Consider the following 56021-nt stretch of genomic DNA (forward strand, 5'->3'; position numbering starts at 1 on the left):
TGCTGAGACTGTAGCGTTTATCAAGAAAGTGCGGAACACTCTGATCCCGGACGGAGGTATTTCCGCATGATTCTGTGGTCAGGACTGCGCAAGTGCCGATAGTCGTTACTGAATCTGTCGTCTGGTAAGTGCCAGAGGAGGAGTCATGTCCCAGCCCGACCCGGAGGCATGGCGCGCACAGGCCCGGCAGTGGTTGGCCACCGCGCTCGAACCCGCACGGGCGACCGGATCCGCCGGTGACACCGCCGACTTCGCCGTGTTCCACAACCTTCCCGAGGACGAGGAGCGCCTGCTGCTGGAGCGTTGCCGCGTCTACCAACGGGCCCGCTTCGACGCCGGCTACCAGGCGCTGACCCTCCCCGCGGACAAGGGCGGCGCGGGCCTGACCGCCGCTCACGCGGCCGTCTTCGCCGAGGAGGAGTCCGCCTTCGAGGTGCCGCCGTCCACCGAGTTGATCAGCGTCACCGTGCGCTTGGTCGCGATGGCCGTCTCGCTGTTCGGGACGGCCGAGCAGCGCCGCGACCACGCACGCGCGTTCCTGCGCACCGACCTGCTGGCCTGCCAGTTGTTCAGCGAGCCCGGTGCCGGATCGGACCTCGCGGCCCTGCGCACCCGAGCCCGGAGGGAGGACGGGGACTGGGTGATCGACGGTCAGAAGGTGTGGACCTCGGGAGCCCAGTTCGCCGACTACGGTCTGCTGCTCGCCCGCACCGACCCGGACGTGGTCAAACAGGCCGGCATCACCGCCTTCCTGGTCCCTCTGGACGCCCCCGGAGTCGAGGTGCGCCCCATCCGTCAGATGAGCGGCGGCGCATCCTTCAACGAGGTCTTCCTCAGCGGCGTACGCGTCCCGGACCGCCTGCGGGTCGGGCGACCGGGCCAGGGCTGGGAGGTCGCCACCACCACCCTCGCACTCGAGCGAACCGCCTCCGGCAGCGCCAACCGCCGCAAGGGTGGCACCTTCCCGGACGTTCTCGCCCTCGCCCGCTCCCTCGGCCGCACCCAGGACCCGCTGGTCCGCCAACGCCTCGCCGACCTGTACATACGCGCCGCCCTGCGCGCGGCCACCGTCGAGCGCGTGGCCCGGACGAGCGTCGCCGGCGGTCGGCCGGGTCCGGAGGCGTCGTTGACCAAACTCATGGCCTCCGACCTGCTCACCCGCACGGGACAGCTCGCCGCCGAGCTGATGGGAGCGCGGATCAGCGCCGACACCGGGGAACCGGGCACCTTCGCCTGGACCCAGCATCTCCTTGGCGCCCCCGGCTACCGGCTGGCCGGAGGCACCGATCAGATCCAGCGCAACCTGATCGGCGAGCGGGTGCTGAAACTGCCGCCGGAGCCGCGGGCGGACAGGGCGCCGTTCTCGCAACTGCCCGGCAACTGAAGGGACATTCCCGGCACCTGAGTGGCCGGGGCCGTGTCGGCAATCACAAAGGAGTGAGATCGATGGATCTGGGACTGACGGGCGCGAGGGCGCTGGTGACCGGTGCGAGCCGGGGCATCGGCCGGGCGGTCGCCGGAACTCTCGCGGCGGAGGGCTGCGTGCTGGCGCTGTGCGCCCGGGGCGAGGAAGGGCTGGCCAAGGCCGCCGCCGAACTGCGCGGTGAGGGGGCCACGGTGTTCGCGGAGCCGGTTGACGTCACCGATCCGGCGGCCCTCGCGGGCTTCGTGGAGCGGGCGGCCGGTGAACTCGGCGGCCTGGATTTGCTGGTGTCCAACGTGTCGGCGGGAAACGTCAAGGGCCCCGAGTCGTGGGAGGCCAGTCTGCGCGGCGACCTGATCCCGTTCGCGGGACTCGTCGAAGCGGCCCTACCCCACCTGGAGGCCTCCGACCGGGCCGCCGTCGTGGCCATCGGCACCACCAACGCCTCCGACACCGCGCGCCCGGCCGGAGCGAACTCGTACTCCGCGCTCAAGGCGGCCGTCGTCCAGCACGCCTCCGCCCTCGCGCACGCCCTTGCACCGAAGGGCATCCGCGTCAACACCGTCTCGCCCGGCCCCATCGACTTCCCCGGCGGCGCCTGGGAGACCATCCGCACCAGCCGGCCGGAGGTGTACGAGGAGGTGCTCGCCAAACTGCCGATCGGCCGCTACGGCACGGCTCAGGACGTGGCCGCGGCGGTGGCGTTCCTGCTCGGGCGGACCGGCTCCTTCTGCGTCGGGGTCAACCTCGTGGTGGACGGCGGGCTCCTCACCCGCGTCCAGTACTGAGCCGTGGCGGGCCCCGCCGGCCGCCTGGACGCCGTCATGGTCTGTGGTGGCCGCTGGCACGACTTCGACCACGCGCGGCTGCGGCTGCTGGAACTGCTCGGTGAGCACCCGAGAGTGCGGACCACGGTGTACCAGGACTACGACTGCGTGGCCGCCCTCGACCGGGCCGACCTGCTGGTCACCTACACCTGCGACGTCCGGCCCCGCCCGGCCCAGCGGGCCGCACTGACGCGTTTCGTCGAGCGGGGCGGGCGCTGGCTCGCCCTGCACGGCACCAACGCGGTGATCGAACCGCCGACGGGTGGCGGCCCGAGGGTGTTCACCACTCCACGGCTCCTCGGGGAAGTGGCGCAGGCGCTCGGCAGTCAGTTCCTGGCCCACCCGCCCATCGGGCCGTACGAAGTGAAGGTGACCCGGCCCGAGCATCCGCTGGTCGCCGGGATCGGACCGTTCACGGTCACCGACGAGCTGTACGTGTGCGAGCTGCACGGGGACCTGGAAGTCCTGCTGCACACCGAGTACACGGGGCCGTGCCGCGGTTTCGCCGAGGGCGACACGGCGGCCCTCGACGAGGAGCCGCGACCGGTGCTGTACCTCAAGCGGCGCGGCCTCGGCGAGGTCTGCTACTTCACCCTCGGGCACTGCCGGGGCCGCTACGACATACAGGACCTCGGCGTGGACGACACCGGCCGCGTGGACGTGGGGCCGTGGCGGACACCGGAGTTCCTGACGGTGCTGCGGCGCTGTGTGGAGCGGGCGGTGGACACGCCGTACAGGGCCGGCGCCTGAGCGAGTCGGGCGCCGGTCCTGTACGAAGCGGGGCTCAGCCGTGCGGCAGCACCACCGCGCGGCCGTTGATGTCTCCGGCGTGCAAACGCTCGTACGCCTCGGGCGTCTGCTCCAGGGTGAAGGTCTCGACGTGGCAGGGCACGAGACCCTGTCGGGCGAGCTGGATGACCTCCATGAGTTCCGTGCGGCTGCCCCAGTAGGGGAACGAGGCCGACACCTCGAACGGCAGCCCGCCCCCGAAGCCGACGGCCAGGGTGCCTCCGCCGAGGCCGACGACGGTGACATCGCCCGCCACCGCCACCGATGCGGCGGCGATGGCCAGGGTCGCCTCGGAGCCGACGAAGTCCAGGACGACCTCCGTTCCCGTACCGCCGGTGAGTTCCCGGATCCGTGCGGCTGCCTCGCTGTCGGAGAGCAGCGTCTCGTGGGCACCGACTTCGCGTGCCAGCTCCAGCTTCTCCTTGCCCACGTCGAGGGCGACCACCCGGGCCGGGGTCAGGGCGCGGAGCAACTGCACGGCGATGTGCCCCAGACCGCCGACACCGATCACCACCGCCGTGCTGCCCGGCAGCAGTTTCGGCAGCGATCTGCGGATCGCGTGGTACGGGGTCAGCCCGGCGTCGGTGAGGGGCGCGGCCTGCACGGGGTCGAGTCCGTTCAACGGCACCAGGTGACGGGGCGAGTCCACTACGACGTACTCCGCCAGGGCACCGGGGGAGCCGAGTCCCGGCGGCATGATGCCGAGCCCCGCGGCGTGCGGACAGCAGTTCTCCTTGCCCTCGGCGCACTGGTGGCAGCGCCCGCAGCCCCACGGGCCGTACAGCGCCACCGCCTCGCCCTCCGCCACGGCGGTGACACCAGTGCCCACCGCCGCCACCGTCCCGACGCCCTCGTGCCCGAGGGTCATCGGCAGGGCGTAGGGGAACTGTTCCCCGGGCCAGCCCATCACCGCCAGATCGGAGTGGCAGAGCCCCGCCGCCGTCACCTTCAGCAGCACCTGGCCCGGGCCGGGTTCGGGCACCGGGACCTCTACGACCTCGGGGGCGTGCCCCACCCGCCGGTACTGCACAGCCTTCATCCTCGGATCTCCTTGCTGGTAGTTCCCTCCGAACGGGTCCCCGTCCGGCGGCGCAGAACGGCGGGCAGGGCGATACGGCCACCCGTGAGGACCAACGCCACGATGAGGACCGAGCCGGTGAACAGGCTCGCGGCCCACTGCGCGCTGGTGGCGAGCCCGAGTCCGGTGATGCCCGTGCCGAGCAGGAGGACCGCCAGTACCGTTCCCCAGGCGTTGAAGCGGCCCGCGCGCAACTGGGTCGCGCCGACGAACGCGGCGGCGTAGGCCGACAGCAGATACGGGGTGCCCGCGGTCGGTGATCCGGATCCCACCGAGGACGCGAAGACGATGCCGGCGAAACCGGACAGCAGTGCCGAGGCCACCAGGGTCAGAAACCGCAGCCGGTCGGTGCGCACGCCCTGCAGCCGGGCCGCGTCGGCGTTGAAGCCGGTGGCGTACAGCCGGCGCCCGGTGGCGGTGTGTTCCAGCAGGAACCAGATGGCGAGGGCGGCGAGCAGCAGATACAGCACCGGCAGGGTGACGCCGCCCGCGTCCAGCTGGGCGATGTTCGCGAACGGCTTGGCGAGGAGCTGCACACCGGTGATCGAGCTGTCGTCGGTGACCATGGTGATCAGGGACTGGATCAGCGCGCCGGTGGCCAGGGTGGCGATGAACGAGTCGACGCGCAGGACCACCACCACGATTCCGTTGACGACTCCGATCAGCAGCGCGGCGGTCATCGCCAGGGCGATGGCGGTGCCGGGCCCGAGTCCGGCGGAGACCAGGAACCGCGCGGTCAGCACGCTGGTGAGTGACATGGTGTAGGCGATCGAGAGGTCGAAGACACGTGCGGCCAGCGGCGGTACGACGCTGAGTGCGACCAGGCCCGCCACGGCGTTGCCGTTCAGTACCTGCTTGACCGTGACGGCGGTCGGGAACGTGTCCGGCGCCCAGACGGAGAAGAGCACGACGATGACCAGCCACACGTACACGGCGCCGATGTTCCGGAACGACAGGGCCGCCGCCGCCCGTCGGACCGCTGTTCCCGGTACGGACACCGCGGATCTCTCCGGTGCGGACGGCGGGAGTTCCGCCGCCCGGGTCGGGGTGGACGTCATGGCAGTCGGTTCCTTCCATGGCTCATGTCACTCGGTTCCTTCCATGGCGTGCACGAGTGCGGACTCGGTGACCTCCCGGCCGCTGATCTCCCGTGCGATCCGGCCGTCCCGCACCACCAGGACCCGGGTGCACAGCGCGAGCAGGTCCTGCGTGTCGGACGAGGACACGATGACGCCCATGCCGTCATCGGTCTGACGCTCTATCAGCTCGTACAGCTGCAGGCGGGTGGCGATGTCCACACCGGCAGTGGGTTCGCACAACGCCAGCACCGGTGGGCGCTGGGCCAGACAGCGGGCCACGACGACCTTCTGCTGGTTGCCGCCGCTGAGTGTGGTGATCCGGGCGCCGGCCGGATGGCGGCCGGCGGTTCGCACGCCGACCCGCCGGATCCAGTCCTCCGTCAAGGCGGACTCGCGGCGGCGGCGCAGCCGCCCGGAACGACCGCGCAGCCGGTCCAGCAAGGGCAGGGTCAGGTTCTCGCCGACCGAGAAATCGCCGATCACTCCCTCGCCCGCCCGGTCGGCCGGGACCAGGGGAAGGCCCAGGCCGTCGGCGTCACGCGCCTGCGTCCACCGCTCGGAGTGTCCCGGCAACCGCAGCCTGCCGCTCACCCGCCCGGCAAGGGCCCCGCACACCGCGTACGGCACGATCTCGTGGCCGGAGCCGACCAGACCGGTGATGCCCAGGCGCTCGCCCCTGGCCAGGTCGAAGCCGACTCCCCGCAGGGGCCCGGCCCACAGGTCGCGGACCTCCAGCACGGAGTCGGCAGACCCGGAAGGGGGCGGGGGACGGTGCTCGGTCTCCATCTCCTCTCCCGCCATCAGCTCTGCCAGCGAACGCGGAGTGAGCTCGGCGATCGGGCGCGTGGCGATCCGGCGTCCGCCGCGGATCACGGTGACCCGGTCGGCGAGTGCGAAGATCTCGTCCATCCGGTGCGAGACGTACAGGACGGAGGCGCCGGCGTCGCGGATCTCCCGCACGATGTCGAACAGGCGGGCCACCTCGCCGGGCGGCAGTACAGCGGTGGGCTCGTCGAGCACCAGGACACCACGGCGGCCTTCCCAGCCCTGCAGCGCGGCGGCGATGGCCACCACCGTGCGCTGGACCGGGGTTGCCGTCGCCAGGGGCCGGCGCACGTCGATACCGAGGCCGAACCGTTCGACGAGCGCGGTCGTCCGCCGTTCCATCTCCGGCCAGCGGATGTTGCCGAGGGCCGTGCGGGCGAAGCCGTGACTGAGCGCGAGGTTGTCGATGGCGCTCAACTCGCCCACCAGTCCCAGCTCCTGGTGCACGAAGCGCAACCGGTCGTGCCGGGAAGCGGTGACCTGGCCGAGGCCGAAGGGTTCGCCGTCCAGTTCGGCCACCGCACCCGGCTCCGCGTGGTGGTAACCGGCGAGGATCTTGATGAGGGTGGACTTGCCGGAGCCGTTGGGCCCGATCAGGGCGTGGATCTCGCCGGGCGCGACCTCGAGGTCGACGTCCTCGAGTGCCTGGGTGCCGCCGAACCTCTTCGACAGGGCGGCCACCCGGAGCACCGGCCCGGTCAAATCAGCCCCCACAGCGCCTTGAACTGCTTCTGGTAGTCCTCGACGATCGGGAAGTCGCCGTCGGCCGAGGGCAGGTTGTCCTTGGTGACGAGCATGTTGGGAAGCGCCGCCTTCTGATCCACGGCCATGGAGCCGCCGGTGAAGTGCCGGGCCAGCGCGTCGACCTGGAGCCAGGCCGTCTCGTGGGAGTTCAGCGCCATCGCGCCGTCAGTCAGTCCGCTCTGGATGTACTGGTAGTTCTGCGCGTCACCGACGTTGACGACGATGTGCTTGCCGGTGATGCCCGCGGTCTTCAGCGCGGTCGGCACACCCACGTTGAGCAGGCCCAGGGAGAAGACGACATGGGTCACCTTCGGGTGCGACCGGAGGTACGACACCACCCGGTCCGGCATGTCCTTGCCCACCGCGGTGATCGGCACGTCCACCTGATCCAGCGCGCAACCTTCGCACCATTCCTTGTACTTGGCCGCGAAGGCGTCCTTGACGGGCTTGAGGATCGTGTAGGCCGGGAGGTCGAAGTAGACGGTGTTCGCCTTGGCGCCGCTGTTCGACACCACCCATGAAGCGAGCATCTGGCCCTGGATTCCCACGTCCTTCGGCCCGTTCTTCAGCAGGGAGACTCCCTTGCCCACCACGTCGTCGGCGTTCGACTGGATGACGGGGATGCCGGCCGCCTTCAGCTGTGCCAGCTGCTTCGCGTACACGGCGCGCGGGAAACCGGAGGCGACGACGGCGTCCGGCTTGTCGCGTACGGCCTGTTCGTAGGCGGCCTGGACGGACTCCGGGGTGCCCTGGGTGGCGATCCGCTTCACATGCCAGCCCAGTTCCCCGGCGGCCTCGGTGAAGAAGTCGGCGAGGTCCTTGCAGGACTGGACGCCGCAGAGGATGAAGTCGATCTTCTTGCCCTTGGGGATCTTCCTGCCGACGGGCTGGGTCACGGAGATCGTGTCCGGGCGCTCGGAGTACTTCGCCAGGGCCGCGCGGGCCGCCGTCAGGCCGGGGGAGGCGGGCGCCGCCGCCTGCGTCGAGTCGGCGGATGGAGTGGTGCCGGTGCCGCACGCCGCCAGGGCGAGCAGGGAGGTGGCAGGGGCGATCGCGGTGAGGGCGCGGCGGGCCGCGCGACGGTGTCTGGAACTCATCGTCGAGTACTCCCGGGGTGTGTCGCCTGCGCTGCCGCCGCTCGCGTCGGTGTCGCGTCCGCGGTGGTCGGCTCCGTTCAGGCGGATCGATTCTGTGTCGCCCCGCGAGCAGGAACGCCGCGGGGCGCGGGTCGGGGCGGGCAGAGATCGTCCCGAAACGGAGAAACTTATGAGGAACTACAGCCTCAAGTGGCTCGGAGTGTGACATGCCCCGGTGGCCTTGGGGAGGGGGACGCCGCAAGAAATTCCTGGATCATACGGAAATGGCAGGGTGACCTCGGAAGAGACGGGCTCCACCGCCGACGTGAGTGTTGCTCCCGGCTGCAACCGGTAACTACACTCACTCTAAAGTTTCTGCCGGAGGAGACATGATGGACGAAACGTCGGAGCTGGGCACGGCGCGGTGCCCCGGGCCCAGCGTCCAGGACTACCTCGACCAGGACAGCCGCCCCGTTCCCCCCGCCCTGAGGTACGAGCGCAACGACTACCTCGGCAGCGAGGACATCGACACCGCCCGCTTCACCTCCCGAGCATGGGCCGAACGCGAGATGCGGCAGGTCTGGCGGCGCGTCTGGCAGTTCGCCTGCCTGGAGAGCGAGATTCCCGAGGTCGGCGACCACGAGGTCTACGACATCGGAGACGACTCCCTCATCGTCGTCCGCACGGCCCCCGGCGAGATCCGTGCCTTCGTCAACGTCTGCCTGCACCGCGGACGCAAACTCCGCACCGGCGGCGGCAACGTCGGCGAGTTCCGCTGCTCGTTCCACGGCTTCGCATGGAACCTCGACGGCACGATGCAGAGCCCGCCCTGCGCCTGGGACTTCCCGCACGTCACCCCGGAGAAGTTCGCACTCCCCGAGGCACAGGTGGCCACGTGGCGCGGCTTCGTCTTCATCAACATGGACCCGTACGCCGAGTCCTTCGACAGCTACCGGGGCACCTTCGACGACTACTACATCTGGCCGCTGGAGGACCGCTACAAGTCGCTGCACATCGCCAAGGTGCTGCCCTGCAACTGGAAGGTCGCACAGGACGCGTTCATCGAGTCCTTCCATGTGATCGCCACACATCCGCAGATGTTGCCGTGGCTCGCCGACGCCAACTCGCAGTACGACGTCATGGCGGACCAGCCGAACTGGAACCGCATGATCAACATCCAGGGCGCGCCCAGCCCGCACGTGGCGGACTCGGTGACGGAGGAGGACGTCCTGGAGACCTTCTACGACTCGCGCGCCTTCTACGCCGCCGCCCAGGGCCGTGACCTGGTGCGAGAGGACGGTGACGACCTTCCGGCGATCCCGCCCGGCGGCACCGCCCGCCAGGTCCTCGCCGAGCGGATGCGCGCGCAACTGGCGGCCACCTCGCAAGCGGACTTCTCCAACACCCCGGACACCGAACTGCTGGACGCCATCAACTACTTGCTGTTCCCCAACTTCAACCCCTGGGGCGGCGCAAAGTCGAACATCATCTACCGGTTCCGGCCCAACGGCCTCGACCCCGACTCCTGCACCGCCGAGATCATCTTCATGTCGTCCCCGAAGCAGCCCGGCGAGCTGCCGCCCCCCGCGAAGATCCGCTGGGTGCCGGAGGACATGCTCTTCGCCGACATTCCCGAACTCGGTGTCCTCGGACCCGTCTTCGACCAGGACTGCGAGAACCTTCCCTACGTCCAGCAGGGCCTGAAGGCCATGCGCAAGCCGGGCATCACACTGGCCAACTACCAGGAGAGCCGCATCCGCCACTTCAACCGGACGCTCGACCGGTGGATGGAGAAGTGACCCACCGGGTGGCGGTCAGGCCCCTGGGCGTCGAGCTCGAAGTCCTCGACGGTGAGGATCTGTTCACCGCTGCCCAGCGGCTCGGCTACCGCTGGCCCACCGTCTGCGGCGGCAAGGGCACGTGCCGGACCTGCTTCGTCCAGGTGGAGGAGGGCGTGGAGAACTGTTCCCCGGTGGGCGCGCTGGAACGTGAGGGCATCGAGGCCCTGCGCAGGCCGGTGGACGGCCTGACCCGGCTCGCCTGCCGGCTCCGGGTCGAGGGCCCGGTGACCGTGACCAAGCGCGGCGTGCGCCGCCGAGTGCAGAGTTGAGGACCCATGTCCAAGCAAGTGATCCACCCTCTGACCGGGCATGTGTACCGGCTCACCGAGGACGGACTGGTCGAGGTGACCGACCCCAGGACCGGGGCGCGGGGCGTCTTCGACTTCCAGGCCCGGTGGCAGTCGGGCGAACTGCGCCACGCCGACCTCCAGATGGCCGGCTGGGTGGGCCGCCTCGCCCAGCGTCGTGCCAGCCGGCAGCCGGAGGAGTGACCCCGGTGACGCCCCGTACCACCCGGGTGGTCTGTCTGGTGCGCCGACCGGACGGAGAACCGGTCCCCGGCGACTTCGCCGTCGAGGAACGCCCGCTGCCACTCCTGGGGGACGGGCAACTGCTCGTGCGCAACCTCTACATGAGCGTCGACCCGTCCATGCGCGGGCGCCTGGAGAGCACCGAGAAGCACTACACGCACAACTTCACCCCGGGCTCGCCGCTCGACGGCCGAGCCCTCGGTGTCGTGGAGGAGAGCCGCTGTGCCTCGGTGCCGCCGGGCACGTACGTACGCCATCAGCTCGGCTGGCGGGAGCGGGCCGTGCTGGACGCGGCGCACACCGACGGCGCGGGCCGCATCGACCCCCGACGCGCCCCGCTGCCCACCTGGCTGGGCCTGCTCGGGCAGACCGGGTTCACCGCGTACGTGGGCCTGACCCGGATCGCGCAGCTGCGTGCGGGCGACACCGTCTTCGTGTCAGCGGCAGCGGGCGCCGTCGGCACCGCCGCCGGCCAGTTCGCGCGGCTGCTGGGCGCGGACCGTGTCATCGGGACCGCCGGAGGGCCGGACAAGTGCGCCCTGCTGGTCAAGGAGTTCGGCTATGACGCGGCCGCGGACTACCGGGCCGAGCCGGTGCGGGACGCGCTGGCCCGGCTGGCGCCCGACGGCATCGACGTGTACTTCGACAACGTCGGCGGTGAGCAGCTCGCCGCCGCACTGCACGCGCTGCGCACCGGTGGCCGGGTCGCCCTGTGCGGCATGATGTCGCAGTTCGGCGGCGACCGGCGGTCCGCGGACATCAACCAGTTGATCCAGGCGGTGCTGAAGCGGCTGACGCTGCGCGGCTTCATCGTCCGTGACCACGACGACCTGCGGCCGGAGTTCGAGCAGCGGGTCGCGGGCTGGCTCGCCGAGAGCCGGATCACCGCCCGGGAGACGGTCGTCGACGGCCTGGAGAACGCCGCGGGGGCCTTGCTGTTCCTGCTCGCCGGCGGCAACGTCGGCAAGATGCTGGTGCGGTTGGACGGATCAGCGCATGGCCCGTGACGAGGCCACGGTGTGGGCCCGCAAGGAGACCCCGGCCCGGGTCAGCCCCGACACGGCAGCCCGGAAGTCCTTGATGTGCGGCGTGGTGAAGTGCTCGTCGAGGGCCTGCTGGGAGGCCCACCGCTCGTACACCCGGATCCGCCGTTCGTCGCCCGGGTCCGCGGTCATCGCGTAGTCCAGGCAGCCCGGCTCCTCCTCACGGGTCCGGGCTCCCAGCACGACCAGATGGTCGAGCATCCTGTCGCGGTCGCCGGGCTCGTAGTCCATCCAGCCGGCGACGATGATTTCCTCTGCCATGGGGTGTTCCCTTCGCGGTCATGGCCGTGGGCCCGCCGCCCCGTCAAGGGGAGCGGCGGGCCCACACGTTCCTCAGCCGCCGAGTGCGGCCGGCGTGCTGTCCACGGTGACCGTGCCCTTGTCGCCGTCGACCGTGATCACCATGCCGTCCCGCAGACGCTGTGTCCCGCCCTCGACCGAGATGACGGCCGGGATACCCAGCTCCCGGCAGACCACCACGGCATGGCTGTTGAGCGCGCCCACGTCCACGACGGCCGCCCCGGCGACCAGGAACAGCGGGGTCCAGGCCGCGTCCGTGATCGGCGCGACCAGCACCTCACCGGGCTCCAGCGCCTCGCACGAGGCCGGGTCGGTGACCACACGCACCCTTCCGGTGTACGTGCCGTGGCTGCCACCCACACCACCGAGCACATCACCCTCGACGGCCACCGCGGTCCGCTCCTCGGCGCGTCGCGGCCACCTGCCTATCTCGGTCTGCGCGTCCTCGGCGACGAAGAACGGCGGTTCGAGCTCGTGCAGGGTCGCGTACTCGTCGAGCCGCCGCGCGATCACCGGGCCGAAGGACTCCGGGGCGGCCACGTAGTCGTCGAGTTCGGTTTCCAGCAGCATCATCACGTCCTCGGGCCGGGCGAAGAGCCCCGCCTCGACGCCGCGGCGGCCGAGTTCCCGTACCGCCATGCGGATCTCGTTGACGACGGTGACGCAGTTCGCCTTGGTGCGCTCGCGGGCCGGGATCCACACCTGCGAGGCGTGCATGCCGGCGTCGAACATGGGCTGCGCGTCCTCGGGCAGCGCGGCCCGTATCTCCCGTGCCGTCCGCTCACGCCCTTCGGTCAGCCGGGCTCGCCGAGCGGCGGGGGAGTCGTCGTCGGGACTGTGCCGGATCCGGTCGACCAGGGCCAGCGCCTGGACGGGCGCCGCCTCCCAGGACAGCGCGTGGATGTCCCACTCGTTGGGGCCGCGGTCGCCGGACTCCGCCAGGAACTCCTCGAAGGAGTCACGGAACGCCTTCACGTCCCCGGTCGCATCGCTGAGCGCCCGCTCCACGGCGGCCGGACCCCGGTCGAACAGCGCGCTCAGCTCCGCCGAGGCAGCCACCTGGCGGGAGAGCGTCCACAGTCCGGTCGAGGGGGAGGCGGAGTCGACGTCACCGAGACCGCCGATCAGGTCGAGCATGGCGCCGGGGCGGTCCACACTCGCGCACAACGGTCCGAGGATCGCCGGTCCCACGGACGCGGGCAGCGACGACTCGACGTGCCGCTGGAAGGTCGTCTCCACCTCGTCCAGCAACGACCGTGCGTGCGCCACCAGTTCGGCGTCGGAGAGCTGCGTCAGATCGGGTCGCGAGCGGCGCAGCGCCCGCAGCCGTTCCCGGTCGGCGTCGGCCTCGGGGAAGCCGGCCTGGCCGAGCATCCGCTGCAGCGTCGCGCCCGCCTTGGCGGTCAGCTCCTCGTCCTGGTCGTCGGGATGCGCCACGTACAGCGGTGTGTCGGAGCGCTGGCCGACGAAGGCAGCGTCGATCTGGTCGGCCGTCTGGCCCATGCGGATGCCGAACAGCCGCATGTGGGACAGGTTGAGGTAGAAGTGGCCGCCGAACATGCCGACGAACGGCGGTCGGGAGCCGGCCACCTCCTCCTCCCGGTAGATGCCGAACCCCACGAAACCACGACGCCAGCCCATGAGACCCCGCCCCCAGACCAGGGTCCAGCCCAGTGGGCTGGCGGGGTCCGGCAGGGTCTCGCCCGCGTTGGCCCGGGTGTAGTGCGGCAGCCGCTCACTGCGCTGCCAGTCCGTGATCCAGCTCTTCATGGCCGAAGCTCTCCCGCTGTCCGTCCCGGTTCCGCCGGGGCCTACCACTGTGCCGTTCCGCCGTCGACGCTGATCAGCGCGCCGGTGATACCCGCCCCCGCGTCGCTCGCGAGCAGCGAGGCGACGGCCGCGATCTGCTCCACCGTGGTGATCTGCTTGGTGGCCGCGTGCTCGGCGAAACGGTTCAGCCAGACCTCGTAACTGATGCCCTCGGCCTCCGCCGCGGCCGGTCCCGCGGCCCGCATCAGGTCGGTGTCGACGGCACCGGGGCAGATGGCGTTGCAGGTGATGCCCTGGGTGCCGTACTCGAAGGCCGTCGCCTTGGTCAGTCCGTGGATGGCGTGCTTGTTGGTGATGTAGTGGCTGATCGCGGGCTTGTTGGCCTGCTTGCCCTCGACCGAGGAGATGTTGATGATCCGGCCCCAGCCGTTCTCCAGCATCTTCGGCAGCGCCCGGCGGGTGCCGTAGAAGTAGTTGTTGACGTTCAGGTTGAGGGCGTCGTGCCATGCCTCGTCGCTGAGCTGGTGGATCGGGGCGAAGCCGGCGCTGCCGCCCACGTTGTTGACCCAGATGTCGAGTCTGCCGAAGCGCTCGGCGGCGAAGTCGGCGAGGCCCTCGATGTCCTCCTGGCTGCCGGCGTCGCAGGGGTGGAAGACGGCCCGGTCCCCGGCGCCCATCTCCTCCAGGGCCTGCTTGCCCTTGATGTCGCTGCGGCCGCTGACGACGACCGTGGCGCCGTCGGCCAGGAACTGCTCGGCGATGGCGCGGCCGATGCTGCGCGTGCTGCCCGTGATCACCGCGACACGTCCGTCGAGGCTGCCCGTAGCCACCATGGTGTTCTCCCGCGAGTGTGGTTGGTTGTTCACCTGGCGGCTCTCGCGCCGGTGGCGCCCTGTTCCAGGTGTGCGTGGATGGTGCGGTGGAAGTGCTGGAGTCCGGGCTCGTTGCGTCCGAAGACGAAGTCGGTCCCGTCGAGGGCGTTGAGGCCCTGCTGGACTCCGTAGGTGGTCGCGTAGTCCTCGTCGCGGACCACTTCGTGGAACCATGCGCCGAACCGGTCGGCGGCTTCGCGCTCCTCCTCGGTGACCGCCGGTTCCCGCAGCAGGATGATCTGCTGGGTCACCGACTCGGTCGCCGTGCGGGGGAGTACCAGGGAGACGGCGATCTTCTGGCGCCAGCCGCCGGCGATCGCGAGGCCCGGGAAGAGCCAGTAGATGGGTCCGACGCAGTCCCCGGGGTCGCGCCGGTCCGCAGGCAGCTCGACCGCCTGAGCGATGGGTCGCAGGGCCGGTGCGATGCGCTGGTGGGGGCCCCAGGTGTCGTGGGCCATCATGTTCGAGAGGTTCGTCTCGAACACCGTCTTCGGGTGCAGCGAGGCGAAGTGGTAGGTCTCCAGATACCCGTCGAGGGTGACTTTCCAGTTGGGGCTGGTCAGCTCGCTGGTGGAGAAGTGGTGGCACTCCGCCAGCCGCAGGCCTTCCAGCAGGGGCCGCAGATCGCCCAGCCAGTCGTCCAGGTCGGGCTCGGCGGCCGGGTCCAGCGAGACGAAGACGATCCCCGCTCGCTCCCCGGCCGGGAGCCTGACCAGGCCGCGGCCTTCGCGCGGGACATCGCCGAAGGTCTTCTCCGCGTAGACGCCCCGCAGCTCTCCGGCCAGGTCGTACGACCAGGAGTGGTACGGGCAGGTGAGCCGCCTCGACACCCCGCAGCCGGGTTCGAGGAGCTTGGCCCCCCGGTGCCGGCAGGCGTTGATCATCGCGTGCACGGTGCCCTGCCGGTCGCGAGTGATCAGCACGGGGATGCCGAGCACGTCGATCGCCTTGTAGGTGTTCGGCCCCGGAAGCTCACAGGACATCGCGAGCGGCAACGGGACGCTCCGGTGGACGGTATCCATCTCGCGCTGCCAGCGGTCGGCGTCGAGGTAGTTGGCCACGGGTTCCGTCCACTGGCCGTCCGCCTCGTGCGTCGTGTTGTCGCGGTAGTGCGTCATCACACGCTCGACGAGTTCGGCGGCCTCCCGGCGCATCGTCACGGACGCCGCGTCCGTGGACCGGTCCTGGCTGATCCACGACGAGTATTCGGGGGCTGAGGGGGCTGAGGGGGCGGGGCGGGCGGAGCCCGGTGACCTGCGCTCGGCGCCTGCTTCCCGAATCTCCGGTGAACTGGTCTGGACCACCATGTCCTCACAATCCTCCCAGCCGCGAGCCGGTGACCGGCTTCGGAACGCGACAGCTGGGCTGTGTCCGAAACTGCAACAGCACTTAGTGTGCTCTGTCAATAGAAAGTGTCGAAGTCGCCGCTCGGCGTCGCGTGGGGGTGGGTGTGATGGTCATGACCCTGCCGTTCGAGGTGGGTTTGGTGGTGCGGGACCTGGAGCTGATGGAGTGCTTCTACCGCGACGCGATCGGCTGTCGCGCCGAGCGCCGCTCATGCGTACCGGCGTCCGTCGGGGGCCCGGCCGGGCTCGGGGGCGAGCTGGTCGTCGTCTGGCTGCGGGTGCCCTCCGGAGGGTGCGTCAAGTTGGTCCTTCCCCGGTCGGCGCCGGTGTCGGCCCACGCGGCGCCCTGGTCGGCCGGGCGTCCCGGGCTGTCGTACCTCACCTTCCATCTCGACGACATGGACCCGGTGGTGGCGGCGCTTCCGGCCGCGGGTGCCCGGCCTCTGTCGGACCCCGTCGTGGTCCCGGCGCGCGGTCGGCGGATCAGCTTCTGGGTGGATCCCGAGGGCAACACCGTGGAGTTGGTGGACGAGCGGGGAGGCGACTCCAGCGTGAGGCATAGTAATTAGAGACGCTGTTCAGTAAGGTGCCGAAGGCTGGTTACTGTAGACCGGCATAAGTAAGTCCGATTGCTCGGCAACCTCCCTCGGGCGAAGGGGCGGACGATGGCTCAACGAGCGTCCACAGCGTCGAAGAAATCCGCGCAGGTCAGCGCGCAGGTCATCAAGGACCTGCACGAGCGCATGGTGCGCATCCGGCTGTTCGAGAGCGAGGCGGGAAAGCTCATGGAGGCAGGCAGACTGCCCGGCTTCCTGCACCTCTATGTCGGCCAGGAAGCCGTGGCCGCCGGCGTGATGGCGGCCCTGCGCGACGATGACCAGATCACCTCCACCCACCGCGGCCACGGGCACGCCGTGGCCAAGGGTGTCGGCTTCCGTGAGATGTACGCCGAACTGTACGGCCGCAGCACCGGGGCCTGTCTCGGCCGCGGCGGAAGCATGCACATCAACGACCTCACCCGCGGCATGCTCGGCGCCAACGGCATCGTCGGGGCCGGGGTCCCGATCGCCGTGGGCGCCGCCTTCGCCGCCCGCTACAAGGGCGAGGACAGCGTCGCCGTGACCTTCTTCGGCGACGGCGCCACCAACATCGGTGCCTTTCACGAGGGCGCCAACATGGCCGCCATCCTGGGCCTGCCCGTGGTCTTCGTCTGCGAGAACAACGGCTATGCAGAGTTCACCCCGCAGTCCGGGCACATGCTGCTCACCGACGTCGCCGACCGGGCGGCCGCCTACGGCATGCCCAGCGTGATCGTCGACGGCATGGACGCGGTCGCCGTCCACCGCGCCGCCACCGATGCCGTCGCACGAGCCAGGTCCGGCGCGGGTCCGATGATGATCGAGGCCAAGACCTACCGCTACTTCGACCACCAGGGCGTCAAGGGGCTGCGTCACCCCTACCGCTCGGACGAGGAGGTCGCCGAGTGGAAGGCCCGCGACCCCATCGACCTGATCGAGGCCCGCGCGATCGCCGACGGCACCGCGACCCGCGCGGAGCTGGACGACGTATGGCTGCGCACGCGCGAGGAGATCGCCGACGCCATCACCTACGCCGAGGCGAGCCCGCTGCCCGACCCCGCCGACCTGCTGCTCAACGTCTACTCGGGATGACCGCCATGACCACCACCACCGAAGCACCGGCCCTCACCACGCGGAAACTCACCTACGTCAAGGCCTTCAACGAGGGTCTCGCGCAGGCCATGCGCGAGGACGAGAACGTCTTCGTCGCCGGCGAGGACGTGGCCGGATACGGCGGCGTGTTCCGGATGTTCGACAACCTGCTCGACGAGTTCGGCCCCCGCCGCATGATCGACACCCCGATCTCCGAAGCCGCCCTGGTCGGACTCGGCGTGGGAGCCGCCGCCCGGGGGCTGCGCCCCGTCGTCGACCTGATGTTCATGGACTTCATCGGCGTCTGCCTCGACCAGATCGTCAACCAGGCGGCGAAGATGAAGTACATGTTCGGCGGCGCGCTGTCCGTGCCGCTCACGATCACCACCGCCTCCGGCGCGGGCCTCGGCGCCGCGGCACAGCACAGCCAGAGCCTTGAGGCCTGGCTGGCCCACGTGCCCGGCCTCAAGGTGGTGATGCCGTGCGACGCCTACACCGCCAAGGGCCTGACCGTCTCCGCCATCCGGGACGACAACCCGGTCGTCGTCATGCTCAACAAGGTGCTGCTCGGCAGCACCGGCGAGGTACCCGAGGAGATCTACGGCATCCCGCTGGGCCGGGCGCACACCGCGCGGCACGGCTCCGACGTCACCGTGATAGCCCTCGGCCGCATGGTGGGGGAGGCCCTCGCGGCGGCGGACGAGCTCGCGGCCGAGGGCGTCGAGGTCGAGGTGATCGACCCCCGCACCGTGCAGCCGCTGGACACCGAGACGATGTTCGCCTCCGTCCGCCGCACGAACCGGGTGCTCGTGGTGCACGAGGCCGTCACCTTCGGCGGACTCGGAGCGGAGATCGCCGCCCAGATCCAGGACGCCGCCTTCGACCACCTGGACGCGCCGGTCCTGCGCATCGGCGCCCCCTTCGCCCCGGTGCCCTTCTCGCCGGTCCTGGAGAAGGCGTACGTGCCCGACCGCGCCCGCATCGCCCAGGGCTGCCGGCGCCTGCTCGAAAGGTCGTGACCGACATGGCGGTCGAGGTTCTGCTGCCGAAGATCGGTCTGACCATGCAGGAAGGCACGATCGACGAATGGCTGGTGCCCGTCGGCGCGGCCGTCGCGGAAGGAGACGCGCTGCTGCGGCTGGCCACCGACAAGGTCGACGTGGACGTCGAGGCGGAGGCCGGGGGACTGTTCCACCCGGTGGTCCCGGCGGGAGCCACCGTCCCGGCTGGGGCCCTCATCGGCTGGCTGCTGGCCGAGGGCGAGCAGCCACCGCAGGCGATGGGCGCGCCGGGGAACGGCGCTCCTCCTCCTGACACCGGCAGTGGCGCTACGGCCCCCGACGCCCGGGGCGCCGCCGCGGCTGCCCCCGGCGACGGTGGTGCGGCTCCCGACTCCGGCCGAACCATCGCGGCGCCCTCGGCCAAAGGCACCACTGGGCGGCTGCTGTCCTCACCCAACGCCCGGCGGGTCGCCGATGCCGCCGACGTCGACCTCACCGCCGTACGCGGCACGGGGCCGGGTGGCCGGATCGTCTCCGAGGACGTGGAGGAGTTCCTCGCGACCCTCCCGGGCGACCTCGTCGCGCCGGTCCCGGCGGGCGGCACAGCCTCCTCGCCGCTGGTCCGCAAGCTGGCGAAGGAGCGCGGCATCGACCTCTCCGACGTGAACGGTACCGGGCCGGGCGGTCGGATCCGCAGGTCCGACCTCGACGCCGTCACTCCGGCGCCGGTCCGCCGGAACGGGGTCCCCCGGCCCGGCGACGTCCTCCCGTTCACCGGTATGCGCGGCACCATCGCCCGCCGGATGCACGCCAGCCTCCAGGAGATGGCCCAGCTCACGCACGGCTTTGAGGTGCGGATGGACGCCGTGGTGTCCCTGCGGGACCGGCTCAAGGAGGAGTGGGCCGACAGCGAACTGCCGGTGCCCAGCATCAACGACTTCCTGCTGAGGGCTGCTGCCCTCGCGCTGCGCGAGCACCCGCTGCTCAACGCGACGGTACGGGAGGACGGCGTCCATCTGCTCGACGGCATCCACCTGGGCTTCGCGGTGGCCGTCCCGGGCGGCCTCATGGTCCCCGTGATCGAGGACGCGCCGGCCCTGTCTCTGCCCGAGATCGCCCGCCGGTCGAGGTCGCTGGCCGAGGCCGCTCGCGAGGGGCGGATCTCGCCCGCGCAACTGGAAGGGGCCACCTTCACCGTCACCTCGCTCGGCGGCTACGGCGTCGACTTCTTCACCCCCGTGATCAACCCCGGCAATGTCGCGATACTCGGAGTGGGCAGGCTCCGGGACGGTGTCGAGTGGGTGGAGGACAGGCCACTGCGGACGCGGGTGCTCACGCTGAGCCTCACCTTCGACCACCGTGCCGTCGACGGGGCACCCGCCGCCGAATTCCTGCGCACGGTGGACGAGTTGCTGAGCAAGCCCCTTCGCCTGCTGGTGTGAGCCGCCCGCTACGGGGCCCGGTCGGCGATCCGCTCCGCGAGGTCGCCGACCTCGCGGACGAAGGAGCGGTGTCCCAGCGACCGGTAGACGTCGTCGCCACGGACCTGCGAGATCGCCGCGGTCTCCAGCAGAGCCAGCAGGCCCAGGCCGATCACCGCCGCCTCCGCGTCGGAGACGGACTCGCGGGCCTTGCGGATCAGCCGCACCAGCTCGTTCAGCGACTCCGTACGGCTCTCCTGCCGCAGCGTCTCCGCTTCCTGGCTCATGCCGGCCGACGACACGAAGAACACGGTGGCGGCGGACCTGTGTTCGCCAAGCCAGGCCAGCAGCCCGGTGACCGCGGTCCCCATGCCCGAGCCCGGCTCATGGGCCTGAGTGAGTGCCTCCAACTGCTCCCGCAACGCCGTGGCGAACATCCGCATGGCTTCCGCGAGGACCTGGTCCTTGGAGGAGAAGTGGTAGTACACCGCCGCCGAGGTCATCTCCGCTCGAGCGGCGATGTCGGCCACCGTCACCTCGTCCGGCGGTTGGGTGGCGAACAACTCCGTGGCTGCCTCGATCACCCACTGCCTGCGCGACGGACGGTGAGCGGCGCGGGTTCCGGATGTCGTCATGATGTCAAGTATGCCGTGGCCCCGGTGGTCCAGAGGCACGCAAACAGCAGGAATTATGCGGACGGCGGGTGGGAGTTACTGGATACAATCGTCAGTACGCAGGGCCCGAGGACGCGGGGTCATCGGCAGTCGGCAGGGAGCATGATGGCCACCACGAAGAACGGCAAGCAGCCCGCCCACCGACCCTCGCGGCGGCAGCACATCATCACCGCCGCCGTGCGGGTGTTCGGCCGCAACGGATTCGCGGAGACCAGCATTCAGGACATCGCGGACGAGGCCCAGGTGGTGCCCACGGCCGTCTACTACCACTTCGACGGCAAGGAGGAGCTGCTCGAACTCGCCATGCGGCGGGTCTTCGACCAGCTGAACGCGGTCGTGGAGGCGGCCCGGCCGGAGTCCGAGCCAGGTGATGCCGAGGGCCTGGTCCGCGTCATCGACGCCGTGTGGGACTGGGTGGAGCAGAACCCGGATGAGGCCCGCCTCTACCAGGTCCAGGTCGCCTCCGCCAACGGCAGCGTCAAGGTGCTGCGGGACGAGTTCGAGCAGCGCCACATCCAGCGTGGCTACGACTATCTGCCCGAGAGCACCACGCGCAGCCCCCGGGCGGCGAAGGCCCGGCACGCCACACAGGCGCTCGCGGTCCGCACGCTGATCAGCACGACCATGCTCGTCACCGCGCTGCGGGCGGAGGGAGGACCGCTGTCCCAGCTGCCTTCCCGGTCCGTGCTGGAGGCGGTCAGGGAGCTGGCACTGCGCATCGTCGCCGCCGAGCAGAAGCCGGCGTAGCCGGCCACCTCGCGGACCTGAGGAAGTTCACCAGGGCAGTGGACCGCGGTCGGCGAACAGGCCGCCCGTCGTCGCGTCGCCCTCGGGAAGGGTCGCCAGCCACACCGGGGTGTCCGCCCCCTCCTCGGGACCGCGCGGGGCGGAAGGGCCGCCCATGTCGCTGCGGGTCCAGCCGGGGTCGGCGGCGTTGACCAGGACACCCGTGCCGGCCAGCTCGGCCGCGAGCATACGGGTCAGGGCGTTGAGCGCCGTCTTGGAGATCCGGTAGGCGGGGTGCCGTCCGGAGTCCATCAGCGCCAGCGAACCGTACGAACTGGTGACGTTCACGATCCGGCCGTAGCCGGCTTCCACCATGCCCGGGACGACGGCCTCCGCGACGCGCCAGGCGCCGGTGAGGTTCGTGTCCAGGGTCGCGCGCAGGACGTCCTCGTCGAGGTACGGGGGCCGCAGATCACCGTCCAGTGACACTCCCGCGTTGTTCACGAGGACGTCGATCCCGCCGGTCAGTTCCCGTGCCTCCCGGACCGCTTCCCCGACGCTCGTCGCGGAGGTCACGTCCAGGGCCAGTGGCAGGGACGCCGGGCCGATGAGGCGGCACGCCTCCTCGGCGGCCGCCCGTTTCCGCGCCCCGACCAGGACCCGCAGTCCCCGGCCCGCGAGCTGCCGTCCGATCTCCAGGCCGATGCCACGTGCCCCGCCGGTCACCAATGCCGTTCTGCCACCATGCCGCATGCCTTGGCCTCCGCCTTTCACACCGTCAGGACCGAACACGCGCTGATCCCGGGCGCCCCGTACACATGAGTGAAGCCCACCCGGGGAGCACCGGGCACCTGTACACCGGGCGCGCGCCCCTGCAACTGCCGTACGACCTCGTGGAACTGACGCAGCCCGGAGGCGCCGACCGGCTCCCCGCCGGCCAGACAGCCGCCGTCGGTGTTCACCGGTATCCGGCCCGCGGGATCGGTGGCCCCGCCCGCCAGCAGATCCTCCTGCTCGCCGTGGCCGCACAGACCGGTCTCCGCCAGATGGATCAGCTCCGAGCCGCTGTCGGTGTCCTGCAACTGCGCGACCTGTACGTCGGCGGGCGACAGCCCCGCCGTATGGAATGCCGCCGCCGCGGCGTCGACACTGGGGCTGCGGTGCGGTCCCGGCGGCAGCCAGGGCGAGAACACCTCGAACGAACCGAACCGCCGGGTCCGGAAGGCCAATGACGCCAGCCTGACGGGTCGTTCGCACAGGTCGAACGCGCGGTCGCCGAGAGCCAGCACCAAGGCCGCCGCACCCTGTCCGGGCGAACAGAACATGTACTGGGTGAGCGGGGGACTGACCTCCGCGGAGTCCAGGATGTCCCGTTCCGTCAGCTCCTTGCGGCGCCACGCCAGGGGGTGCTGGGCGCCGTTGCGGAAGGCCCGCGCGGAGACCATCGCCAGGGCACGTTCTGAGATCCCGTGGTCGTACAGGTACCGCTGGGTCTTCAGCGCGAAGAACTGGGTCGTGAGCATCATGCCGGTCTCGGCGTACCAGTCGCCCAGGCCGTAGCGGGCCGCGGAGACATGGAACGCGCCCCGCTCGTGCTTGTCGAACCCCACCGCCAGCCCCAGCGAAGCCCCGCCCGCGCGCAGCGCGTTGGCCACCGCGAGCACGGTGGAGGCACCGGTCGCGCAGCCGTTCTGCACGTTGACGAACGGCACTCCGGTCAGGCCCAGACGGCCCACCAGGGTGTCGGGCTTGCCGGACACGTCGGAGCCGCCGGCCGCGTAGCCGATGTCCTCCCAGGTGAGGCCGGCGTCGGCCAGCGCCTCGCGCACCGCACGCTCGGCCATGTCCATTCCGGTGACGCTCTCGTCGCGGCCGAAGGGATGCATGCCGCATCCGACCACGTACACGTCGTCGGGCCGGCTCATCGCTCCCCGTCCCGCTCCGGACGGAACGCGAAGGTCAGTACCTCGGTTCCGTCCTCGTCCCGGTACGCGGGCACGGTGGTGAGCCGGACCGGCAGACCGATCCGGATCTCCGCGCGCGGAACCGCCAGCAGCGCCTCGACCAGCACCTCGCCGAGGTCCACATAGCCCACGTGGTACGGCCGGTGGCCGCCGACCGGTGCCCGGTACGGCGGCTTCGGCGGGAACGCCTGAAGCGTCCACGACCACACGCGCCCGCTCACCGGCAGCACCCGCACGGCCATCACGCCGTCCGAGCATCTGGGGCAGGAGTCCTGCCGGGGGAAGACGACGGTGCCGCACCCGGAGCAGCGGGCGCCCACGAGACGTGGTGGTTCCCCGTCGGCGGACTCCCGGCTCTCGAACAACGACTCGTCGATGAGCCTGCTGGTCATGTTCCGTCCCTGCTTCCCTGGCACCGTCATCGTCACCAGCCGAGCAGCCCGGCCAGCCGTTCCCGGTGGTGTGCGGCGCCGCCCAGCAGCACCGCGTCGGACTGGGCGCGCCGGAAGTACAGGTGCGCGTCGTGCTCCCAGGTGAAGCCCATCCCGCCGTGGAACTGCACGCACTCGGCTGCGACGGAGACGAACGCCTCGCCGCACCACGCCTGTGCCACGGCCGCCGCCTCGGCCAGAGCCTCCGGCGAGCCGTCCGCGCGGACCGCGCGCACCACGGCCGACCGCGCGGCCTCCACCTGGAGCAGCATGTCGGCGCAGGCGTGCTTGACGGCCTGGAAGCCGCCGACCGCCCTGCCGAACTGGGTACGGTCACGCACATGGGCCACCGTCATGTCCAACGCGGCCTGAGCTCCGCCCAGTTGCTCGGCGGCCAGCGCCACCAGGGCCACGTCCAGGGCGCGGGTGACGACGTCCGCCCCCTCTCCGCCGACAGTGAGCGGCCGGGCCCGGGCACCGGAGAAGGTGACCACCGCCTGCCCTCTGCTGAGATCCAGGGTGGGGACCCGGCGCACGGAGACTCCCGGTTCGCGCGGGTCGGCGAGGAAGAGGTCCACGCCGTCGGGTCCGGCGGCGGCCACCACCAGTGCCTCGGCGTCCGCGCCGTCGAGGACGAACGGCGCGGTGCCGTCCAGGATCGGGACGCTGCCCTGCCAGGAGGCGGCCACCGGCACCGCGTCGGCCCGCCACGTCCCGTCGGGCGCGGCCACCGCCAGGGCGTGCACGGTGCCCTCGGCCAGCTCGCCCAGCGCCTGGCCGACGGTGCCGCAGCCGGCCAGCACCTGCCCGGCCAGCACGGTGGAGGACAGCAACGGTACCGGCGCCAGTGTCCTGCCCAACTCCTCGCAGACGGCGGCGATCTCGGCGAGGCCGCCGATGCCTCCCGCCGAACCCGGCAGGCCGAGGGCCGCGAGGCCGACCTGCCGACCGAGGACGTCCCACAGCCCGGCGTCGATGCCGGGCGCCTCCTCGGACAGCCGGCGTACCGCGGCGGTGCCGCCGGCGTCCGCGCACACCGAGCGAACGGTCTCGCGCAGGTCCTCCAGCTCGGTGTCCGACAGGGACGTGCCGTCGGTCTCGGTCACGGTGCTCGTCATCGTGCGCTCCCGCTCGTGTCGTTCCGTTCGCGCAGGGCACTGTGCGCGGCCGCCATCCGGGCCACCGGCACGCGGTGCGCGGAACAGGAGACGTAGTCGAGACCGAGGTCGTCGCAGAACGCGATCGACTCCGGGTCACCGCCGTGTTCACCGCACACGCCCAGCTTGATGCCGGGCCGAACGTCCCGGGCCCGCTCGGCCGCCAGCCGGACCAGGGCGCCCACCCCGTGCGGGTCGAGCCGGGCGAACGGGCTGGCGGTCAGGAACCCGCGCTCCCGGTACGAGGCGAGCACCTGGCGCTCGACGTCGTCCCGGGAGAAGCCGTAGGTGAGCTGGGTGAGGTCGTTGGTGCCGAAGGAGAAGAACTCGGCGTGCTCGGCGAGTTCGCCGGCCAGCAGCGCGGCCCGCGGGGTCTCGATCATCGTGCCGAGCCGGTACGGGACCTCCACCCCGGTGCGGGCGGCGACCGCGTCGGCGGCACCGCGTACGAACGCGGCCGCGGCCGCCAGTTCCTCCGGCAGACTGACCAGCGGGATCATCACCTCCAGCTCCGGCCGGACGCCGGTGGCGGCGACATCGGCCCAGGCGGTGAACAGGGCCTCGGCCTGCGCCGGGTAGAGCCGCTCGTGCAGCAGCGCCAGCCGCACCCCACGCAGCCCGAGCATCGGGTTCGCCTCGCGCAGACCAGCGGCCCGTTGCTCCTCGGCCGCGTCCAGCGCCTCGCCGGGGGCGGGCAGGAACTCGTGCAGCGGGGCGTCCAGCAGGCGCACGGTCACCGGTCGGTTCCCGACCGCGGCCAGCAGCGCGTGGAAGTCCTCGTGCTGGGCGCGCTCCAGCGCCGGCAGCGCCTCGTCGCGGGCGGCCGGGTCGGCGGCCAGCAGCACCCGGCGGATCAGCGGCAGCCGCTCGCCGAGGAACTGGTGTTCCGTACGGCACAGCCCCACACCCTCCGCGCCCAGGGCGAGGGCCGTCTCCACCTCGGCCGCCGAGTCGGCGTTGACCCGCACCCCCAGCCGGCTTACACCGTCCGCCCATTCCAGCAAGGTGGACAGTTCAGGCGGCGGTCCGGCCACACTGACGCTCAGCGTCCCCGCGTACACGGCTCCGGTACGGCCGTCCAGCGAGACCGGATCGCCCTCACGCACTACTCGCTCCCCGAAGCGGACCGTCTCGGCGGCCCGGTCCACGCGCAGCCCCTCGGCGCCGCACACCGCGGGTTTGCCGGCGCCCCGCGCCACGACGGCGGCGTGCGAGGCGATGCCGCCGCTGCCGGTCAGCACGGCGGCGGAGGCCAGCATCCCAGGCACGTCCGCGGGCGTCGTCTCGGCGACCACGAGCACGACCTGAGCACCGTCCGCTGCGAGTTCGAGGGCACGGTCACTGGACAGCACGACAGCTCCCGTCGCCGCCCCCGGGGACGCGGGCAGCCCCCTCGACAGGAGTTCCTCCCCGCCGGTCAGCCGCAGCTGGGGATGCAGAAGTTCCTGCACCTGCGCGGGGGTGATCCGCCGTACGGCCTCCTCCCGGCCGAGGGCGCCGTCCCGGGCGAGGTCGGTGGCCAGGCACACCGAGGCCCGAAGCGGCGGGCGCGGCTGCGGCGAGGCGGCGAGAAGGGAGATCTCGTCGTCGCGCACCTCAAAGTCGACCGACACCGGCGCGCCCAGATGCCGCTCCAGGGTGAGCAGGGAGTGCTCCAGCAGCGCGGTGCCGCCCGCGAGTCGTTCCAGCGGTTCACCGGAGTGCGGCGGCGGGGCGCTGCGGCGCACACCGCGGAAGAAGAAGCCCTGCGGGAAGAAGCGACCAGTCTCGGGATCGCGGCTGACCGCCGTCCCGTAGCCCGAGTGGTCCGCCGGGCCGATGCGCAGGGCCTGCACATGCAGGGCGACGGCCAGATCGGCGGGGAGCCGCTGGGCGCGACGGGACCTTCTCGCCCGCGGCGAGTCCCAGCGCCCGAGGAGGGCACGGGCGGCCAGCGCGAGCTGCAGCGACGGGTCGTCGGGGAACGGCCGGGAACCGTGTTCCGCCACCAGGGACAGCAGCACCTCCACCCGGGCCCGCGCCCCGGAGGTGTCCAGGAGGGCGTCGTCGAGCACCGCGCCGGGCACGTCGAGGGCGTACTCGGCGATCATGCGCACGGTGGTGGCCCACACTTCGAACAGCGCGTCCGCCCGCCCGATGACGGCGCACAGGTCGTCGGCGTCGGCGGGTGCGAAGCCGAGACAGGCCAGGTCGGGCGGCAGCCCGGCGATCTCGGTCGGCGCGCTCGCGGACAGGCGCAGCAGCAGCGGCCGGGCCGCGTCCCCGATGCGCCGCCCCGAGAGTTGTTCGACCAGGTGCACGGCGGCTTCGGCGGTGTCGGGTTCGCACAGCGACGCGGCGGCACCGGCGGGCACGGTGAGCCCCGGCACGACCGGCAGGCCGAGGGCCACCAGCCGGTCCATCGCCGCGCCGTGCGCGCCCAGCCCGTCGGCGTCGAGGCCTCGGGTCCTCCCTTGCCCGTACGGGACCAGGAGGCGGCCATGGGTCCCGGAGGGCGTGAGGGAGGCCCCGGACCGTGCGAGCGGGCCCGCATCGCGATCGGTGACGCTCAACCCCGGCTCCTCGTGACCAGTTCCTCTTCGCGGGCCTCGTCCTCGGCCCGGCTGACGCCCAGCACGAGCAGCAGTTCCTGGTGCAGCCGCATCCACACGGTGTGGTACGAGTCGCACAGTGGTGAGGCCAGCCACTCCGGTGCGCCGTCGTCGAAGCGGTCGAGGGCGTCCTCCAGGTCCGTCAGGTACCGTCCGCTGCCCGCGAGCACCCGCTCCAGCCTGCGCAGCACGGGCTGGATGGCCTCGTGCACGTCTTCCAGCGACTCGCGCACCCCGGCGTCGTAGACCTCGTCGGAGTGGTCGTTGGCGGTGCCGTCGGGGCGGCACTGCCAGGCTGTGCAGACGTCGCGGATCGTGCGGTTGACCGGCAGGAACGCCTCGTACGCCGCGGTGATCCGCTCCTCCTGCTCGGAGCCGGCGGGAACCCGCAGGATCTGCGCGGCGGCGGTCTTGGCGCGCTCGGTGGGCAGCACCACCGGCCCTTTCACCATCGCCAGCCCGGCATCGACCAGCGGACGGTGCTCGGACTCGGGTCGGCCGCGCCACATCCCACGCAGAACGAGGTCGACGACGGCTTCGGTGAGGGGTTCGTCGGAGGCGTCCGGCAGGTCCACGGCAGCAGAGTGCATCGCCACACCTTTTCCCCGGTTCTGTGGTGACCGGTTCCTCGGTTCTGTGTTGCCCGGAGGTTACGCCCGGGCGGGCAGGTTAGTGAAGAGTGACTCAAGAAACACTTTGAGGCTCGCTGGTCTCGGCCCGGCTGTCGCCCGGAGTGGGGCGGCGCCGCGCGGCGAGGAACGACGCCATGCGGTCCTGCGCCTGGCGGCCGTCCGCCAGGGCGGCGATCGACCGGGCCTCCTCGGCGAGGTGACCGCGCAGCCCGTCACCGTCACCGGCACGCAGCAGACGCTTCGCGGCACGCAGGGCGTCACCGGCGCCGGCAGCCAGCTCGGCGGCGGTCCGATGTGCCGTGTCGTCCAGGTCACCGTCGTCCACCGACCGGGAGATCAGGCCCCACCGCTCGGCGTCGTCGCCGGTCAGGACCCGGTTGGTCAGGATCAGCTCAGCCGCTCGGCGAGGGCCCACCAGACGCGGCAGGAACCAGGACGCCCCGCAGTCCGGCGTGAGCCCGATGGCCGTGTACGCCAGCCGGAACCGCGCGGACCGGGCCGCCAGGGCGATGTCGCCCACGAGGGCGAGGCCGATCCCGCCGCCCGCGGCCGCGCCCCGCACGGCCGTCACCAACGGCACCGGCAGTTCGTACAGGGCCTGTACCGCGGCGTGCGCGGCACTCGCCACGGCGTGCACGTAGGTGCCGGTCTGCGCGCCGCGAGTGGCGAATGCGCGCAGGTCACCACCCACGCAGAAGCTGTCGCCCGCCGCTCGCAGCAGGACCGCGCCGCCCGGGTCCGCGGCCACCTCGAAAGCCGTGTCCCGCAGGGCCTCGGCCGTCCTCAGATCCAGGGCGTTTCCCCGCTCTGAGTCGTCCAGTCTCAGCTCGACGACTCCGTCGGGGTGGCGGACGATCCGGACCGGCTCGGTGCTCACGGGGAGGCTCATGGCGTTACTCCTGTCGTCTTCCTGCCGCCGGGTGCTTCCCGGCAAGATACTGAAGACGCTATACAGTTTCTAGAAGGCGACGGGTCGCGATGCCCGTACGCCCGCAGGCCCGTCGGCGGGAGGTCCCGTGCCCATCCAGTTCGATGTCGATCCGACTGTCACTCAACTAGCCGCCTCCACCTCCGAGTTCGTGCGCGAGGTGGTCATCCCGGCCGAGCGCGAGTGCGGCGGTTCCGTGCACGAAGCCCCCGAGACACTGCGGGAGTCCCTGCAGAAAGCCGCCCGGGACGCGGGAGTTTTCGCTCCGCACGTACCGACCCGTTGGGGCGGCCACGGGCTCGACCTGCGCGGGCAGGCGGTGGTGTTCGAAGCGGCGGGCTACTCGCTGCTCGGACCCCTGGCGTTGAACTGCGCGGCCCCGGACGAGGGCAACACGCACCTGCTGGAGAAGGTGGCCACAGAGGAGCAGAAGCAGCGGTACCTGCGACCGCTCGCCGCCGGCGAGACCCGGTCCTGCTTCGCCATGACCGAACCGGCTCCGGGAGCGGGCGCTGACCCCCGTTCCCTGCGGACCACCGCGACCCGGGTGTCCGGCGGTTGGCGCATCGACGGGCGCAAGTGGTTCATCACCGGCGCCCACGGAGCCGGCTTCGCCATCGTCATGGCCCGGACCTCCGGCAGCCCCGGCGACCCCGGCGGCGCGACCATGTTCCTGGTCGACGCCGACACGCCGGGCATGCGCCTCGTCCGGACGATCGAGACCCTCGACGAGTCGCTCTTCGCCGGGCACAGCGAGATCGTTTTCGAGGAGTGCGTGGTGGGGGAGGAGCAGGTGCTCGGCGCGGTGGACCGCGGTTTCGAAGGCGCGCAGGTCCGGCTCGGTCCCGCCCGGACGACCCACTGCATGCGCTGGCTGGGAGCGGCCCGACGCGCTCAGGACCTCGCGCTGGAGCGGGCGGGGAGCCGAATGGCGTTCGGCTCGGTGCTGGGAGACCTCGGCATGGTCCAGCAGATGCTGGCCGACTCCGAGATCGACATCGAAGCGAGCCGCGCCCTGATCCTGCGCACGGCCTGGGAGTTGGACACCGGCTCCGCCAACGCCGCGCAGCTCACCTCGGTCTCCAAGACCTTCGTGGCGGAGGCGGTGAACCGGGTGGTCGACCGGGCGGTGCAGATCTGCGGAGCCCTCGGCGTCTCGGCCGCCGACGCACCCCTGGCCCGTCTGTTCAGGGAGGTGCGGCCGTTCCGGATCTACGACGGCCCGTCGGAGACGCACCGTTTCGCCATAGCGCGCCGCGCGGTGCGGCCCTACCGACAGCCGCGCACGGGTCTCGCCGACGGCTGATGACGGCGTCGACGTCCGGGCTGCCACTGGATGAGCTGGGCGCCCCGGCTGGAGCCGCCGGGACCTTCAGGAGCTTGCCGCTGTGCGGGCGGTGAGGACGGTTGGTCCCGAGCGGCCGAGTGCCACCTGGGCTGTGCGGGTCTCGGCTCGGTGTACGAAGTCTTCGCCGCGGTGTGCGACGAGGGCCCGTGGATCGCGTGTGCCCATGGGGAAGGGCCAGTCGCTGCCGAGGACGATCCGGTCCCTCCCGAACATGGTGACGGCGAGGTCGACCACGGCACGGTCGTGGGCGAGGCAGTCGACGTAGAAGCGGCGTACGGACTCGCGCGGGGATTCGGACAGGTCGGGGACCCCGGGACGGTGGGTGTCGGCGCCGCGCTGCCACCGGCCGACGACCGCCGGGAGCAGTCCGCCGCAGTGCACCAGGACGAACCGCATGCCGGGGTGCCGTGCGAGGACGTCGCCGAAGACGAGTTGGGCGGCGGCCAGGGCGGTTTCCCCGGGGTTGCCGAGGAGGTTGGTGAGGTAGAAGGGGGCGAGCCGGGGGTCGGGGGTGGCGCCGGGGTGGAGGAGGAGCATGCGTCCGTCCTCGTCGAGGGCTTTCCACAGAGGAGCGAGTTCCGGGGCGGCGAGCGAGGAGGAGCCGCCGCCTGCCGCGCCGGTCAGCCCGGCCCAGGTCTCGTCGTCGCGCACGCGCTCGTACTCGTCGAGGGCCAGTTCAGGGTGTTCGAGCGGGAGGTAGGCGAGAGGTGTGAGGCGGTCGTGGCCGTCCCGGGCCCGGAGCAGGCCGTCGTTGACGGACCGGACCCAAGCGCGTGCCTCCGGCTCGTCCAGGCCCTGCCGGAAGAAGGGCGGGGGGATCGTCACGATCGCCTCGTCGAGGTCTGCTTCGTCGAGGTATTCCTCCAGGAGATCGGGGCGGTACAGGGCGGGCGGGCCGACGGGCGGCTCGTCCACCCGGGGAGCCAGGTGGGTGTGCAGGTCGATGCCGGGCAAGGAAGGACTCCGATCGTGCGGGGAGGCATGGGAGGCCAGGGAGGCATGGGGGGCAGGAGCCGCTCTCCTCGATGAGGTCGACAAAGCCCCCTGCCGAGGCCGGTTCAAAACAGCACCTGACTCAGGCCAGGGCCGCCGCGCTCTCCAGAACCTCGCCGATGACCCGCGCCGCGACCTCCCGGGCCACGCGTTGGCTGACGCTGGCCGCCGGCCCCCGGACCGCCAGGTCGGCGCACCAGGTGACCCGGCTGCCCGACTCCGCCGCGGAGAAGGCCAGTTGGATGCGCACGTCCACGGCGTGCTGGGCCCGTACGGCGTGGACGGCGAGCACGGCGCCTTCGGAGTCGGCTCGCTCGGCGCGGATACGGGTGCGCAGCGGGATCCGGCCGAAGGGCGTGCGTGGGGTGAACAGGGCCTGTACTGAGCCATCTTGACGCGTCGTCACCTCAGTGAGCGTCGCGACGGATGACAGTTCTCCGGTGCGGGCGGCCAGGGCTGCCAGTGAGGTCCCTGACCCCTCAGTCGTGAACTCTCCGGTGATGAGCATCAGTCCACCTTCACCTTCTCGGCGTCGGCGCCGCGCAGGGCCCGGAGCACGTGTTCCGGCGGGTTGTGGGAGTCGAGGATCATGCCGGTGTCGCCGATGGCGTCCTGGATCGCGGCGCAGATCGCGTGCAGCGGGGCGCCGCCGCCCTCGCCCATGCCCTTGGCGCCGATCGGGGTGAACGGGGAGGGACTCACCACGTTGTCGTAGCGCAGGCTGGGCATGTCGTACGCGGTGGCCGCGTGGTAGTCGTAGAAGTTCGCGGCGGTGAGCTGGCCGTCGGCGTCGTAGCCGAACTGCTCGAAGAGGGTGGCGGAGATGCCGTGCACGGTCGCTCCGTGGACCTGGCCCTCGATCACCATCGGGTTGATCGGGGTTCCGCAGTCGTCGACCATGCCGTACCGCAGGATCGAGGTCTGGCCGGTCTCCTCGTCGATCTCCACCACGCAGGCGTGGATCTGGGTGGCGTAGGTGAGCGTGAGATTGCCGAACTTGCGCTCCAGGTCGGGCAGTTCGAAGGGGGCGCGATAGACGGCTCGGCCAACGAGGCCGACTTCGTCGGCGACCTCGGGCGGCAGGGAGCCGGGGGCGAAGTGGACGATGCCGGCGAGCGCGTCGAACGGCAGGGCGCGTTCGGCGTCACCGCGGACCTTCGCCAGGCCGTCCTCCAGGACGATGTCCTCGGGGGAGGCGCCCAGGACGGCCCCGGCGACCAACTCGATCTCCCGGATCAGCTTCTTCGTCGCGTTGATGATCGCGCCTATGCCCGTCACGGCGAACTGCGAGGCGTACGAGCCGGAGAAGCCGGTCTGCGCGGACAGCGCCGAGTCGCCTCCCCGGTGCACGATCACGTCGTCGTAGCCGACCCCGAGCAGGTCCGCCACGACCTGGGCGACCGTGGTCTCGTGGCCCTGTCCGAAGGCGACGCCTCCGGTGACCGCGTAGACCGAGCCGTCGGCGCCGAGGCGCACCAGGCCGCCCTCGGTGTTCCCCGCGAACGGCAGATGGGCGTTGACGAGCCGGGCCTGCGCGAAGTTGTTGGTGCCCGAGTCGAGGGTGGAGCCGATGCCGATCCCGATCCGCTTGCCGGTGCCACGCGCCCGCTCCTTGAGGCGAAGAGCGTCGTCGTAGTCGATGAGGTCGAGGGCCTTGCGCAGGGAGAGGGGGAGGTTCCCGGAGTCGTACACACAGCCGTTGACCGTGGTGTACGGGTACTGGTCCGGCTGGACGTAGTTCCTCAGCCGGAACTCAACCGGGTCGAAGCCGAGTTTGCGGGCGGCGATGTCCATCATCCGCTCCACGACCCACATGTGCTGGAGCCGCGAGTAGCCGCGGTTGGGGTGGACGGGGCCCTTGTTGGTGTAGACGGTGCGGTAGTGGACCTTGAGGTGCTTGAGCTGGTAACAGGCGTTGGCGACCTGGGTCCAGATGGCGCCGCCGAGCGGCTCGTAGCGGGTGTAGGCGCCGACGTCGTCCAGGGCGTCGTACGACATGCCGAGCACCGTTCCGTCGTTCTGCACCGCCATCCTCACGTTGCGGAACCAGCGTTCGTTGCCGTGGCCGCCCATGTAGTGGTGCTCGGTGCGGGTCTCGGTCCAGCGCAGGGAGCGGCGCAGCTTGCGGGCGAGGAGGGCGACGGCGGTGGCGGGGACGTACATGCCGATCTTGACGCCGAACGAACCGCCGATGTCCTTGCTGATGATGCGGATGCGCTCGGCGGGGTGCCGCATGGCGGACGCCATCATCAGGGTGGTGATCTGCGGCATCGCGCAGCCGCCCGTGATGGTGAACTGGTCCGTCCCCGCGTCGTACTGGGCGGTGACGACCATGCACTCCAGAGGAGTCGAGCTGAAGCGGTGGAAGTGCAGTTCGTCGGCCGTGATGACATGGTCGGCGTGTTCGAGGGCGAAGCCGATGTCGCCCCAGTCGTAGGTCGTCTCCCAGGCGACGTTGGTGCCGGTCTGCTCGTGGACTACCGGCGCGTCCGGGGCGATGGCGTCGCGGGCATCGACCACGGGAGGCAACGGCTCGTAGTCGACGACCACGGCCACCGCCGCGTCCCGCGCGGCCTCGCGAGAGTCGGCGGCGACCGCGACGACCGGCTCGCCCACGAAGCGCACCACGCCTCCACCGGCCAGGCAGCGGTCGACCTCCGGTTCGCCTCCCTCGGGTGGTCCCTGGATCTCCATGAACGGTTCGGTGAGCGCCGTCGCCTCCTCCGGCAGCAGGCAGCCGAGGTAGCCGGGCACGCGGGTCGCGGCGGAGACGTCGATGCCGGTGATCCGGGCGTGGGCGTAGGGGGAGCGGACGAAGAAGACGTGGCCGAGGCGCGCGACGGGCGTGTCGTCGCCGAACTCTCCCTCGGCACGCAGCAGTCGGTCGTCCTCCTTGCGGGGCATGGCCCGGCCGGTCCAGGCCCTGGTGCTCGTGGAGGTCTGCGTGGTTGTACTGGTCACCGGAGCTCACCCTCCTCGTGGCCGTGCGGCTTCGGCACGTCCTGTCCGGCGGCGGCGCGGATGGCGCGGACGATGTTCTCGTAGCCGGTGCAGCGGCAGATGTTGCCCTTCAGCGCGCGGCGCACCGACCGCTCGGTGATCTCCTCGCCGGACTTGAGGAGGTCGGTGGCGGTCATGAGCATCCCGGAGGTGCAGTAGCCGCACTGCAGGGCGTGGTGCTCCTTGAAGCACTGCTGGAGCGGATTGAGGGTGCCGTCCACATCGGCCAGCGAGGCGGCCGTCTCCACGTCCGTGCCGTCGGCCTGGACGGCCAGGATCATGCAGGACTTGGCGAGCCTGCCGTCCCAGCGGACCGTGCAGGCACCGCAGTTGCCGGTGTCGCAGCCGATCTTGGGGCCGCGCTTGTCGAGGTCGTCGCGCAGCCAGTGGACGAGGAGGGTGCGGGAGGAGACGGTGCCCTGCTCGGCGCGGCCGTCGACGGTGACCTCGATCGCGTGGATGTCGGTGGTGCTCGTACTGGTGCTGTCGGCGATGGTCATGACGCTGTGCTCCTTGTCGTCTCCTGCTCCACGGCTGACCGAAGCGCCCGGCGCAGTTGGACCCGGGTCATCTCGACCCGGTACGCGTCCGAGGCATGGGCGTCCCCGACCGCCTCCACCCCCGACTGGTCGAACGCCGCCAGAGCCGGCCCGATCAGTGCGGCGTCCGCCGACCGCCCGGTGAGGGCCTCCTCGACCGCGGGCAGCCGCATCGGCGACCCCGGTACCGCGCCCAGGACGACCCGCGCGCCCTCCACCACGCCGTCTACCGCGTCCAGCCGGACCACGACGCGGGCCAACGCCCATGAGTCGGCGGCGAGCTGGAGGTGGCGATGGACGATCCGGGCACCGGCCGGAAGCGGCCTGATGTGCACGGACGTCAGCAGTTCGCCGGAGCGCAGCGAGGTGGCCAGGCTGCCCGAGAAGAAGGTGTCGGCGGTGATGCTGCGCCACCCGGCCGCCGAAGCCGTGTGGAACCAGGCGTCGAGCGCGGTGAGCAGTGGGGGCAGGTTGTTGGTGGGGTCGTTCAGGCAGCAGTTGCCGCCGATGGTGCCCCGGTTGCGGACCTGCCGGTCCACCAGGCTCGCGGCCATCTCGGCCACGGACGGCTGGAGTCGCCGTACGACGGAGGAGGCGGCGATCTCGGCGTAGGTGGTGGCCGCGGCGATGACCAGCGTGCCGTCGGCGGTGACCTCGATGCCGCGCAGCTCCTCCAGGCGGTGGATGTCGACGAGGGCGGTCGGCTGGGCCAGGTCGAGCTTCAACGCGTTGATCATGGTCTGGCCGCCGGCGAGCACGGCGGATCCGTCGATCTCGGCGAGCAGCGCCGTCGCCTCGGCCAGGGTGCGGGGGCGCACGTAGCGCACGGGAGGGAGGATCATCGGGGCCTCACAGGTCGGGGTGCTTGGCTGCGAGGCGGTAGCTGCCCGAGTGGAAGACCAGGGGGTCCCCGCCGGGCGCGTCGTACCGTTCGACCTCGCCGATCATGACGATGTGGTCGCCGACGTCCAGGCACTGCACCGTACGGCACTCGAACCGGGCGACCGCCCCGTCGAGTACGGGAGTTCCGGCGACGCCCTCGACGATCGCGGCGCCCGCGAACTTGTCGTCCGCCGGTGTGGCGAACTGACGCGAGAGATGGTGCTGGTCGGCGGCGAGGATGTTCACGGCGAAGTGCGTGGCCGCCGTGAAGTCGGGCGTGCTGGGGGCGTTCTTGCCGGGGCACCACAGCACCAGGGGCGGGTCCAGTGACACCGAGGTGAAGGAGTTCGCCGTCATCCCCACCTTGCGGCCGTCGGCGGCACGGGCCGTGACCACGGTGACGCCGGTCGCGTACTGGCCCAGAGCCCGTCGCAACTCCCGTACGTCGAAGGCCGGTTCCGCCTGGGATCGCTTCTCGGCGATCAGCCGCTCGGTCTCGGCGGGTTCGGCCCACCAGGGATAGAGGGTGCGGGGGTCGTCGAAGCCGGCCGCCACCGCGCTCGCCACCGCGGGAACCTCCGCCGCCTCCGTCAGGAGCCGCTGCTGGTGCGGTCGCAGTCCTGCCAGCAGGGAGTTGGTCCAGGCGACCGACCACTGAGCCCAGCCGCGCCAGTAGCCGTCGAAGGTCCGCTGCATCCACGAGGGCGTGAACTCCTCGTCCTCGTGCCGCAGGATGGCGTCCAGGTAGTGCTCAGCCGCTTGGGCCGCATTGTTGGAGCCCTGCCCGGTGATCGGGTCGCAGAGCACGACCGCGTCGGCCATGCCCAGCACCTGGCGGCCCGAGGGGAGCCGGGCCACCGGCTTGCGGACCGTGGGCGTCAGCCGGCCGCGCAGCACACCGCCGTCGTCGGTGAGCGCGGCTGTACGGCAGCGCTCGTACTCGTCCGGGAAGAACCGCCCCAGGATCTCCAGCGAGCGCTCCAGATGATGCTCGGGCGTGCGGACGTCGTCCCAGCAGTCCATGGGACCGCCCGGCACCCCCTCGAAGACCATGATCTCGCAGGGGCCGGAGACGGTGAGCGCGGGGAAAGCGAAGTACTCGCCGACACCCGGCACGATCCGCAGATCGACGAGCGTGTCCCCGTGGCGGGAGCGAGCACCCGTGACATAGGTCAGGGCCAGGACCCGGCGCGGACGGTCGTACGGCGAGCGCTCGGGGTCGCGTGGGAAGACGCGCCCCAGCTCTCCCTTGCCCGTCGCGACGACGACCAGGTCGTGGCTGCGGGCGTACTCCTCCAGATCGGCCACACCGGCCGCCCGGACGACGAGCTTGCCGCCCGCCTGTTCGTACCGCTCCAGCCAGGCCGCGCACTTGACCCGCTGGTCGACCGACTGGGCGGGCGCGTCCAGCGGCGCGTTCCACCCGACGCCGTCGTCCCCCGACAGGGCCACCGCGATGCCGCTGATCTGCGGGGCTTCCTCCTGCCACGTGTCGAGACCGAGGGCGCGCTCGGTCCGCAGGGCCGTGTCGAACATGCACTGGCTCGACATGACCGGGCCGCGCCTGACCTCGTCCGGTCCCCGGTCGGTGACCAGCGTGACCTCGTATCCCCGGTCGCGGAGGCCGAGCGCCAGCTGGGCGCCGGACTGCCCCGCACCGATGACGGCGATGCTCCTCATGACGTAACTCCCAGCTTCTGATGAGACGTCAGGCCGCCACGGCGGCGAGATAGTTCTCGGCCGACACGGGGTCCATGAACCAGTGGAAGAAGTCGCGCGGGTCGTCGAAGCCGTTGGTGAAGCGGCGGGCGATGCGCGGGCTGCCGGCGGCGGTGCCGAGCAGCTTCAGCACGTGCTCGGGCGGCGCGCCGAGCAGGGCGTTGGTCCAGGTGGCGACGTACTGCGCGTAGTCCCAGTAGCGCTCGAAGGTCTCCTGCAGGAAGGCCCGGTCATAGGGGCGGTCGCCGTGCTCCAGGATGCTCGCCAGGTACGACGCCGCGCACTTGCTCGCGTTGTTGGAACCCTGCCCGGTGATCGGATCGTTGAGGACGACGACGTCGGCGAGGCCCAGCACCAGGGCGCCGGAGGGCAGCTGTCCGACGGGCTTGCGCACGGTGGGCGGGAAGCGCCCGGCGAGGATGCCGTTCGGGTCGGTCAACTGGATCTCGGCGAGGCGCTCGGCCTCCCAGGGGAGAAAGGTGCGCACGATGTCCAGGGAGTGCGCCAGGTGCTCCTCGGGGGAGGTGATTTCCTTCCAGGAGTCGAGCGGGCCGCCGGGCACGCCCTCGAAGACCATGATGTCGCAGGGGCCCGTGGTGGTGAGCGCGGGGAAGGTGAAGTACTCGCCGACGCCCGGGATCATGTTGAAGCTGACGGTGGAGAAGTCGTCGCGCGGTGTCATGCCGGTGACGTAGGTGAGGGCGAGGGCGCGCTGCGGGGCGTCGAACACCGAGCGTTCGGCGTCGCGCTCGAAGAGGCCGGCGATCTCGCCCTTTCCGGCCGCGATGACGACCAGGTCGGACTCCCGGGCGTACTCCTCCAGGTCCTCGACGTCGGCCTCCTGCAACACGGTCTTGCCGCCGCGGCGCTCGAACTCCTCCAGCCAGGCGGGCATCTTGACCCGCTGGTCCACCGAGCGGGCGGCCGCGTCGAGGCGCGAGGCCCAGGAGAACGCCTTACCACCCTGACCGTCCGGCACGGTGAAGGAGATGCCCTCGACGGCGGGGCACTCCGCGTCCCACAGGTTCAGGCCGAGGTTGCGCTCGTGGGCGAGGGACGTTGCGAACATGCACTGGCTGGACATGACCCGGCCCTCGCGGATCTGCTGTCCGGTGCGGTTGGTCACGACCGTCACGTCGTAGCCGTTGTCCAGCAGGCCGATGCCGAGCTGGAGGCCGGCCTGTCCGGACCCGATGATGGTGATCTTGCGCATGGTGTGGACCTCCGGTCCGGAACTGGGTGAGGGCTCTATCGCCTGGGAGTCATTCCGCGAGCTGGGGAATCGCCGGGACCAGCCCCTCCGGGCCGGTCGCCGAGTAACCGCCGTCCACGGCCCAGTCGGCACCGGTGACGAAGGACGCCTCGTCGGAGCAGAGGAAGACGACGACGTTCGCGACCTCCTCCGGGTCCCCGACCCGGCCGAGCGGGTGGAAGGGGGCGGCCACCCGGTCGGTCTTCGCGCGGTCGCCGCCGGTCAGCTGATCCATGACCTTCGACCAGGTCCACCCGGGGCTCACGGAGTTGACCCGGATGTTGTCGGACGCCAGGTCAGCCGCCATGTTGCGGGTCAGCTGCACCAGAGCCGCCTTGCTCACCGGGTACAGCCAGCGCCCCGGCTGGGCGACCTTGCTGGAGATGGAGGTGAAGTTGACGATGGACCCGCCGCCCTGCGCCACGAAGTGCGGGTGGACCGCCCGGGCCAGCAGGGACGCGCTCGCCACGTTCACGTCGAGGGCCGTCAGCCACTGCTCACGGGTGGACGCGAAGCCGTCGTCGACGTACGAGCAGGCCAGGTTCACGAGGACGTCCAGCCGCCCGAAGGTCTCGACGGCACGCTCGACGAGGTCGGCGACCTGCGCGTCATCGGTGATGTCGGCCGGGACGAAGAGAATGCCCTCCCCGATTTCCTCCGCCAATTCCCGGCCGCCGTCCTTGTCGATGTCCGCGACGACGACATTCGCCCCCGCCGCGCGAAATGCACGGACGACCGCTTTCCCGATAATGGTTGACCCACCGGTAACAACCGCGGTCTTGACCGACAATCCGCTCATGATGTCTCCTGGTCTTCGTCGGGAGTTGCCGAAAAATTAGGCGCGGCAGTGCAGAGCCGCTATCCGCATCGCGCGGCGCACTGTCCGGATCCCGCTCCCGCCGCCCGGAGGTTCCGATGTCGTCCAGTGAGGTGCTCCCGCTCCGCAGACACGAGCGCTTCCACACCGCGGAGGCGGACGAGGCCCGGGCCGAGGTGGGGCGCGCCTTCTGCCCCCACGACCTGCGCGTCGTCGGCAACCCGACACGGTTCGACGCCCGGATGCACGGGATCACCTTCGCGGAGACCGGGCTGTACTACCTGGACTACGGCGCGGACGTGATGATCACGCCGGGTGCTCTGGAGGACTTCTACCTGGTCCAGATACCGCTCGCCGGGGCAGCGGAGATCGCCTGCGGACGCGAGCAGATCGTCTCGAGGCCCCGGCTGGCCTCCGTACCGGACCCCACCGAACATCTGGCGATGCGCTGGCACGCGGGCAATCCCCAGCTCATCGTGTGGGTGCGCCGGGCCGCGATGGAGGACCACCTGGGCAAGCTGCTCGGCAGACAACCGCGCATGCCGCTCCGGTTCGACCTCGGCATGGACCTCACCACGCCCGCCGCCCGGTCCTGGCTCGGCATCGTCGACATGCTGCGCCGCGAGGTGGACAACCCCGCCGGCATGCTCGGCCGGCCGCTGATGGTCAGGCAGCTGGAGTACCTGCTGACCTCACAGCTGCTGCTCGCCCAGCCGCACAACTTCAGCACGGCCCTGCACGGCGAGGAGGAGCCGCGGGTGGCGCCACCCGCCGTGCGCAGGGCCATGGAGATCATCGAGGGCCACGCGGCCGAGCCGCTGACCGTGGAGGACGTCGCCGAGGCGGTCGGGGTGAGCGTGCGGTCCCTGCAGGAGGGCTTTCGTCGGCACGTCGGGACGACCCCGGTGTCGTATCTGCGCGAGGTGCGGCTGGACCGGGTGCGCGCGGAACTGAAGGCCGCGCTGCCGGGCACCCTGACGGTCACGGACGTCGCCTACCGATGGGGCTTCTTCCACCCGGGGCGCTTCGCCATCGCCTACCGCGAGCGGTTCGGGGAGCACCCGTCGCAGACGCTGCGCGGATAGGCGTCAACAGCTCGGCTCCGCCCATCGGGTGAGGCCGCCGGCATCGTCGTACACGCCGTGATCACAGGTCGGAGCGGACACGATCGTGGATCCCCGGACGTGCTCGTCGTCAGCCCACTGCGGCTGGAGCTGCGTTCCAAGCTGGGTTCACGGCGATTTTCCGCCATCCGTTGAGCGCCGTCGACTGTCCGGATACCGAACCTCGGCGAAGGATGCGGAAAGTGGACGGCGACCCTCGTTCAGCGGATAGCCGATCAATTGGTCCGCCTCTAATTTCTTGACATCCTCAGGGCCGACCGGAAATCCCGGCGACGTCAGGGGAAATTCCCGAAACCCCGTCCGTCTCGTGGAGATCCCGAATGAGTGACCGTATTCCTGTCTCGCCCGACTGGCTGTCCGAAGCCGTCGGGACGGTGTTCACGGCTGCCGGCCTTTCGCCCCGGGCCGCGGCGACGGTGGCCGGGAGCCTGGTGGAGGCGGACCTCCGCGGCACCCCCTCGCACGGCGTGATGCTCGTGCCGATGTACGTCGAGCGACTGCGCAAGGGCTCGGTGAGTACGGCGGAAACCGCCGAGGTCGTCCATGACGTTGGAGCCGTCGCCGTACTGGACGCCCGGCACGCGCTCGGCCAGCTCACCGGCGACCAGGCGATGGAGCTGGCCGTCGACAAGGCCCGTACGTATGGGATCGGGGCGGTCACCGTCCGGCACGCGTTCCACTTCGGAGGCGCCTACCGCTATGCCCGTGCGGCAGCGGTGGCGGGCTGCGTCGGGATCGCCGCGGCCAACACCCGCCCGCTGATGCCCGCCCCTGGCGGCGCATCCGCCGTGGTGGGCAACAACCCCCTCGCCGTGGGCGTCCCCACCGGCCATGGCGAGCCGATCCTGCTCGACATGGCTCTCTCCGAGGCCGCCCTCGGCAAGATCCGCCTCGCGGCCCAGGAAGGCCGTCCGATCCCGCCCACGTGGGCCACCGACCGTGACGGCACCCCGACGACCGACCCGGCCGAGGCCCTGGCCGGCCTGCTGCTGCCCGCCGCCGGACACAAGGGTTACGGACTCGCCCTCGTCGTCGACGTCCTCACCGGCGTGCTGTCGGGCGGCGCCTTCGGCGGGGGAGTGCGCGGCCTGTACGCCGACACGTCGACGCCCAACGACTGCGCGCACTTCTTCCTCGCCCTCGACGTGGCGGCGTTCGGTGATCGGGCCGGGTTCGAACAGCGCGTGGCCGTGCTCGGCGCGCAGATCACCGGCTCACCGAAGGCCCACGGCACAGAACGGCTACTGCTGCCGGGCCAGTTGGAGGCGGAGCGACAGGCCGCCAGTAGCGGTGTCCCGCTCGACGCGAGTGTCCTCGGCGCGTTGACGGAGACCGCCACTTCCCTGGGCGTCACCCTGGGCGAACCCCGCTGAACAGCCCCACCCACGACCCCGAGGAGCATCCATGGCACGCACGGTCGACGCCATCGTCATCGGTTCCGGTGTGAACGGCCTGGTCGCCGCGGCCGAACTGGCCAAGGACGGCTGGTCGGTGGCCCTGCTCGAACGCGGCCCGCGCATCGGCGGCTTCATCGCGACCGAGGAGCGCACCCTCCCCGGCTACCGGCACGACACGTACTCCTCCTGGCACCCCCTGTTCGTGTCCGGCGGCGCCTACGCCACCCTCGGTGTGGATCTGCACCGCCACGGCCTGGAGTACCGCAACACCGACGGCTTCGTCACCGGCACCGTCACCGACGCGGGCCGCGTGGTCCTCGCGCACCGGGACGCCCGCACGACGGCGGAGGGCTTCGCCCATGCCGCCGACCGGGACGCCTACCTCGCCATGCTCCAACGCTTCCTCGACAACGCGGACGCCATCGGCGGCTTCCTCGGCGGCGACCTCCGCTCGCCCAGGATCTGGAAGTCCGTGGCCCGGCTGGTGCGACGGGAGCGGTTCACCGGTACCGAGGCCTGGCTGCGCGCCGCCCTCACCAGCGGCCGCTCCTATGCCCGCGCCGAGTTCGAAGGCGACGAGCCCGACCTGCTGTGGGCGCCCTGGCTGCTGCACGCCGGACTCTCCCCGGACCACGCCTCCGGCGGCCTGATGCTCCCCATTCTCGCGGCCACGATGCACGGCTTCGGACTGCCCGTGGTGGCGGGTGGCGCCGGCAACTTCCCGCGCGCCTTCGAGGCCCTGCTGACGGAACTGCGGGTGGACATCCGCACCGGACAGCCGGTGGAGCGGATCATCGTCAAGGACGGCAGGGCCGTGGGAGTCGGCGTCGAAGGTGGTGAGACCCTCCTGGCCCGCCGCGCGGTCCTCGCCTCCGTCACCCCGACCGCGCTCTACGGCGAGCTGCTGCCGCCCGACGCCCCGGTCCCGCCCGTCGTACGCGACCAGGCCCGCCGCTACCGCTACGGACGCGCGGCCATGCAGATCCACGTCGCCCTCGCAGCCCCACCGGCCTGGCACGACGACCGACTCGCCGGCGTACCGCTCCTGCACTTCGGCGACGGATCCGCGAGCACCGCCATCGCCTGCGCGGAGGCCGAGGCGGGTCTGCTGCCGCGCAGGCCCACGGTCGTCGTCGGCCAGCAGCACGTCCTCGACCCGAGCCGGGTCCCCGAGGGCGCGGCGGCACTCTGGATCCAGCTCCAGGAACTGCCGTACGAGCCGACCGGCGACGCCGCCGGAGAACTGGACGTGAACGGCGGCTGGACCAAGGAGCTGACCGAGGGCTACGTCCGCCGAGTCCTGGCCCGTATCGCCCGCCACGTGCCCGACCTGCACGACAAGGTCCTCGCCTGGGACGCCGTCACGCCCACGGACCTGGCCGCGTACAACCCCAACGCGGTGTCCGGCGACCCCTACGGCGGCTCCGCCGAACTCGACCAGAACCTGCTGTGGCGCCCGCTGCCCGCCGCAGCCCGCCACGCCACACCGGTCCCCGGCCTCTGGCAGATCGGCGCCTCCACCCACCCCGGCCCCGGCCTCGGCGGCGGCTCGGGGCACCTCGTGGCCCAGCAGCTCATCCGCGGCGCCCGCCGCCGCATCGCCCGCCGCTGATCCGGAACGACAGGAGTCGGACCCCATGAAAGCCCTCTTCGACGCCTCCGGCGAGGTACTCGTCGTCACCGGCGGCGCCCGCGGCATAGGCGCCGCCCTGGCCCGCGGCTACGCCGCCGCCGGCGGCACCCCGATCGTCCTCGACGTGGAACCCTCGGACGAACTGCACGGCATCGAGCAGTACGCGATCGACGTCTCCGACCGCGCCGCCGTCCACACCGCCGTGCAGAAGATCGTCGCCGACCACGGCCGCGTGGACGCCCTGGTCGCCGGAGCCGCCGTACAGCCACGCACACCCGTCGCCGACACCTCTCCCGAGGAGTGGCGGCACACGCTGTCCGTCAATCTCGACGGCGTGGTGTGGGCCTGCCAGGCGGTGCTGCCCTCCATGCGGGAGCGCCGGTCCGGCGCCATCCTCGTCTTCGCCTCCGGCCTGGCCCACATGGGACGCGCCGAGGCCTCCGCCTACGCGGCCGGCAAGGGCGCGCTGATCCCGTTCGCCAAGTCCCTGGCCGCCGAGGTCGCCGTCGACCGCATCCGCGTCAACACCGTCTTCCCCGGGGTCATCGACACCCCCCAGTTCCGGGCCGCCAACCCCAGCGGTGGCGAACGCGAGCACTGGGAGCGCACCACCGGTATCGGCACCCCTGAGGACGTCGTCGGCCCGCTGCTCTTCCTCCTCTCCGACGCGGCCACGATGACCGGCTCGACGCTCACCCGCGACCGCGCCTTCAGCAACAGCCCACAAGGAGCGACCCCGTGACGACCGCGTACGAGACCGACGCACTCGACGAGCTGCCCGTCGCCGTCATCGGCGCCGGACCCATCGGCCTCATCACCGCCCTCGGGCTGGTCCACCACGGCGTCCCCGTCGTCGTGTTCGAGGAGGACGACCGGCTCTCCCTCGACACCAAGGCCGGGACCGTCCTCACCCGCACCCTCGAAGTCCTGCACCGCTACGGCGCGTTGGACGACGTACTGGCCGCCTCCCTGCGCATCGACGAGATCGGCGACCTCGACCGGGCCACCAACGTCCCGACGTTCAGCGTCCGCACGGCCGAACTGACGGAGGACACCCGCTTCCCGTTCGTCGTCAACATCCCCCAGCACCACCTCGAACCGGTACTGCGCACCGTGCTGGAGAAGAAGGCCCCCGGCGTCCTGCACATGGGCCACCGGCTGACCTCGTTCACCCAGTACGACGACCACGTGGAGCTGCGTCTTCAGACCCCCGGCGGCGAACGCACCGTACCGGCCCGGCATGTGCTGGCCTGCGACGGCGGCCGCTCCCCGGTGCGGGAGCAACTCGGCATCACCGTCGAGGGCAGGACGCTCGCAGAGCGCTACATGCTCGTCGACCTCAAGGCCGACCTTGACGTCGACAACCCCCGGGACTACCCCTACCTCGCCTACTTCGGCGACCCCGAGGAGTGGATGATCCTGGTCCGCCAGCCGCACTGCTGGCGCTTCCTCTACCCGCTCGCCGCCGGACGCCCCGAGCCGGACAAGCACGAACTCGCCGCCAAGGCACGCCGGTTCATAGGCGACGTCAAGGACCTGGAGATCCTCGGCACCAACATCTACACCGTCCACCACCGCGTTGCCGACCGCTGGTTGGACGGACGCGTCCTGCTGATGGGTGACGCCGCCCACCTCATCACCCCCATGTGGGCCCTCGGCCTGAACACCGGTGTTCTCGACGCCTCCAACCTGCCCTGGCGGCTCGCCTGGGTACGGCGCGGCTGGGCCGACGAGTCACTGCTCGCCGGTTACGAGAAGGAACAGGCCCCCGTCGCCATCCAGGGCAGCGGCGAGATGGCCGAAGCCGCCCGCGCCTACATGGACCGCCGAAGCGGCTCCGTCGAGGCCATGACCGACGGCGACTGGGGCAACGCCTTCACCCGCGCCCTGCTGGGCGTCCGGCTGGACGTCGACGGCAAGGGCGACTGGTCGATGGTGAAGAGCGGCGACCGCCCGCTCCCGGTGGCCGCCGGCGACCGAGCCCCCGACCTGCCCCTGTTCGGACCCGAGGGCCGCGTGTACCTGCACGACCTCATGGCCGACTCCTTCGTCGCCCTGTACTTCACCGACACCCGCCGCCACCCCGCGATCCCGCCGCAGAACTCCCCGGCACTGCGCCACTACGCCGTCAGCCGCTGGGACGCCCCGCACGATTCGGGCCTGCGCGACCGGGCCCTCTTCGACCCGGGAGAACGGGTACGCCGCCGCTTCGGAGTCACCGACGACACCCTCGTGCTGCTCCGCCCCGACGGCCATGTGGCCGCCCTCGTCCCGTACGACCCGGACGGCGGGCACAACCGGGCGGCGGAGTTGTACGAGCGGATCACGGGCCGCCCCGTACCGCGGACCTGACGACAAGTGAGGAGAAGCGTCACGATGACCACCGCACTCGCCCCCGACGGCACCGAGGTCCAACTGGCCCCCGTGGGCCAGGAGATCGTCTTCGAGAACGAGCACGTACGGGTCTGGGAGATCACCCTGGAGCCGGGTGCCCACCAGCCCTGGCACCAGCACCTCAACCCGTATCTCGTCATCGCCCTCGAAGCCGCCGACAACCGCATCGACGCCCTGGCCGGCGGCGAGCCACGGCTGGTCCACGAGGTGACCGGCGGGGTCGTCTACCGCGAGCCCGGCGAGATCCACATGCTCACCAACCGCGGCACCACGCGCTACCGCAGCCGCCTCGTCGAACTGAAGGACCTCGGCGAGAACGCGCCTGAGGAGCACACCGACGCGCCTCAAGGAGCACACCGATGACTGAACCCACACTGATCTCCGCACCCCCGCGCCCGGACGCGGTCCCCGCCGAGGAATGGGCGGAGAACCTCTCGGAACCGGCCGACTACGGCGGTGAGGGTCCCGACCGCTCCCGGGAACACAAGGTGGACGGCCCGAACGGCGAAACGCTCTTCCGCTTCCGCGAAATCCTGCTCCGGACCCAGGACTTGGCGTGGCTGGACAAAACCCTGGCCGGCCTCACCCACAAGGCGCTGTGGCGCAACGAGGAAACCGGAGCCTCCATCTCGCTCGTCCGCTTCCAGAAGGGCGCCGGCATTCCCTCCCGCCACTCCCACGCCTCGAACCAGTTCATGTTCTGCCTCAAGGGCCGCTACACCTACGTCCCCACCGGACTGACCCTGACCGAGGGCTCCTTCTACTGGAATCCCAAGGGCAGCCTGCACGGACCGACCCTTGCCGAGGAGGAGTCGATCCTCCTGGAGGTCTACGACGGCCCCCACTACCCCACCCAGCCCGACTGGTACAGCAGCCCCGACGACGCCCGCTGAGGACCCCGACATGCCCAAACAGGAAATCATCTCCCCTCAACTCGCCGCTCCCAACGGGCACTTCGCCCAGGCGACCCAGTCCCGCGCCCGGGGCCGACTGGTCTTCGTCTCCGGCATGACCGCCCGCGACAAGGACGGCGGCGTCACCGGCGTCGGCGACATCACCGCCCAGACCCACCAGGTGTGCGAGAACCTGCGCGCCGCGGTCGAAGCGGCCGGCGGCACCCTCGACGACATCGCCCGGGTCGACGTCTACGTCCGCAACATGGAGGACTTCGACGCCATCCACGCCGTGCGCCGCCAGTACTTCACCGGGGTGGCACCCGCCTCCACGATGGTCGAGGTCTCGAAGTTCGTGAACAAGGACTACCTGATCGAGATCAACGCGATCGCCGTGATCGAGGACTGAGGGCGGGCCGTCGTATGAAACTCGCATCCTTCACGGTGGACGGCGTTCGCCGAGCCGGTGTGGTCCACGAGGCGGAGCAGACGGTCACCGTGCTGCCGGCGGACCTCGGCACGGTCGACGACATCGTCCGCGGCGGCCCGCAGGCCCTGGACGCGGCCCGTACCGCCGACGGCGCGACGCGGGCGCTGTCGGAGGTCCGTCTGGAATCCCCGCTGCACCGCTTCAACCGCGACATCCTGTGCACCGGCTGGAACTACTGGGACCACTTCGAGGAGTCGAAGGGCAAACGGGAGGGCCAGGACCCGGCCGGACGCCCCGAGCATCCCACCTTCTTCACCAAGGGCCCGGACACCGTCATCGGCCCGAGCGACGACATCGCCTACGACCCCGACATCTCCGTCAAGTGGGACTACGAGGCCGAGATCGCGCTCGTCATCGGCCGCGACGGACGGTCGATCCCCGAGGAGAAGGCCTTGGACCACGTCTTCGGCTACCTGGTGGCCAACGACGTCTCCCAACGCGATCTCCAGCGGGCGCACGGCGGGCAGTGGCTCAAGGGCAAGAGCATCGACGCGACCATGCCGCTCGGCCCCTGGCTGACCACCGCCGACGACATCGACGACCTGACGGCCCTGCAGGTGCGGTGCGAGGTCAATGGCTGCCTGCTGCAGAACGCCTCCAGCGGCCAGATGGCCTTCTCCATCCCCCGGATCATCGCCGAGCTCAGCCACGGCATGACCCTGCGCGCCGGGGACATCGTCCTCACCGGTACCCCCAGCGGCATCGGCAACGCCCGCGAGCCGCAGATCTTCCTGACCGACGGCGATGTCGTCGTCACCCGGGTCAGCGGGCTCGGCGAACTCCGCAACACGGTGCGGCGAACCCGCCTGACGTGACGTGAGAGGAGACCCGGTGATCGACATAGCCGCCGAACTGCGGGAATGGTGTGCCGAGGGCCGCCCGTTCGCCCTGGCCACGGTCGTCGACGTCAAGGGCAGTGCCCCCCGGCCGCCCGGAACCTGTGTCGCGGTCGACACCGCGGGACAGGTGCTCGGCAGTCTGTCCGGCGGATGCGTCGAAGGGGCGGTCCACGACCTGGCCCTGGAGGTGCTGGAGACGGGCGAGGCGCAACGGGTCTCCTTCGGGTACAGCGACTCCGACGCGTTCGCGGTGGGCCTGTCCTGCGGCGGCGTGATCGACGTGCTGGTGCGGCGCGTTGCCGACGAGACATCGAGGAGCGCGCTGTGCCACGTCCTGGAGGCCCTGTTGGAGGGGCGGCCCACTGCCCTGGCCACAGTGGTCGAGGGGCCCGCGGGGATGCTGGGCACAGCCGAGGCCCTCACCGCCATGGCCGCCGTCGGCCAGCCGCCCGTCCACCCCGATGCGGAACGGGACAGCAGGGCGCTGCTCGCCCGGGGGACCCACGGCACCCGCCGGTACGCCGCCGACGGGGGCTGCGACCCCATGACCGACGAGACGGTGGAGGTCTTCACGGCCGTCTACGCCTCCCCGCCGCGCATGCTGGTCTACGGCGCCATCGACTTCGCCGCCGCCGTCGCTCGCGTCGGCCGCTTCCTCGGCCACCACGTGACCGTCTGCGATGCCCGCGAGGTGTTCACCACCCGACAGCGCTTCCCCGACGCCGACGAGGTGGTCGTCGACTGGCCGCACCGGCACCTTCAGTCGCTGTCGGACTCAGGCTCTCTGGACGAACGCACCGTCATCTGCGTCCTCACCCACGACGCCAAGTTCGATCTTCCCCTCCTCGAGCTGGCCCTGCGGCTGAACGTGGCGTACGTGGGTGCCATGGGCTCCCGCCGCACCCATACCCAGCGCATGGAGGCCCTGCGCGCCACCGACCTGACCGGTCACCAACTGGCCCGACTCCACTCCCCGATCGGCCTGGACATCGGCGCGAACTCACCGGAGGAGACGGCCATTTCCGTTGCCGCCGACATCATCGCCGCCCGCACCGCCGCCCCATGCCTCCCCCTGCACGCGACCGGCGGCCCGATTCATCGCCCGACCGACGTCGGAGTGGGAATCCGCATAGTCGTGGAATCCGCGCCCTGACTTCCGGCCGAGCAGCCCGGCCTCCACCATGCGCAGCAGGAGCGGCGGCGGGGCGTGCGGCGGGTCCTTGAAGTCCGCGTACATGGCTTCGGCGATGGCGACGAGAGTGTCGAGGCCGATCAGGTCGGCGAGGCTCAGCGGCCCCATGGGGTGGGCGCAGCCCAGGACCATGCCGGTGTCGATGTCCTCCGCGGAGGCGAAGCCGGACTCCAGCATCCGGATCGCGGCCAGCAGATAGGGCACCAACAGCGCGTTGACCACGAAGCCGGCCCGGTCCTGGGCGCGGATCACCTTCTTTCCCAGGGCACCCGTGACGAAGTCCTCGGCGATGGACTGGGTCTGAGGGCTCGTCAGCAGGGACGGCACGATCTCCACGAGCTCCAGCACCGGGACGGGATTGAAGAAGTGCACCCCGATCACCTGGTGGGGCCGCGTCGTGGCCATGCCCAGCTTCATGATGGGCAGCGACGAGGTGTTCGACCCGAGCAGCGCGTCCTCCCGCTCGACGATCCGGTCGAGCTCGGCGAACAACTCGGCCTTGACGCCCTCGTCCTCCGTCGCCGCCTCCACGACCAGGTCCCGGTCGGACAGGTCCGTCAGATCGGAGGTGACCCGCACTCGATCCAGCGCGGCCGAACGCTCGGTACCGGAGAGCTTCCCGCGCCGTACACCGCGTTCCAGCGAGGCGGCGATCCGGGACAGGCCCGCCTCGGCCGCGTCCGCACCCACCTCGTGGACCACGACGTCCAGGCCGGCCCGGGCGCAGACCTCGGCGATCCCCGCGCCCATCTGCCCGCACCCGACGACCCCGACCCGGCGTATGCCGGCCTCCGGCCTCTCCGGGGCGGGATTCGGCACTCGTGTGTCCTTCGTCGTCACGACACACCTCGTTCCCCGGCGGAAGCACGAGCCATGGGGTGAGCCGATGGACGCAACTGCCGATCCGCGCTGCGCAACAGCCCCGCGACATCGTCCGCGAGCCGAGCGCCACCGAATACGTAGTGGTCGGGACGGGCGAGGACCGCCGCGCACGACCGCTCTCGCATCCAGTCGTCGAGGACGTGCCGTTCCTCCTGGTACTCGCCCGGTGCCGACGGCGTCCTCTCCCCGGTCATGCGGACGACGCGGAGCGGAACGCCGACGGCCGCCCGATGCGCACGCAGTGCCGGTTCGATGGCCGTGGCATCCACGTCCTGCCGTATCAGCAACCGGAAGGTGCTTCCGGTGAAGTCGTCGAGCAGTCCGCACCTGCCGTGATGGTCGGTGACCCGGGGCTGCGGCAGAATGTCGCCCCGTGCCGGGAAGGCGTCGGGAGCGAGGAATCCCGCCGTCAAGCCGGGAATGAGGGACTGCCGTACGATGCCCTCGGGCTTGGCCGCCAGTTCCTCGAGCAGTCTGGCGTCGCGTCTCGCGGCGGCGTCGCCGTCCCGTTCACAGATGATCCTGCCCAACTCCTTGGCGGCCAGCGTCACCTGCCGCACGTGTGGTTCCCGCTCGTGCTGATAGGTGTCCAGCAGCGGCTCCTCGGCAGCCCCGCGAAGGCGAAGTGCCAGCTTCCACAGCAGGTTCGAAGCGTCACGGATCCCCTGGCACATGCCCTGGGCGAGGAACGGCGGGGTCATGTGGGCGGCGTCGCCCAGGAAGAACAACCGCCCCGCACGCCAGCGCTCAAGAACGAGCGCGTGGAAGCGGTAACTGGACGCCCGCCACAGCTCGTAGTCCTCCGGGTCGAGCCAGCGGGAGAGCAGACCCCTCACGAAGTCCTCCCGGGACACCTCCTTCGGGTCCTCACCGGGATTGATCATGAACTCCCAGCGGCGAAGGTTTCCAGGCCCTACCACGAACGTGCTGGGACGCTCGGTCTCGCAGTACTGGACGTTGGTCCGGGGCAGATCGTGGCCCGCGCCAGGGTGCAGCAGGACATCCGCCACCAGCCAGGGCTCGTCGAACTCCAGGTCGTGCAGGGGCAGGTCCAGCCGGGTCCGTAGGGGACTGCCGCCGCCGTCGCAGGCGAGGACGTATCGGGCCCGCAGGGCGTGGTGCTTGCCCGTCGGACCGATCGCCTCGACCAGCGCGCCGTCGTCATCGAGCCGTACGTCCGTCACCTCCGTGCCGAGGCGCACCTCGACACCGTCGGAGCGCATCAGACGCTCTCGCAGGGCGCTTTCCAACTGAGGCTGCAGAAAGACGTAGTTGGGTGCCCAACCCAGGGGATGAGGTGGTGGGGCGGTGCCGATGCGCCTGATGATCCGCCCCTCCGCGTTGTGGTATTCGGACGGCCGGTAGGGCATCACGTGGGGTGCGATCGCGTCGGCCAGGCCGAGACCGGCGAAGACACGCATGGCCTCCTGGTCGAACCCGATGGCACGCGGGCGTGGTTCGACCCGCGTCGCCCGGTCGCAGGCGACGACGCGAAGTCCCAGGTCATGCGCCAGACACGCGGCAGTGGCACCAACGGGCCCGAGCCCCACGATCACCACATCGGCGTCGAAAGTGTCCGTCATCCGAGGTCCCTCCGCGCCAGAGCACGCGCCGACGGGTGCTGGACACCGCACAGGCCCCACAGGCCTTCGTTTTGCGTTGCCGCTCTCATCGGAAGGCCGCCTGGCCCGTCAGCGCCTGGCCGATCATGAGGGTGTGCATCTCCACGGTGCCCTCGTAGGTGAGGATCGACTCCAGGTTGTTGGCGTGCCGGATGACCGGGTACTCCAGGGAGATGCCGTTGGCGCCCAGGACGGTGCGGGCGGTGCGGCAGATCTCCAGTGCGGCACGGGTGTTGTTGAGCTTGCCGAAGCTGACCTGCTCGGGGCGCAGCCCGCGGTCGTCCTTGGTGCGGCCGAGGTGGAAGGCCAGCAGTGTGCCCTTGGCCAGCTCCAGGGACATGTCGGTCAGTTTCGCCTGGGTCAGCTGGAAGGAGCTGATCGGGCGGCCGAACTGGACCCGGTCGCCGGCGTAGGCCAGCGCCGTCCGGAAGGCGGAACGTGCGGCGCCCATCGCGCCCCAGGCGATGCCGTACCGGGCCTCGTTGAGACAGGACAGCGGCCCCTTCAGACCCCGTACCCGCGGCAGGACGGCCGTTGCGGGCAGCCGTACGGAGTCCAGGACGAGTTCGCTGGTCACCGACGCCCTCAGCGACATCTTGTGCTTGATGGCGGGGGCCGAGAACCCAGGTGCGTCGGTGGGGACGACGAAGCCGCGGACGCCGTCGTCGGTGCGGGCCCAGACGACCGCGACATCGGCGATCGACCCGTTGGTGATCCACATCTTGCGGCCGTCGAGGATCCAGTCCTCGCCGTCACGGCGGGCGGCGGTGCGCATGCTGCCCGGGTCGGACCCGGAGTCGGGTTCGGTGAGGCCGAAGCACCCGATGGCGGTCCCCGCCGCGAGACGGGGCAGCCACTCCTCCTTCTGCTCCTCGGATCCGAACGCGTGGATCGCGAACATCGCCAGCGAGCCCTGCACCGAGACCAGGGAACGCAGACCGGAGTCGGTCGCCTCCAGTTCCAGGCAGGCCAGGCCGTAGTCGACGGCGCTCATGCCCGCGCAGCCGTAGCCCTCCAGATGCATGCCCAGCAGACCGAGCCCCCCGAGTTCCTTGGTGAGCCCGCGGATGTCCTCGATCGCGCCCTGCTCGAACCACTCGGCGATGTGCGGTTCGACGCGCCGGTCGCAGAAGGTGCGGACGGCGTCCCGGACGGCGCGCTCGTCCGGCGTCAGCAGGCTGTCGAGTTCCACGAGGTCGAGGGGGTCGGCCGGGCGGCCGGTGTGCTGGGCATGCATCGGGTTCTCCAGAGAACGAGTGAGGAGAGAGAAGGGGAGCGAGACGGGGCCGCCGGCTTAGGGGAGTGAACCGACGCCCCTGGTTCTCGGGGCGGCCGTCAGAGGGCTTCAGTAGGCTTACGAGGCGGCCCTCGGGCTGATGACGAAGTTGCTGAAACCACCGTTGCGCTGCGCGATTCCGCCGATGGCCTCGTTGACCTGCTCCAGGGGGAACACCTGGTGCTCCAGCGGGCCGAGGTCGATCACGCCGGCCTCCACCAGGTCGGCCATCGCCTGGCCCTCGCCGGCGGTGAACCAGGCCGATCCGATCAGCCGCAGCTGCTGGTCCATCATCCGGTGGATGTCGATGGGCAGGTCACCGGCGACGGCGCCGATGTTCACGGCGATGCCGCCGCGCGCCATCGCCCGCATACCCGCCAGGAACGTCTCGTGCGGTGCCCCCGGGCCGAGCGCGTCGATGTAGATGTCGACGCCGTATCCGTCCGTCTCCTCGCGGATCCACTCGTCGAGCGGGCCGTCGCCCAGGGAGTGCAGGTGCAGTCGGCCGCCGCCCAGCTTGCCGACCTGGTCGAGCAGGCCCTGGTCGCGGCCGGTGCCGTAGACGTGGGTGAGGCCGAAGGCGGGGGCGAGGAGCGCCGCGCCGATGCCCAGAGTGCCGCTGATGCCGTTGATCAGCACCGACTTGCCGGGCGCGGCCCCGGCCTTGCGGAGGGCGGAGTACATGGTGCCGAGGTAGCCGAACCGGGCGGCGGTGTTGAAGGACAGGTTGTCGGGCAGCTTCACCAGCGAGTACGCCGGGGCCAGCATGTACTCGGACAGGCCGCCCTGATAGCGGTCGAGCAGGTCGAGCGCGGTGGGGGAGAAGCCGAAGTATCCCGCGAAGGCGTAGCTGGCGCAGTTGATCGAGTCGTCGTTGCGACAGGAGCGGCACGAGCCGCAGCTGCGGCCCGGGTTGACGTACACCCGGTCGCCGGCCTCGAAGCCGTGGACCCCCGGGCCGACCGCCTCGATCACGCCGGCCGGGTCGAGCCCGAAGATCGCCGGCAGCGTGGGCAGTGGGCTGTGCGGGAACCAGGTGGTCCACATGTTCAGGATGTTGGCGAGGTTGGGGACGATGTTGACGGCGTGGACGGCCACGCGGACGTCGCCGGGACCCGGCTCGGGGACGGGGAGTTCCTCGAGCTTCATCGGTTCGCCGACGTGGTGCATCCGAGCGGCTCGCATGGTCGCACTCATGGCTTCTCCTTGGGGAAGGGTTGGGGAGATGTCGCCGGTGGCGCCGGCCCCCATCTCGGTGAGAGGGAACGTGTGTGGGGGGCGGTCTGGTGCGTGGGGGTGTCGTCCGACGACTGTCAGTCGTCGAGCAGGGAGTGGAGACGCTGCCGCTGCAGCTTTCCGGTGGCTCCGCGCGGCAGCGCCGCCACGACACGAAGGCGGCGGGGCCATTTGTGCCGGGTCAGCCGGCCGTCGAGGTGGGCGCGAACGTCGTCCAGGGACGGTTCACCGTCTTCGCATACGAGGAAGGCGGTCACGATCTCGCCCCAGACCGGATCCGGTGTCCCGGACACCGCGATCTCGACGACACCCGGCAGGTCGGCCAGTGCGTTCTCGACCTCGGCGGGGTCGATGTTCTCGCCGCCGGTGATGATGGTGTCCTTGACCCGGCCGACGACCTCCAGCCGGCCCTCGGCGTCGAGGCGGCCCCGGTCGCCGGAGTGGAACCAGCCCTCGGCGTCGGTCACGGGCACCGGTCCGGCGGCGGTCCAGTACGCGGCGGCCACCGACGGCCCGCGCACCCAGACCTCACCGGGTGTGCCGGCCGGGGCGAGCGAAGCGGCCGCGTCCACGACCGTCAACTCGACCTGCGGGACGGGCGATCCGGTGGAGGCCGCCGGTGCGTCAGGGGCGGAGTACGTCACCCCGGCGCTGGTCTCCGTCAGGCCGTAGGAGTTGACCACACCGATCCCGCGCGCCCGGAACAGCTCGCGGGTGCCGGTCTGGGCCGGTGATCCGCCGGACAGGATCCACCGCAGCGTGTCCACGTCGCCGCCGTCGAAGCGGGGGTGGCGGGCCAGCAGGGCGGACATGGCCGGTACGGCGAACGCACAGGTGACGCGGTGGTCACGGACGAGGTCGAAGAACAGATCGGGGTCGAAGCGCGGAGCCAGGACCACTGTTCCGCGTCGCGCCCAGGTGCACTGCGGGAGCCCGCCCAGTACGGCGACATGGGCCAGCGGGGTGCAGACGAGCGCGGTGTCGTCCTCGCCGAAAGGCAGCCGCGCCAGAGCACCCGCCATGCTCCCGTGCAGGTTGTCGTGGGTCAGAGCGACGCCCTTGGGGCGGCCCGAGGTGCCGGACGTGAACGCGATGACGGCGACGTCGGACCCGGCCGGCGGGTCGCACACGGGAGCCTCGGGTCCATCGTCCTCGGGATACAGGTCCGCCCAGCTCAGCCGGAGCCCCGGCCCCGTCGAGAAGCCCTCGTCGGCGACCACGGCCACGGGGCCGGTCTCCTCGCACACGACCGCGAGCTCCCCGGCGGTGACCTGTGGGTGCAGCGGCACGAGCACCGCGCCCATCCGCGTCACCGCGAACAGCGTGATGAGGGCCTCGGGACGGGCCGCCCCCTGCATCACGACCCGGTCGCCCCTGCGCACCCCGAACTTGTCCAGGCGGGCGACGCCGCGCCGGACGGCCGACTCCAGCTCCGCGTAGGACCACGACCGGTCCGTGTAGACCAGGGCGGTCCGGGAGCCGGCCTCGGCCGCGCTCGCCACCAGGTGGGCACCGAACCAGGTGTTCATGACCGCACCTCCGCGCTGCGTCTGGCCCGGGCGAGGGCGCCGAGTGTCGAGCCGGCGAGGTCCGCCACGCTGACCGGCGCGGACCGCTCCAGCAGCCGGCGGGCGGCCAGGTGCTCGGCCGGCCAGTTCAGCGTCTCCACGGCGACCAGCCGGTCGTCGCGGAAGGCGTACGCCGCCAGCCTCTCGGGGGAGTCGCCTGGAACCACGAGCATCTCGTCGGTGTCGG

The 56021-nt window shown here is 71.1% G+C and carries 52 protein-coding genes and 1 pseudogene (1 of these 53 cut by a window edge); 23 read left to right on the forward strand and 30 right to left on the reverse strand.

Translation table 11 applies throughout. The annotated features are described in order from the left end of the window. Positions 1 to 145: 145 nt before the first annotated feature. The 3 genes from AB0959_RS19815 (at position 146) to AB0959_RS19825 (ending at position 3000) form a co-directional block, all read left to right on the forward strand. Positions 146 to 1384 (forward strand): acyl-CoA dehydrogenase family protein, encoded by a 1239-nt coding sequence (locus AB0959_RS19815; RefSeq protein WP_366827714.1) that lies wholly within the window; start codon positions 146 to 148, stop codon positions 1382 to 1384. Positions 1385 to 1446: 62 nt separating this feature from the next. Next, the gene (locus tag AB0959_RS19820) at positions 1447 to 2211 is read left to right on the forward strand and encodes an SDR family oxidoreductase (RefSeq protein WP_366827715.1); all 765 of its coding nucleotides are present in this window, start codon (positions 1447 to 1449) and stop codon (positions 2209 to 2211) included. 3 nt (positions 2212 to 2214) lie between these two features. After that, positions 2215 to 3000 carry a ThuA domain-containing protein gene (locus tag AB0959_RS19825; protein ID WP_366827716.1) on the forward strand — a complete coding sequence of 262 codons (786 nt, stop codon included), beginning with the start codon at positions 2215 to 2217 and terminating at the stop codon, positions 2998 to 3000. Between the two features lie 34 nt (positions 3001 to 3034). Here the strand turns inward: AB0959_RS19825 and AB0959_RS19830 are convergent, their stop codons facing one another. The 4 genes from AB0959_RS19830 to AB0959_RS19845 are packed head-to-tail and all read right to left on the reverse strand — an operon-like array spanning position 3035 to position 7862. Further along, on the reverse strand, positions 3035 to 4078 hold the full coding sequence (locus AB0959_RS19830) for an NAD(P)-dependent alcohol dehydrogenase (RefSeq protein ID WP_366827717.1): 1044 nt from the start codon (positions 4076 to 4078) through the stop codon (positions 3035 to 3037). Then, entirely contained in the window at positions 4075 to 5175 is a 1101-nt protein-coding gene (locus AB0959_RS19835; RefSeq protein WP_366827718.1) for an ABC transporter permease, read from the reverse strand. The genes AB0959_RS19830 and AB0959_RS19835 overlap by 4 nt, the downstream gene beginning before the upstream one ends. Positions 5176 to 5202: 27 nt before the next feature. Further along, on the reverse strand, positions 5203 to 6735 hold the full coding sequence (locus tag AB0959_RS19840) for a sugar ABC transporter ATP-binding protein (RefSeq protein WP_366827719.1): 1533 nt from the start codon (positions 6733 to 6735) through the stop codon (positions 5203 to 5205). Next, a complete protein-coding gene (locus tag AB0959_RS19845) occupies positions 6720 to 7862 on the reverse strand; it encodes a substrate-binding domain-containing protein (RefSeq protein ID WP_366827720.1) in 1143 nt (380 codons plus the stop codon). Before AB0959_RS19845 ends, AB0959_RS19840 begins: the two co-directional genes overlap by 16 nt. Before the next feature lie 368 nt (positions 7863 to 8230). Between AB0959_RS19845 and AB0959_RS19850 the strand changes: the two genes are divergently transcribed. From AB0959_RS19850 to AB0959_RS19865, 4 genes are read left to right on the forward strand one after another with little or no spacing between them, the layout of a single operon-like run. Then, entirely contained in the window at positions 8231 to 9640 is a 1410-nt protein-coding gene (locus AB0959_RS19850) for an aromatic ring-hydroxylating dioxygenase subunit alpha (RefSeq protein ID WP_366827721.1), read from the forward strand. Then, on the forward strand, positions 9625 to 9951 hold the full coding sequence (locus AB0959_RS19855) for a 2Fe-2S iron-sulfur cluster binding domain-containing protein (protein ID WP_366827722.1): 327 nt from the start codon (positions 9625 to 9627) through the stop codon (positions 9949 to 9951). Before AB0959_RS19850 ends, AB0959_RS19855 begins: the two co-directional genes overlap by 16 nt. 6 nt (positions 9952 to 9957) lie before the next feature. Next, positions 9958 to 10173: a transposase gene (locus AB0959_RS19860; protein WP_366827723.1), complete on the forward strand. Its 216-nt coding sequence runs from the start codon at positions 9958 to 9960 to the stop codon at positions 10171 to 10173. A 5-nt stretch (positions 10174 to 10178) separates the two neighbouring features. Beyond that, a complete protein-coding gene (locus tag AB0959_RS19865) occupies positions 10179 to 11219 on the forward strand; it encodes an NADP-dependent oxidoreductase (RefSeq protein ID WP_366827724.1) in 1041 nt (346 codons plus the stop codon). On the opposite strand, the gene AB0959_RS19870 is transcribed toward AB0959_RS19865, so the two are convergent. From AB0959_RS19870 to AB0959_RS19885, 4 genes are all read right to left on the reverse strand, one after another. After that, on the reverse strand, positions 11202 to 11516 hold the full coding sequence (locus tag AB0959_RS19870) for a putative quinol monooxygenase (protein ID WP_366827725.1): 315 nt from the start codon (positions 11514 to 11516) through the stop codon (positions 11202 to 11204). The two genes, AB0959_RS19865 and AB0959_RS19870, sit on opposite strands and share 18 nt — an antisense overlap. Before the next feature lie 72 nt (positions 11517 to 11588). Next, entirely contained in the window at positions 11589 to 13325 is a 1737-nt protein-coding gene (locus AB0959_RS19875) for a PEP-utilizing enzyme (protein ID WP_366827726.1), read from the reverse strand. 41 nt (positions 13326 to 13366) lie between these two features. Next, a complete protein-coding gene (locus AB0959_RS19880) occupies positions 13367 to 14158 on the reverse strand; it encodes an SDR family NAD(P)-dependent oxidoreductase (RefSeq protein ID WP_366827727.1) in 792 nt (263 codons plus the stop codon). 29 nt (positions 14159 to 14187) lie between these two features. Then, on the reverse strand, positions 14188 to 15504 hold the full coding sequence (locus tag AB0959_RS19885) for an aromatic ring-hydroxylating dioxygenase subunit alpha (RefSeq protein ID WP_366827728.1): 1317 nt from the start codon (positions 15502 to 15504) through the stop codon (positions 14188 to 14190). Between the two features lie 152 nt (positions 15505 to 15656). On the opposite strand from AB0959_RS19885, the gene AB0959_RS19890 reads away from it, so the two are divergent. The 4 genes from AB0959_RS19890 to AB0959_RS19905 all read left to right on the forward strand — a co-directional run bounded on the left by AB0959_RS19890 (position 15657) and on the right by AB0959_RS19905 (position 19656). Next, a complete protein-coding gene (locus tag AB0959_RS19890) occupies positions 15657 to 16112 on the forward strand; it encodes a VOC family protein (RefSeq protein WP_366827729.1) in 456 nt (151 codons plus the stop codon). Positions 16113 to 16208: 96 nt separating this feature from the next. Then, a complete protein-coding gene (locus AB0959_RS19895) occupies positions 16209 to 17213 on the forward strand; it encodes a thiamine pyrophosphate-dependent dehydrogenase E1 component subunit alpha (RefSeq protein ID WP_366827730.1) in 1005 nt (334 codons plus the stop codon). Between the two features lie 5 nt (positions 17214 to 17218). Next, positions 17219 to 18232 carry an alpha-ketoacid dehydrogenase subunit beta gene (locus AB0959_RS19900; RefSeq protein ID WP_366827731.1) on the forward strand — a complete coding sequence of 338 codons (1014 nt, stop codon included), beginning with the start codon at positions 17219 to 17221 and terminating at the stop codon, positions 18230 to 18232. A 5-nt stretch (positions 18233 to 18237) separates the two neighbouring features. Beyond that, positions 18238 to 19656 (forward strand): 2-oxo acid dehydrogenase subunit E2, encoded by a 1419-nt coding sequence (locus tag AB0959_RS19905; RefSeq protein ID WP_366827732.1) that lies wholly within the window; start codon positions 18238 to 18240, stop codon positions 19654 to 19656. A gap of 8 nt (positions 19657 to 19664) precedes the next feature. On the opposite strand, the gene AB0959_RS19910 is transcribed toward AB0959_RS19905, so the two are convergent. Then, positions 19665 to 20270: a helix-turn-helix domain-containing protein gene (locus AB0959_RS19910; RefSeq protein WP_366827733.1), complete on the reverse strand. Its 606-nt coding sequence runs from the start codon at positions 20268 to 20270 to the stop codon at positions 19665 to 19667. Between the two features lie 141 nt (positions 20271 to 20411). Here AB0959_RS19910 and AB0959_RS19915 point away from each other — a divergent pair, with 141 nt between their 5' ends. After that, positions 20412 to 21056: a TetR/AcrR family transcriptional regulator gene (locus AB0959_RS19915; protein ID WP_366827734.1), complete on the forward strand. Its 645-nt coding sequence runs from the start codon at positions 20412 to 20414 to the stop codon at positions 21054 to 21056. 27 nt (positions 21057 to 21083) lie between these two features. Here the strand turns inward: AB0959_RS19915 and AB0959_RS19920 are convergent, their stop codons facing one another. From AB0959_RS19920 to AB0959_RS19950, 7 genes are all read right to left on the reverse strand, one after another. Continuing rightward, positions 21084 to 21761, reverse strand: coding sequence for an SDR family NAD(P)-dependent oxidoreductase (locus tag AB0959_RS19920; RefSeq protein WP_366827735.1), 678 nt, complete (start codon positions 21759 to 21761; stop codon positions 21084 to 21086). Positions 21762 to 21805: 44 nt separating this feature from the next. After that, positions 21806 to 22960 (reverse strand): thiolase family protein, encoded by a 1155-nt coding sequence (locus tag AB0959_RS19925; protein ID WP_366827736.1) that lies wholly within the window; start codon positions 22958 to 22960, stop codon positions 21806 to 21808. Then, entirely contained in the window at positions 22957 to 23391 is a 435-nt protein-coding gene (locus tag AB0959_RS19930; RefSeq protein ID WP_366827737.1) for a zinc ribbon domain-containing protein, read from the reverse strand. Before AB0959_RS19930 ends, AB0959_RS19925 begins: the two co-directional genes overlap by 4 nt. 32 nt (positions 23392 to 23423) lie before the next feature. Further along, entirely contained in the window at positions 23424 to 24548 is a 1125-nt protein-coding gene (locus tag AB0959_RS19935; RefSeq protein ID WP_366827739.1) for an acyl-CoA dehydrogenase family protein, read from the reverse strand. Continuing rightward, a complete protein-coding gene (locus AB0959_RS19940) occupies positions 24545 to 27139 on the reverse strand; it encodes a putative PEP-binding protein (protein WP_366827740.1) in 2595 nt (864 codons plus the stop codon). Before AB0959_RS19940 ends, AB0959_RS19935 begins: the two co-directional genes overlap by 4 nt. Continuing rightward, a complete protein-coding gene (locus AB0959_RS19945) occupies positions 27136 to 27768 on the reverse strand; it encodes a hypothetical protein (protein ID WP_366827741.1) in 633 nt (210 codons plus the stop codon). The genes AB0959_RS19940 and AB0959_RS19945 overlap by 4 nt, the downstream gene beginning before the upstream one ends. Positions 27769 to 27862: 94 nt before the next feature. Then, the gene (locus AB0959_RS19950) at positions 27863 to 28699 is read right to left on the reverse strand and encodes an enoyl-CoA hydratase/isomerase family protein (protein ID WP_366827742.1); all 837 of its coding nucleotides are present in this window, start codon (positions 28697 to 28699) and stop codon (positions 27863 to 27865) included. 127 nt (positions 28700 to 28826) lie between these two features. On the opposite strand from AB0959_RS19950, the gene AB0959_RS19955 reads away from it, so the two are divergent. Next, positions 28827 to 30044: an acyl-CoA dehydrogenase family protein gene (locus tag AB0959_RS19955; RefSeq protein ID WP_366827743.1), complete on the forward strand. Its 1218-nt coding sequence runs from the start codon at positions 28827 to 28829 to the stop codon at positions 30042 to 30044. 66 nt (positions 30045 to 30110) lie between these two features. On the opposite strand, the gene AB0959_RS19960 is transcribed toward AB0959_RS19955, so the two are convergent. From AB0959_RS19960 to AB0959_RS19995, 8 genes are all read right to left on the reverse strand, one after another. After that, entirely contained in the window at positions 30111 to 31040 is a 930-nt protein-coding gene (locus AB0959_RS19960; RefSeq protein ID WP_366827744.1) for an amidohydrolase family protein, read from the reverse strand. A 121-nt stretch (positions 31041 to 31161) separates the two neighbouring features. Beyond that, positions 31162 to 31485 (reverse strand): SRPBCC domain-containing protein, encoded by a 324-nt coding sequence (locus AB0959_RS19965; RefSeq protein WP_366827745.1) that lies wholly within the window; start codon positions 31483 to 31485, stop codon positions 31162 to 31164. A gap of 101 nt (positions 31486 to 31586) precedes the next feature. After that, a complete protein-coding gene (locus AB0959_RS19970) occupies positions 31587 to 34040 on the reverse strand; it encodes a xanthine dehydrogenase family protein molybdopterin-binding subunit (protein ID WP_366827747.1) in 2454 nt (817 codons plus the stop codon). Beyond that, complete coding sequence (locus AB0959_RS19975; protein WP_366827748.1) at positions 34037 to 34579, reverse strand: (2Fe-2S)-binding protein; 543 nt, start codon at positions 34577 to 34579, stop codon at positions 34037 to 34039. The genes AB0959_RS19970 and AB0959_RS19975 overlap by 4 nt, the downstream gene beginning before the upstream one ends. Further along, positions 34576 to 35445 (reverse strand): xanthine dehydrogenase family protein subunit M, encoded by an 870-nt coding sequence (locus tag AB0959_RS19980; RefSeq protein WP_366827749.1) that lies wholly within the window; start codon positions 35443 to 35445, stop codon positions 34576 to 34578. The genes AB0959_RS19975 and AB0959_RS19980 overlap by 4 nt, the downstream gene beginning before the upstream one ends. A 22-nt stretch (positions 35446 to 35467) precedes the next feature. Further along, entirely contained in the window at positions 35468 to 37180 is a 1713-nt protein-coding gene (locus AB0959_RS19985; RefSeq protein ID WP_366827750.1) for a styrene monooxygenase/indole monooxygenase family protein, read from the reverse strand. A gap of 28 nt (positions 37181 to 37208) precedes the next feature. Beyond that, complete coding sequence (locus AB0959_RS19990) at positions 37209 to 38432, reverse strand: styrene monooxygenase/indole monooxygenase family protein (RefSeq protein WP_366827751.1); 1224 nt, start codon at positions 38430 to 38432, stop codon at positions 37209 to 37211. Between the two features lie 49 nt (positions 38433 to 38481). Then, positions 38482 to 39270 carry an SDR family oxidoreductase gene (locus tag AB0959_RS19995; RefSeq protein ID WP_366827752.1) on the reverse strand — a complete coding sequence of 263 codons (789 nt, stop codon included), beginning with the start codon at positions 39268 to 39270 and terminating at the stop codon, positions 38482 to 38484. 116 nt (positions 39271 to 39386) lie between these two features. Here AB0959_RS19995 and AB0959_RS20000 point away from each other — a divergent pair, with 116 nt between their 5' ends. The 10 genes and pseudogenes from AB0959_RS20000 to AB0959_RS20045 form a co-directional block, all read left to right on the forward strand. After that, a complete protein-coding gene (locus tag AB0959_RS20000; protein ID WP_366827753.1) occupies positions 39387 to 40373 on the forward strand; it encodes an AraC family transcriptional regulator in 987 nt (328 codons plus the stop codon). 359 nt (positions 40374 to 40732) lie between these two features. Further along, positions 40733 to 41785, forward strand: a complete 1053-nt coding sequence (locus tag AB0959_RS20005) for an Ldh family oxidoreductase (protein WP_366827754.1) — start codon at positions 40733 to 40735, stop codon at positions 41783 to 41785. A 31-nt stretch (positions 41786 to 41816) separates the two neighbouring features. Next, positions 41817 to 43421 carry an NAD(P)/FAD-dependent oxidoreductase gene (locus AB0959_RS20010; protein WP_366827755.1) on the forward strand — a complete coding sequence of 535 codons (1605 nt, stop codon included), beginning with the start codon at positions 41817 to 41819 and terminating at the stop codon, positions 43419 to 43421. A gap of 25 nt (positions 43422 to 43446) precedes the next feature. After that, the gene (locus tag AB0959_RS20015; protein WP_366827756.1) at positions 43447 to 44184 is read left to right on the forward strand and encodes an SDR family oxidoreductase; all 738 of its coding nucleotides are present in this window, start codon (positions 43447 to 43449) and stop codon (positions 44182 to 44184) included. After that, on the forward strand, positions 44181 to 45794 hold the full coding sequence (locus AB0959_RS20020) for an FAD-dependent monooxygenase (RefSeq protein ID WP_366827757.1): 1614 nt from the start codon (positions 44181 to 44183) through the stop codon (positions 45792 to 45794). The genes AB0959_RS20015 and AB0959_RS20020 overlap by 4 nt, the downstream gene beginning before the upstream one ends. Before the next feature lie 24 nt (positions 45795 to 45818). Next, entirely contained in the window at positions 45819 to 46199 is a 381-nt protein-coding gene (locus AB0959_RS20025) for a hypothetical protein (protein WP_366827758.1), read from the forward strand. After that, the gene (locus AB0959_RS20030; protein WP_366827759.1) at positions 46196 to 46729 is read left to right on the forward strand and encodes a cupin domain-containing protein; all 534 of its coding nucleotides are present in this window, start codon (positions 46196 to 46198) and stop codon (positions 46727 to 46729) included. The genes AB0959_RS20025 and AB0959_RS20030 overlap by 4 nt, the downstream gene beginning before the upstream one ends. A gap of 10 nt (positions 46730 to 46739) precedes the next feature. Continuing rightward, a complete protein-coding gene (locus tag AB0959_RS20035) occupies positions 46740 to 47138 on the forward strand; it encodes a RidA family protein (protein WP_366827760.1) in 399 nt (132 codons plus the stop codon). 14 nt (positions 47139 to 47152) lie between these two features. Continuing rightward, on the forward strand, positions 47153 to 48034 hold the full coding sequence (locus tag AB0959_RS20040; RefSeq protein ID WP_366827761.1) for a fumarylacetoacetate hydrolase family protein: 882 nt from the start codon (positions 47153 to 47155) through the stop codon (positions 48032 to 48034). Between the two features lie 16 nt (positions 48035 to 48050). Continuing rightward, positions 48051 to 49037 (forward strand): annotated as a pseudogene (locus tag AB0959_RS20045) (XdhC family protein); the annotation flags it as partial. A gap of 21 nt (positions 49038 to 49058) precedes the next feature. Here AB0959_RS20045 and AB0959_RS20050 read toward each other — a convergent pair. From AB0959_RS20050 to AB0959_RS20075, 6 genes are all read right to left on the reverse strand, one after another. Then, a complete protein-coding gene (locus AB0959_RS20050; RefSeq protein WP_366827762.1) occupies positions 49059 to 50090 on the reverse strand; it encodes a 3-hydroxybutyryl-CoA dehydrogenase in 1032 nt (343 codons plus the stop codon). Continuing rightward, on the reverse strand, positions 50087 to 51715 hold the full coding sequence (locus tag AB0959_RS20055; RefSeq protein ID WP_366827763.1) for a bifunctional 3-(3-hydroxy-phenyl)propionate/3-hydroxycinnamic acid hydroxylase: 1629 nt from the start codon (positions 51713 to 51715) through the stop codon (positions 50087 to 50089). Before AB0959_RS20055 ends, AB0959_RS20050 begins: the two co-directional genes overlap by 4 nt. An 85-nt stretch (positions 51716 to 51800) precedes the next feature. Continuing rightward, positions 51801 to 52991 (reverse strand): acyl-CoA dehydrogenase family protein, encoded by a 1191-nt coding sequence (locus tag AB0959_RS20060; RefSeq protein ID WP_366827764.1) that lies wholly within the window; start codon positions 52989 to 52991, stop codon positions 51801 to 51803. Between the two features lie 117 nt (positions 52992 to 53108). Continuing rightward, complete coding sequence (locus tag AB0959_RS20065; RefSeq protein ID WP_366827765.1) at positions 53109 to 54227, reverse strand: alcohol dehydrogenase catalytic domain-containing protein; 1119 nt, start codon at positions 54225 to 54227, stop codon at positions 53109 to 53111. A 116-nt stretch (positions 54228 to 54343) separates the two neighbouring features. Then, complete coding sequence (locus AB0959_RS20070; protein WP_366827766.1) at positions 54344 to 55795, reverse strand: AMP-binding protein; 1452 nt, start codon at positions 55793 to 55795, stop codon at positions 54344 to 54346. After that, positions 55792 to 56021, reverse strand: partial view of an FAD-dependent oxidoreductase gene (locus AB0959_RS20075; RefSeq protein ID WP_366827767.1) — the end only. It continues 1012 nt past the right edge of the window; only the last 230 of its 1242 coding nucleotides appear in the window; its start codon lies off the right edge, out of view — the gene reads right to left on this strand; its stop codon occupies positions 55792 to 55794. Before AB0959_RS20075 ends, AB0959_RS20070 begins: the two co-directional genes overlap by 4 nt.

It is taken from the genome of Streptomyces sp. NPDC046862, from assembly GCF_040704615.1.
Taxonomy (GTDB): domain Bacteria; phylum Actinomycetota; class Actinomycetes; order Streptomycetales; family Streptomycetaceae; genus Streptomyces.

Excerpts from the sequence above, each read along its gene's own strand:
- AB0959_RS19815 (WP_366827714.1), top strand. The coding sequence starts at position 146 with ATGTCCCAGCCCGACCCGGAGGCATGGCGCGCACAGGCCCGGCAGTGG.
- AB0959_RS19820 (WP_366827715.1), top strand. The coding sequence starts at position 1,447 with ATGGATCTGGGACTGACGGGCGCGAGGGCGCTGGTGACCGGTGCGAGC.
- AB0959_RS19830 (WP_366827717.1), bottom strand. The coding sequence starts at position 4,078 with ATGAAGGCTGTGCAGTACCGGCGGGTGGGGCACGCCCCCGAGGTCGTA.
- AB0959_RS19835 (WP_366827718.1), bottom strand. The coding sequence starts at position 5,175 with ATGACGTCCACCCCGACCCGGGCGGCGGAACTCCCGCCGTCCGCACCG.
- AB0959_RS19845 (WP_366827720.1), bottom strand. The coding sequence starts at position 7,862 with ATGAGTTCCAGACACCGTCGCGCGGCCCGCCGCGCCCTCACCGCGATC.
- AB0959_RS19850 (WP_366827721.1), top strand. The coding sequence starts at position 8,231 with ATGATGGACGAAACGTCGGAGCTGGGCACGGCGCGGTGCCCCGGGCCC.
- AB0959_RS19860 (WP_366827723.1), top strand. The coding sequence starts at position 9,958 with ATGTCCAAGCAAGTGATCCACCCTCTGACCGGGCATGTGTACCGGCTC.
- AB0959_RS19870 (WP_366827725.1), bottom strand. The coding sequence starts at position 11,516 with ATGGCAGAGGAAATCATCGTCGCCGGCTGGATGGACTACGAGCCCGGC.
- AB0959_RS19875 (WP_366827726.1), bottom strand. The coding sequence starts at position 13,325 with ATGAAGAGCTGGATCACGGACTGGCAGCGCAGTGAGCGGCTGCCGCAC.
- AB0959_RS19880 (WP_366827727.1), bottom strand. The coding sequence starts at position 14,158 with ATGGTGGCTACGGGCAGCCTCGACGGACGTGTCGCGGTGATCACGGGC.
- AB0959_RS19885 (WP_366827728.1), bottom strand. The coding sequence starts at position 15,504 with ATGGTGGTCCAGACCAGTTCACCGGAGATTCGGGAAGCAGGCGCCGAG.
- AB0959_RS19890 (WP_366827729.1), top strand. The coding sequence starts at position 15,657 with ATGACCCTGCCGTTCGAGGTGGGTTTGGTGGTGCGGGACCTGGAGCTG.
- AB0959_RS19895 (WP_366827730.1), top strand. The coding sequence starts at position 16,209 with ATGGCTCAACGAGCGTCCACAGCGTCGAAGAAATCCGCGCAGGTCAGC.
- AB0959_RS19900 (WP_366827731.1), top strand. The coding sequence starts at position 17,219 with ATGACCACCACCACCGAAGCACCGGCCCTCACCACGCGGAAACTCACC.
- AB0959_RS19905 (WP_366827732.1), top strand. The coding sequence starts at position 18,238 with ATGGCGGTCGAGGTTCTGCTGCCGAAGATCGGTCTGACCATGCAGGAA.
- AB0959_RS19910 (WP_366827733.1), bottom strand. The coding sequence starts at position 20,270 with ATGACGACATCCGGAACCCGCGCCGCTCACCGTCCGTCGCGCAGGCAG.
- AB0959_RS19915 (WP_366827734.1), top strand. The coding sequence starts at position 20,412 with ATGATGGCCACCACGAAGAACGGCAAGCAGCCCGCCCACCGACCCTCG.
- AB0959_RS19925 (WP_366827736.1), bottom strand. The coding sequence starts at position 22,960 with ATGAGCCGGCCCGACGACGTGTACGTGGTCGGATGCGGCATGCATCCC.
- AB0959_RS19930 (WP_366827737.1), bottom strand. The coding sequence starts at position 23,391 with ATGACCAGCAGGCTCATCGACGAGTCGTTGTTCGAGAGCCGGGAGTCC.
- AB0959_RS19935 (WP_366827739.1), bottom strand. The coding sequence starts at position 24,548 with ATGACGAGCACCGTGACCGAGACCGACGGCACGTCCCTGTCGGACACC.
- AB0959_RS19945 (WP_366827741.1), bottom strand. The coding sequence starts at position 27,768 with ATGCACTCTGCTGCCGTGGACCTGCCGGACGCCTCCGACGAACCCCTC.
- AB0959_RS19950 (WP_366827742.1), bottom strand. The coding sequence starts at position 28,699 with ATGAGCCTCCCCGTGAGCACCGAGCCGGTCCGGATCGTCCGCCACCCC.
- AB0959_RS19975 (WP_366827748.1), bottom strand. The coding sequence starts at position 34,579 with ATGACCATCGCCGACAGCACCAGTACGAGCACCACCGACATCCACGCG.
- AB0959_RS19985 (WP_366827750.1), bottom strand. The coding sequence starts at position 37,180 with ATGAGGAGCATCGCCGTCATCGGTGCGGGGCAGTCCGGCGCCCAGCTG.
- AB0959_RS19990 (WP_366827751.1), bottom strand. The coding sequence starts at position 38,432 with ATGCGCAAGATCACCATCATCGGGTCCGGACAGGCCGGCCTCCAGCTC.
- AB0959_RS19995 (WP_366827752.1), bottom strand. The coding sequence starts at position 39,270 with ATGAGCGGATTGTCGGTCAAGACCGCGGTTGTTACCGGTGGGTCAACC.
- AB0959_RS20000 (WP_366827753.1), top strand. The coding sequence starts at position 39,387 with ATGTCGTCCAGTGAGGTGCTCCCGCTCCGCAGACACGAGCGCTTCCAC.
- AB0959_RS20005 (WP_366827754.1), top strand. The coding sequence starts at position 40,733 with ATGAGTGACCGTATTCCTGTCTCGCCCGACTGGCTGTCCGAAGCCGTC.
- AB0959_RS20010 (WP_366827755.1), top strand. The coding sequence starts at position 41,817 with ATGGCACGCACGGTCGACGCCATCGTCATCGGTTCCGGTGTGAACGGC.
- AB0959_RS20015 (WP_366827756.1), top strand. The coding sequence starts at position 43,447 with ATGAAAGCCCTCTTCGACGCCTCCGGCGAGGTACTCGTCGTCACCGGC.
- AB0959_RS20025 (WP_366827758.1), top strand. The coding sequence starts at position 45,819 with ATGACCACCGCACTCGCCCCCGACGGCACCGAGGTCCAACTGGCCCCC.
- AB0959_RS20030 (WP_366827759.1), top strand. The coding sequence starts at position 46,196 with ATGACTGAACCCACACTGATCTCCGCACCCCCGCGCCCGGACGCGGTC.
- AB0959_RS20035 (WP_366827760.1), top strand. The coding sequence starts at position 46,740 with ATGCCCAAACAGGAAATCATCTCCCCTCAACTCGCCGCTCCCAACGGG.
- AB0959_RS20040 (WP_366827761.1), top strand. The coding sequence starts at position 47,153 with ATGAAACTCGCATCCTTCACGGTGGACGGCGTTCGCCGAGCCGGTGTG.
- AB0959_RS20055 (WP_366827763.1), bottom strand. The coding sequence starts at position 51,715 with ATGACGGACACTTTCGACGCCGATGTGGTGATCGTGGGGCTCGGGCCC.
- AB0959_RS20060 (WP_366827764.1), bottom strand. The coding sequence starts at position 52,991 with ATGCATGCCCAGCACACCGGCCGCCCGGCCGACCCCCTCGACCTCGTG.
- AB0959_RS20065 (WP_366827765.1), bottom strand. The coding sequence starts at position 54,227 with ATGAGTGCGACCATGCGAGCCGCTCGGATGCACCACGTCGGCGAACCG.
- AB0959_RS20070 (WP_366827766.1), bottom strand. The coding sequence starts at position 55,795 with ATGAACACCTGGTTCGGTGCCCACCTGGTGGCGAGCGCGGCCGAGGCC.